Here is a 56,688-nt window from a genome sequence, read left to right on the forward strand (position 1 = left end):
ATGTCGCTCATCTGTATCCCCTTGAAGTCTTCGTCGTCGCCGTTGAGAAGAACAGTAGGGGCACCGAGATCACGACGAATCCCGGAAACGTGCCAGTGGTTTCATGGAGCCGTGGTCACACGGTTCGTCAATGGCGGGCTGGTCTTCGACGTCGATGATCTCGGCGACCCCGGCGCGCCGGGCGTCGTGCTGCTGCACGGGTTTCCGCAGGACCGCACCGCGTGGGCCGGTGTGGCGCCGGTGCTCGTCGCCGAGGGCCTGCGGGTGCTGGCGCCGGACCTGCGCGGCTACTCGCCCGGTGCCAGCCCGCGGGACCGCCGGCAGTACACCCTGGATCTCCTCGCCACCGACGTGCTGGCGCTGGCCGACCAGGCCGGGCTGGCTCGGTTCGACCTCGTCGGGCACGACTGGGGCGCGGCGCTCGCGTTCCACGTCGCCGGCAGCTTCCCCGACCGGGTGCGCACGCTGACCGCGCTGTCGGTGCCGCACCGCGGGGCCTGGGCCCAGGCGGCGCTGCGCAGCACGCAGCTGTGGCACTCGGCGTACATCGGCTTCTACCAGCTCCCCCGGCTGCCCGAGCGCGGGCTGGCCCGGGGCATCGCGGGCCGGCTGCGGCGCAGCGGGCTCGACGAGGAGCACGCCCGCCGCTACGCCGAACGCGGGGCGCGCGGCGGGCTGGACGCGGCGCTCAACTGGTACCGCGCGATGACCCTGCCGGGCGGCAAGCGGTTCCCCAGAGTCACGGTGCCGACCCTGTACGCCTGGGGCGACCGGGACGGGTTCGTGACCGAGCGGCTGGCTCGCCTCTGCGGCGGGTGGGTCGACGGGGAGTACACCTTCGAGATCCTGCGCGGCGTGAACCACTGGATCCCGGAGCTGCACCCCCGCCGGGTCGCCGAGCTGGTGCTCAGCCGGCGCCGCTGATCGCGCGCACGTCCCAGACCCAGACGCCGTCGACGGCCCGGCCGGGGGCCACCTCGGGGGCGACGAGCTTGTCGATCGTCTCGCGGATGACGTTCTCGTTACGGTAGCCGACGACCATCACGATGTTGGTCGCCTTCCAGAACTTCAGGTCGGCGCGCATGTCGGCGCGCGCCTCTGCGGTGACGTTGGGCGAGGTCAGGTCGCCTCTGATCCGGTTGAGGTACGCCACGGTCTCGCGCACGCCCGGCCCGAAGTGCGCGGACTTGTCCTCCGGAACGGTGTCGTTCGGCCCGAGGAAGTAGCCGGCGGTGAGCTTCACCTCGAAGTTGGTCTCGATCGACCAGCGCATCATCAGGATGTTGTCGTTCCAGCCGCCCGGCAGCGGCGCGACCACCGGGTTGGGGGGCAGCTTCGTGCGCCAGTTGCCATCGGTGAACAGCGCCGGCAGCGCGGGGCGGTCGGAGACGTGATGCGGCTTTGGGAAGAGCGGCAGGATGGCGGCGAGGATCGCGAGGCCCCACACCGCGGCGGCCAACGGGCGCTGCCGCATCGGGGCTGGGGCGGGTGCCGCCAGGCGCCGGGGCGTGGCGACGGACGCTTCGACCACCAGCAGCCTGCCGTCGCCCAACGGGCGGTCGCTTGACGGGCCATCGCTCGACGGACCCGAGCCGACGAGCGCGAGGACCGGGTCCGGTTCGGGCTCGGGGGCCTTGATGGAATTACCGGAATTACCGGGATTGACGGGCTCAGTCGGCGCCGCGCCAGGCCGCATGCGGTCCACGACGAGCCGGTCGATCATGTGTGCCAGGCCGATGCCGACGACCACGGTGACGATGAGCCCAAGCCGGGCCGGCACGATCGAGTCGAACAGCGGCAGCTTGCTGATCCAGTACCACGGACCGTGGTAGCCGGTGCGGTCGACGGCGTCGAAGCGCAGGACGCTGCCGAGCGAGCCGACGACGAAGACGAAGCCGGTGATGGCCAGCGCGCGGATGAGCCGGTTGCGCCGCAGGGCGATCGCGCCGGCGACCAGCAGCAGGACGAGCGGCCAGCCGAAGAAGCTGTTCTCCTCGGACGCGTTGTCGCGGTTGAGCCGGGCGGCCTCGGCGACGTCGCCGACGATCGAGTTGCGGCTGAACGTGACGAAGGAGAGTACGTCGAGGTTGATGCTGCGCACGCCCTGGTCGAGGCCGTGGTACGACTGGGGCCCGGTGAACTGGAAGTACAGCGGATAGGCCAGGACCGCACCGGCCACGAGCAGGGTCACCCCGCACTTGGGCAGCATGACCCTCGCGTGACCGGGCAGTTCGCGCCAGGGCACGTAGGCGAGGATGAACACGGCCAGCGTCAGCGCGGTGAAGAACAGTAGTTCCTCGTTGATGCCCGCCTGGGCGACGACGAGGGCGGCGAGGACCAGGCCGTGGCGCCAGACCTTGCCGGGCTGCCGCATCCGCAGTACCGCGGCCACGATGAAGGGAACCAGGTACTGCCCGGCGATGTTCGGGTGGCCGATCGTCTGCGACATCATGCCCGGAGCGAAGCCAAGGAAGGCACTGGCGACGCCCGCGGCGAGGCGCGAGCGGCCGAAGTCGCGGGTGAGCACCCAGTACCAGGCGGCGGCGGTGCCGGCCAGCGCCAGCGTCGTGATGATCGCGAACGTGACGCCCGTGCCGAGCCAGAGCGTGATCGGGGTCAGCGGGAGCGCCAGCGTCAGGATCGACGTGTTGGCCATCAGGTTCACGCCGAGCGGCGAGTTGACGTCGTCGGAGAAAAACGGCGACTCACCCTGGGTGAACACGTGAGTGGCGTGGGTGAGGAACCACTCGAACACGAAGTTGTCCTGGAAGTTGAACGTCAGGTAGCGCCCGTTGGGATCAGCCCAGAGTCGATGCAGCGCATACACAGCGCCGAGAAGATAGCCCAGCGTTACCAGCGCGTCGACTGCCCTGCTGGAAAGTCGCCCCCGAACCGTCACCCGAGGGAGTGTAGGTGAACTGGGCTATCACCCAGGACATGCTGCGGCGAGCGTGCTGACAGGTCGCATGTGGACAGGCGTCGCCCCTGGCGGCAAACCCGGAAGACCGCAAAAGTGCACGTTCGGTATCGTCCAACGTGACGGAAACGGCCTTGAGAAGGTGGACACAGATGGTCCTGAAGATGTCCTCGCTGTTCCTTCGGACGCTGCGCGAGGATCCCGCCGACGCCGAGGTGACCAGCCATCGGCTGCTGGTCCGCGCGGGTTACGTGCGCCGCGTCGCGCCGGGCATCTTCACCATGCTGCCGATGGGTCTGCGCGTGCTGCGCAACATCGAGCAGGTGATTCGCGAGGAGATGGACGGGATCGGCGGCCAGGAGCTGGAGTTCCCCGCGCTGCTGCCGCGCGAGCCCTACGAGGCGACCGGGCGCTGGACGGAGTACGGCGCCAACCTCTTCCGCCTCAAGGACCGCCGGCAGGCCGACTACCTGCTCGGGCCGACCCACGAGGAGATGTTCACGCTCGCCGTGAAGGACATGTACTCCTCGTACAAGGACCTGCCGCTCACGCTGTACCAGATCCAGACGAAGTACCGCGACGAGGCGCGCCCCCGGGCCGGCGTGCTGCGGGGCCGCGAGTTCGTCATGAAGGACTCCTACTCCTTCGACGTCGACGACGACGGCCTGCGCGCCGCCTACGCCCGCCACCGCGAGGCCTACATCAAGGTCTTCGACCGGTTCGGCCTGGACTACGTCATCTGCTCCGCGATGAGCGGCGCGATGGGTGGCAGCGCGTCGGAGGAGTTCCTGGCCATCTGCGACATCGGCGAGGACACGTTCGTGCGCTGCGCCAACGGCGACTACGCGGCCAACGTCGAGGCGGTCGTGACCCCGCCGCCCGCGGCCCTGCCCATCGAAGGCCAGCCGGCGGCGCAGGTCGTCGACACGCCCGGCACGCCGACGATCGAGACGCTGGTCGACCTCTTCAACGCCCGCGAGGACCTGCGCCGCGCCGACCGCGACTGGGCCGCCGGCGACACGCTCAAGAACGTCATGCTCATGCTGACGCTGCCCGACGGCAAGCGCGAGCCCCTCGCCGTCGGCGTGCCCGGCGACCGCGAGGTTGACCTGCGCCGGCTCGAGGCCCAGGTGGCGCCGGCCGAGGTGACGCCGATGTCGGAGGCCGAGTTCGCCCAGCACCCCGCGCTGGTCAAGGGCTACATCGGCCCCGGCGTGCTGGGGGAGAAGAACTCCTCCGGGATCCGGTATCTCGTGGACCCCCGAGTGGTCGACGGCACGAGCTGGATCACGGGCGCCGACGAGCCGGGCAAGCACGTCGTGCACCTCGTCGCCGGCCGGGACTTCACCCCCGACGGCACCGTCGAGGCGGTCCGCGTCCAGGACGGCGACATCTGCCCGGTCGACGGCGGCGTGCTCGAGCAGGCCCGCGGCATCGAGATCGGCCACATCTTCCAGCTCGGCCGCAAATACGCGCAGGCCCTCGGCCTGTCGGTGCTCGACCAGAATGGCAAGGCACGGATCGTCACGATGGGCTCCTACGGCATCGGCGTGACCCGCGCGCTCGCCGTGATCGCCGAGCAGACCGCCGATGAGCGCGGCCTGTGCTGGCCCCGCGAGCTGTCCCCGGCCGACGTGCACGTGGTCGCGGCGGGCAAGACCGAGGAGATCCGCGAGGGCGCCGAGCGGCTGGCCACCCAGCTTGAGGCGGCGGGGCTGAGCGTGCTGCTGGACGACCGCAAGGACGGCTCGCCGGGCGTGAAGTTCAACGACTCCGAGTTGCTGGGCGTGCCGACCATCGTGGTGGTGGGCAAGAGACTGGCCGACGGCATGGTCGAGATCCGCGACCGCAAGTCGGGGTCCAAGGAGGAGGTCGCGGTCGACGAGGCCGTCGCGGCCGTACGGGCCGCGGTCACCGCTTCACGGTGAGTTCTCAGGGGATCGGCCGAACGGCTCCCTGTCGGGTCGGTCGTTCGGCCGGAAATTTGCGAGCAAATTGGGATATGCGCCCCAGTTCGGTTTGACTGGCGTCCGGGAGGGGCGGATACGTTCAGTAACGGCCTTGCTGTCGACGAAGGGTGCAGACGTTGTCCGGCCGGCATTCCGTCGTGCGTCGCCGTCACCTCGTCCCATTGATCGCAGGCATCGGTGCCGTGGTCGTGCTCGCGGGCGGGGCGGTGGCGACCGTCAATCTCAGCTCGAACGACAAGCCGAGTTCGACCATCGATGCCGCGCGCAGCCCGCAGGAGCGCGCCGACCGCGGCCAGCGTCCCTCCCCGTCGGCCGAGCCGAGCCTTGTCCCGTCGGTCGAGCCGAGCCTCGCCCCGTCCGATGGAGCGACAACCGAGCAGCTCACGGCCGCTTCGCCGGCCGCGAGCAAGAGCCCGTCGAAGACCAAGTCTCCGACGCCGACGAAGGCCGCGACCACCACCGCGCCGGCCGGGGTCGCCGGCAGCGGCACCTGCGAGGTGTCGTTCTACGCCGACGGCCAGGCGACCGCCAGCGGCGAGCGTTTCGACCCCGACGGGCTGACCGCGGCGCACAAGACACTGAAGTTCGGCACGGTCGTCCGGGTCACGAACCTGGCCAACGGCAAGTCCGTCGACGTGCGCATCAACGATCGAGGACCCTTCGTGGCGGGCCGTTGCCTGGATCTGGCGCGCGGCGCCTTCGTGAAGATCGCGTCGGTGAACGCCGGTGTCATCAACGCGAAGTATGAGGTACTCAAGTAAGGCAGACCCGGCCGTTTGATGGAGCGGTCCGAGGGTCGGTTGGTGGCATGCTGTTGCCCGGACCTATGAAACGTCAGCTGCTTCCCGAGGCCCGCGCCGGAGTCGGCGCGGCCTTCGTGCTGCTCGCGCTCGTGTTCGCCGCCGAGGTGGCCGACGGGATCCGGGCCGACTACGTGGGCCTGCTGGCCGCGGCACCCTTCCTGGCGGCGGCCTTCGCGTCCTGGCCCGAGGTGCTGGCCGTCGGCAGCGCCTCGACGCTGCTCGCGTTCCTGTTCACCTCGGTCGAGCTGATGCACAGCCGCGATCGCGGGCTGGTGTTGATGATCAACCTGGGCGGCGTGATCGTGGCGAGCGGGATCGCCTGCGCCGTGGGGGCGATCCGGCAGCGGCGGATCGCGCGATACGCCGAACTGTCCCGCCTCGCCTCCGTGGCCCAGGGCGCGGTCCTGCGCCCGCTCGGCCCGCAGGTGGGCCCGCTGAGCGTCGCCGCGCGGTACATCTCCGCCAGCGCCGCGGCCGACATCGGCGGCGACCTCTACGAGGCGCTCGACACGCCCTACGGCGTTCGCATGATCATCGGCGATGTGCGCGGCAAGGGCCTCGACGCGGTCCGCCTGGCGAGCATCGTCCTGGGCTCCTATCGTCATGTGGCCTTCGAGCGCGCCGACCTGCGCGCGATCGTCGCCGACCTGGACCGGGCGGTGGCCCGCTCGCTCGGCGACGAGGACTTCGTGACCGCGGCGCTGATCGAGGAGCGCGGCGGCACGCTGACGATCGTCAACTGCGGCCACCCGGCGCCGCTGCTGCTGCGCCGCGGCCGGGTGGTGCCGCTCGACCCGCCGGCGAACGCGCCGCCACTGGGCTTCATGCCGGTCGTCAAGCCGCGGGTGGAACGGCTGGAGCCGGGCGACCGGCTGCTGTTCTTCACCGACGGCCTGGCCGAGGCGCGCCGCGACGGCGAGTTCTTCCCGACGGCGGAGCGGGCCCAGCGCCTGCTGGGGCACGGCACGGTGGGCGACGGGCTGAAGTCGCTCGAGAGCGCCCTGCTGGAGTGGGTGCGCGGGCGGCTGGACGACGACATCGCGCTGGTGCTGGTCGAGTATCAGGGCGTCAAGCCGCCGACGCCGGTCCCGAGCTGGGAGATCGGTGGCGCGGGAGTGGCTTCCTCCTAGCGCCTCCGCGTTACCGCCTTAATTTCCGGCAGTTCCCGACTCCTGGCGGAGTCAGAAAATGCCGGAAATTTCGATTATGCCTCGATCGGGCGCTGGCGGAGGGCCAGGCGGCGCATCGGGGCGCGGTGTCGGCCGGTGTAAAAGCGCGGGTACTTGGGGGCGAAGAGCGAGCCCATGAGACGGACGATCATCGCGCGGCCCTCCTCTTGACTGCGAGTAACCGGTCAACGACCACGCCGCCGAGCGGTGACGGCCGTGGCCTGACTCGCTCATCGCCGCGGGTTGTCCGTCATTACCAGCCAGTAATAAGATGTCTGTTACCGCCTGGTAACCTCGGTTGGACATGCTTGACATGGCGCGATCGAACAGCTGCGACCCAGAGACGGGGGCCACTCCGCGATGACCCACTACAAGAGCAACCTGCGAGACCTCGAGTTCAACCTCTTCGAGGTCTACGGTGTCGACAAGGTCCTGGGTCAGGGCCCCTATGGCGACATCGACGTGGACACCGCCCGGAGCATCCTCGGCGAGGTCGACCGCATGGCGCGCGAGGATCTCGCGGCCAGCTACGCCGACAGTGATCGCAACCCGCCCGTCTTCGACCCGGCCACGCACTCGGTGCGGATGCCCGAGTCGTTCCGCAAGTCCTACCGGGCGTTCATGGACGCCGAGTTCTGGCGGCTGGACCTGCCGGCCGAGCTCGACGGGACCGCGGCGCCGCGCGCGCTGTGGTGGTCCATCGCCGAGCTGGTGCTCGGGTCCAACGCGCCCATCTGGATGTATGCCTCCGGCCCCTCCTTCGCCAACACGCTGCGGATCGAGGGCACCGAGGAGCAGAAGAAGTGGGCCAAGCTCTTCGTCGACAAGCGGTGGGGCTCCACGATGGTGCTGACCGAGCCGGACGCGGGCTCGGACGTCGGCGCGGGCCGCACCAAGGCGATCCCGCAGCCCGACGGCTCCTGGCACATCGAGGGCGTCAAGCGCTTCATCACCAGTGGCGAGCACGACCTGACCGAGAACATCGTCCACTATGTGCTGGCGCGGCCGGTCGACACACCCGGCGCCGGCGGCCCGGGCACCAAGGGCCTCTCGCTCTTCGTGGTGCCGAAGTTCCACTTCGACGCCGACACCGGCGAGCTCAAGGACCGCAACGGCGCGTTCGTGACCAACGTCGAGCACAAGATGGGCCTCAAGGTCTCCACCACGTGCGAGGTCACCTTCGGCGGGCACGGCGTGCCGGCCAAGGGCTGGCTGCTCGGCGACGTGCACGAGGGCATCCGGCAGATGTTCCTCATCATCGAGTACGCCCGGATGATGGTCGGCACCAAGGCCATCGCGACATTGTCGACCGGCTACCTCAACGCGCTCGACTACGCCAAGAGCCGCGTCCAGGGCGCCGACCTGACCAGCAACGACAAGGCCGCCCCCCGGGTCGCGATCATCAACCACCCGGACGTGCGCCGGTCGCTGCTGATCCAGAAGTCGTATGCCGAGGGCCTGCGCGCTCTCGTCTGCTACACGGCGACCTGGCAGGACAAGGTGGCGCTGGCCGAGGCGGCGGGCGACGAGAGGGCGGCGAAGATCGCCAAGCGGGTCAACGACCTGCTGCTCCCGCTGGTCAAGGGCGTCGGCTCGGAGCGGGCGTATGAGCTGCTCGGCCACGAGTCGCTGCAGACCTTCGGCGGCTCGGGCTTCCTGCAGGACTACCCGATCGAGCAGTATGTGCGCGACTCGAAGATCGACACGCTGTACGAGGGCACGACCGCGATCCAGAGCCTCGACCTCGTCTTCCGCAAGATCGTGAAGGACCAGGGCAAGGCGCTGCTCACCATCGCCGGCGAGATCCAGCAGTTCCTGGAGGCCGAGGGCGGCAACGGGCAGCTGAAGGTCGAGCGGGTCGCGCTGGGCAAGGCCCTCGCGGAGGTGCAGCAGATCCTGGGCATCTTCACCGGCTGGCTGGGCGAGGCGCAGTCCGGCGACCCGCAGGCGCTGTACAAGGTCGGCCTCAACTCGCGGCGGTTCCTGCTCGGCCTCGGCGACGTCGTGGTCGGCTGGCTGCTGCAGCGGCAGGCGGAGGTGGCGCTCAAGGCCCTCACCGGCGACGTGTCGCCCGCGGACAAGGCCTTCTACGAGGGCAAGGTCGCGGCGGCGACGTTCTTCGCGCACGAGGTGCTGCCGCGCATCGGCGCCGACCGCCGCGTGATCGAGTCCACCACGCTCGACGCGATGCAGCTGGACGAGGCGGCCTTCTAAGCAGGGTCGCGAGGTAAGGGGGGAGGGGCAGTGGCGCCCTCCCCCTTTTTTCGCGCTTCGATCCGTGCGAGGGGTGTGCGGGTCGGTCAGTCGCGGGCCGTGTGCTGGTCGGTGAGCCCGGCGGACTCCAGGTCGCGCCATGAGCCCTTGAAGCGGTGCACCGCGATGCCCGAGGTGGCCAGCCAGCCGTCGGTGAGCGCGCGCGGCGCCAGCGTGTCGGATAAATCGGAAATAGTGGGATTGTGGCCGACGAGCAGCAGGGTCGCGACCGTCGCGTCCACGTGCCGGATCAGGTCGAGCGTGTCGTCGGACGGGCCCACGTAGACGCGGTGCTCGTACGTCACCGGGACCTCGGCAAGGCGCAGCTCCTCGAGGGTCTGACGGGTGCGTACCGCGGTCGAGCACAGCACGGCGCCGGGCGCCAGGCCGGACTTGTGCAGCCATTGCCCGGCGGCGGCGGCATCGCGGTGCCCGCGCGCGGTGAGGGGGCGCTCGATGTCGGTGGCGTAGTCGTCCGGGTTCGCCGCCTTGGCGTGCCGGAGCAGGATGAGCGTGCGCACGGTCATGGGAACAAGCGTGCCCGATTGAAGAATGACGCGCGTGGGTACCCGGGGACAGACAACAACCCACAGACAGCATCGGGAGGCCTTCGATGGGTATCGGCGGAAGCATTCTTCTGATCGTCGTCGGTGCGGTCCTGGCCTTCGGGCTGAAGGACACGGATGTCGGGCCGTTCAACCTCGACACGATCGGCTGGATTCTCCAGATTGCCGGGCTTGTCGGCCTGCTCCTGACCCTGTACTTCTGGAACTCGCGCCGGCGCACGGTCGTGACCGCCGCGCCGCCCCCGCCGCCGGTGGACAGCACCGCGATCCCGCCGTCCGCGGACGAGATCGTCGAGCGCCGTACGCGCCGGTACTGAATCGGCCGGCAGACCGGCGCCGCGTGCGTTACCGGGCGTACAGGGCGAAGTAGATCGCGATGTGGTGGCAGATCGCGGCGACCAGCGTGCACGCGTGGAAGAACTCGTGATGGCCGAAGACCGTCGGCCACGGGTTGGGGCGGCGCAGCGCGTAGAAGACCGCACCCACCGTGTAGAACGCGCCGCCCGCCACGGTCAGCACCAGCGCCGTCACGCCGCCCGTGTGCAGGATGTCCGGCAGCACCGCCACCGCGACCCAGCCCAGGGCGAGATACAGCGGCGCGGAGAGCCACCGGCGCTTGCTCATCGCCGCCGCGAGCTTCATGGCCACGCCCAGCAGCGCGCCGCCCCAGACCGTGGCCAGGATCGCCACGCGGGTGTTGCCCGAGAGCAGCAGGACGCTGAACGGGGTGTAGGTGCCGGCGATGAAAATGAAGATCATCGAGTGGTCGAGGCGGCGCATGATCTTGTAGCCGCGCTCCGACCACACGCGGCGGTGATACAGGGCGCTGGTGCCGAACAGGGCGACGACGGTGACGCTGTAGACGGCGCAGCTGACCAGCGGAGCCCAGCCCGGTCGGGCGGCCGCGAGCGAGCACAGCACGATCCCGCACACGACGGCGACGCCGGCCGCGTATGCGTGCAGCCAGCCGCGCATCCGCGGTTTGCCGATGTCGACCGGGCGCAGGCGGGTTTCGGTCTTCACGGTCACGCCCTCCAGGTTACGGTACCGTAGGTTACTCGCAAGTATCATCGGGACGTCTATCGTGACGGAGTGCAGGTTCGTCCCGTCGGCACCGACGCGCTCCTCATCGAGGTCGACACCCCGCTGGACTGGTTCGCCGCGCTGGACGCGGAGCGGGCCGCCGGCCACTTGCCGGTCGTGGACATCGTGCCCGGCGCCCGCACGGTCCTGCTCGACGGGGTGGCCGACCCCGCCGGGCTGGCGAGCCGGCTGCGCGACTGGACGATCGATCCGGACTTGGCACCGCACGAGCCCCCCGTCGTCATCGACGTCCGCTTCGAGGGCGTCGACCTGCCGTTCGTCGCCGAGCACGCCGGGACCACGGTCGAGGCCGTGATCGAGGAGCTGACCAGCACCGACCTGACCGTCGCGTTCTGCGGCTTCGCGCCCGGCTTCGCCTACCTCAGCGGGCTGCCGTGGAACGTGCCGCGCCTGGACACCCCGCGCACCCACGTGCCCGCAGGGTCGGTCGCCCTAGCCGCCGGGTTCGCGGGCATCTACCCGACCCCCTCGCCGGGCGGCTGGCGCATCGTCGGGCACTGCGACGCCGAGTTGTTCGACGTGGACCGGCGGCCGCCCGCGCTGCTGACACCCGGCCGCACCGTCCGGTTCCGGGCCGCGTGAGCGCCGAGCCTTACCTGCTGGTCGAGGTCGCCGGGCCGCTGACCACCGTGCAGGACCTCGGGCGGCCCGGATACGCGCACCTCGGCGTACCGCGCTCGGGCGCCCTCGACCGGCCCGCGCTGCTGCTCGCCAACCGCCTGGTCGGCAACCCGCCGGACGCGGCCGGGCTGGAGATCACGCTCGGGCCGTTCGCGGCGGTCGCGTGCCGGGCCGGCACCGTCGCGCTCACCGGGGCGGCCGCGCCGCTGCGCGTGGGCGGGCGGCCGGCGCCGCTGAGCGCGCCGGTGCCGGTGCGGGCCGGGGACCGGATCGAGGTCGGGCGGGCGGTGCTGGGACTGCGGGCCTACCTCGCCGCGGACGGCGGGCTCGCCCCGGCGCCGGTGCTGTCCAGCCGCTCCACCGACACACTGTCGCTGCTCGGCCCGCCCGTGGTCCGCCCGGGCGACCGGCTGCCACTCGGCCCCACCACCGGCGAACCGGCCGCCGTGGACGTGGCCCCCCGGGCCGCGCTCGGCGGGCCGATCGTCCTGGGGATCACGTGGGGGCCCCGAGCCGACCGGTTCACCGACGCGCGGGTGCTGGGCACTGCGGAGTACCGCATCCGGAGCGAGAGCAACCGGGTCGGGACCCGGCTGTCCGGTCCGGCGCTGACCCGCGCGGACGCCGGGGAACTGCCGAGCGAGGGCATCGTGCTCGGCGCGGTGCAGGTCCCGGCGGACGGCCAGCCGCTGGTCTTCCTCGCCGACCATCCGACCACCGGCGGATACCCGGTGGTCGCGGTCGTCGATGCCGCCGATCTGCCGCTGCTGGCACAGGCGCGCCCGGGAGATACCGTTCGATTTCGTGGTAGACCTCAACAGTGACCTTGGCGAGGGCCTGGGCGTGTGGCGCCTCGGCGACGACGAGGCCCTCCTGACGATCGTGACCAGCGCGAACGTGGCCTGCGGCTTCCACGCCGGCGACCCGTCCACGATGCGGCGGGTCAGCGCGGCCGCGGCCGGGCGGGGCGTGCGGGTGGGCGCGCAGGTGAGCTATCGCGACCTCGTCGGCTTCGGCCGGCGGCGCATCGAGGTGCCGCCGGATGAACTCGCGGATGAGCTGCTGTACCAGATCGGCGCGCTGTCGGCGTTCGGGCCGGTCGGCTACGTCAAGCCGCACGGCGCGCTCTACAACACCGCCGCGGTCGACTCGGGCCACGCCTCCGCGATCGTCGCGGCCGCCGTGCGGGCCGGCGGCCTGCCCGTGCTGTGCCAGCCCGGCTCGGTCCTGGCGCAACTCGCCGCGGAGCGCGGGCTGCGGGTCGTGGCCGAGGGGTTCGCCGACCGCGCGTACCAGCCCGACGGCCGGCTCGTCCCGCGCACGTCGCCGGGCGCGCTCGTGACCGACGTCGCCGCCGTGAGCGCCCGGGCGGTGCGCATGGTCGTCGACGGCGTGGTCGAGGCGGCCGACGGGTCGGTCATCCCGATGCACATCGAGTCGCTGTGCGTGCACGGCGACACCCCGGGCGCCGTCGAGATGGCCCGCGCGGTGCGCGCCGCGCTGGCCGAGGCCGGTGTTGCACTCGCCCCGTTCGTGTAGACGCCCGTTCAGGCGTCCATGCCGCGCAGGATCAGGGGCAGCCGGCTCGCGCCGTCGCCGGCGACGCGGATCGGCACGCCCCAGTCCTGGCGGGTCAGATGGCAGGCCGGGAACTCCGCGTCGATGTCGCAGGTCGCGGCTTGGGCGACCACCTGGAGTACACCCTCGGCCACATCCGGCGCGAGCACCAGGCGTCGGCGCAGGTCCGTGCTCACCCCCGCGCCCTCCAGGAGCAGCTCCGGCGGCGAGGCCGACACCTCCAGGCGGGTCGACGGGCCGAACGACTCGTCGAGCTTCTGGCCCGGCGCGGGCTCGAAGATCAGGTCCAGCTCGACCACGCCCGGGGCGAGCGTCGTCGCCGGGCGCTCGGTGCGGTGCCGCACGCCGGTGACGTCGATCCCAGCCGCCTGCAGGGTGCCGGCGCCCAGCCGCACCAGGCGGTGCGCGCCCGACTCGACCACGACGACGTCGCCCTGCGCGGTCAGCACCAGGTCGCTCGGCTCCCGCAGGCCGTCGACGACGGTCGAGACCTGGTCGCCGGCGATGCGACGCACCGCGCCGTTGTACGTGTCGGCGACGAGCACGCTGCCGTCGGCCAGCGCCAGCACGCCCAGCGGGTGCTGCAGCAGCGCCTGATCGGCGGGACCGTCGACATGCCCGAAGTCGAACAGGCCCTGGCCCGTGGCGGTGTGCATCTGGCCGTCCTCGATCCAGCGCACCGCCGAGGACTCGCTGTCGGCGATCCACAGCCGCCGGCCGTCGGGCGAGGCGGACAGGCCGGACGGCTGGGCCATCCAGACCTCGTGCAGCGGGCCGTCCTTGAGCGCCTCGACGGTCGTGCCCGCGTACATGCCGGCCGTGCGCTTCACCGGGTCGAACCACCACAACTGGTGGATGCCGGCCATGGCGACGACGACGCGGTCGTCGTACCAGGCCACGTCCCACGGCGAGGAGAGGTCCACGGCCAGCGAGTCGTGCGCGCCGAAGTCGACGGTGCCGCGCCACTGCCGGCCGCTGCCGGCGACGGTGGTGACCTCGCCACTGGCGAGCCTCAGGCCGCGCAGCAGATGGTTGACCGTGTCGGCGACCACGACGTCGTACCCCGCGACCTCCGCGACGTGCGGCGGCAGCAGGCACAGTCCGCCGGGCTCGGAGAACTCGGGCTCGGTGCCGTCCTTGCGGCCACGCCGGCCGGTGCCGATGCGGCGCATGAGCGTCTCGTTGTCGGCGTCGAGCTCGACCAGCGACTGGTGCGTGGAGTCAGCGACCAGGAAATGCCCGTCGGGCAGCGCGAGGGCCTTGCCGGGAAACCTCAGGAGCGTGAGATCCGGATTCTGTACCGCATGAGGCGAATCGCCGCGCCGAAGCGTGCCGCGGGCCTCGTGGACCCGGATCAGCTCCTCGACGAGCCGGCCGAGCCCCTCGGCGTGGCCCTCGCCGGCCATGTTCGCCACGACGTACCCCTCGGGGTCGATGACCGTGAGCGTGGGCCAGGCCTTCGCGGCGTACTGCTGCCACATGCCGAGCTCCGGGTCGTCCAGCACCGGGTGGTCGACCCCGTACCGCTCGACCGCGGCCGCGAGCGCGTCGGCGTCCTTCTCGTGCTCGAACTTGGGGCTGTGCACGCCGATCGTGACCAGCACGTCGGCGTAGCGCTGCTCCAGCGGCCGCAGCTCGTCCAGCACGTGGAGGCAGTTGATACAGCAGAAAGTCCAGAAGTCCAACACGACGATCTTGCCGCGCAGGTCGGACAGACGGAGATCTTCCCCGTTTGTGTTGAGCCAGCCGCGCCCGCGCAGTTCGGGGGCGCGGACGCGCGCCTTGAGCAGTGGTGAGTCGACGGTCACTTCTGGCTCGCCGGCCGGAGGCAGAGAACCTGCTCCTTCTGCCCCTTTTCCTGCACCACGATGTACGGCTGGCTCGCGTCCGAGCAGCTCTCCGGCTTGTCGACCTTGGAGACGATCCGGAACGCGTCCTTGTCGGAGCAGTCGGCGCCCTTGGCCGACCCGCCGTCCTCCTTGACGCACGAGTTGACCGCGAGGCTGGTGCCGGCGGCGTTGCTGAGCTTGACGACGAGGGTCGTCCCCCCGACGGCGAACAGGAACACCGCGGCCGCGACGGCGAGCCCGATGAACAGCTTGCGCGGGCTCTTGGCGGGCGGCTCGGGCGCCGGCACCTCCCCGGGCGCGGCGTCCGGCTGGTGCTCACCCGGCATCGGGACCGGATCGCCGTAGTTCGGCGCCGACGCCTGGTAAACCCCGGGCGGTGGTGCCGAGGTCTGGTAAGGCGCTGCGGTCGACGGCGGTGCCGAAGTCTGGTAGATCCCGGTCGCCGACGGCGAGCCCGGATACCCGCCGGCCTCCGGCGGCGCCGAGCCTGGATACCCGCCGGCTCCTGGCGGCGCGGACGCCTGGTAGATCCCGGTGCCGGCCCCGCTGACGGGCAACGATCCGGCGGTCGGCGCACCGAACGGTGGCGCGCTCGACGGGGGCGCGGCCGACGAGTAGACCCCTGCGGAGCCGGATGCGGGCGGCGCGGACGACGGGTACGCGCCGGCGGGCGGGGCGGACGATGGGTACACACCGGCGGGCGGGGCCGAGGTGGGGGAGCCGTGCGCGGGCGGGACTGAGACCTGGGCCCGGGCCTGGTACGTGCGGGGCGGCAGGCCGGACTCCGGCGGGACGGGCCCGCCGGGAGCGGCCGGGTCGGGCACATGCGCGGAGCCCGTCGGAACCGAGGCGCTGCCGGACGGCGGGAACTGGGTGCCGCCGCTGGGGAACTGCGTGCCCGGGACCTGGGCGCTGCCGCCGGGGTAGTAGCCGCTGCCGCTCGGGGCCTGCGCGCTGCTCGTGGGGATGTGGGCGCCGCCGGTGGGGGTGTAGCCCGCCGGGGTCTGGGGGGCGTGAGCGGAGCCGGAGGGGATCGAGGCGTTGTCGGAAGGTGGCGGGACCTGAGCGCTGCCGGTCGGCACTCGGGCGCTGCCAAAGGAGACGCGCGCGGTGCCCGAGACCGGTCCGCCGGGTGCGCCGGCGCCGGAGGACGGTGCGGACTGGGGCGGTGTGGCCTGGGTCGGGGCGAACGGTGCGGGCGTCGGGGCCCAGGGGCTCGACTGCTCCGAGGCCGGCGGCGGTGGGGTGGCGGGCGTCGCCGGGGTGAAGCCGGGGAAGCTGCCGACCGGGCCCGGGGGCGGTGCTTGGCCGAACTGGCCGAACTGGTCGGGCACGGAGGCCTTGCCCGACGGGCCCGGGCCGGCGGTGGGTGCGCCCGGCGGCATCTGCGGCACGCGGGGCGGCAGCGGGCCGGCCGGTGGGAACGGGCCGGGGCGGGTGGACGGGTCGTCGGCGTCGGACTCCGGCGTCGTGGGCTGGGGGTAGGCCGGGGCAGGTGAGGACGGGACGGGGACCGACGCCTTCGCGCGGACGGCCGGTGCCCTGCCGACCGGCGGCGTGCTCGCCGCACTCTCGTCCGGCTGCTCGGACGGGTGCTGCTGGTCGGACGTCATGCGTGCCTCCTGTTGTCAGACCCTTGCGACCGTAGTCGACCGGGGACGGCCATGGCAGATCCGGTAGCGAGGTTCGTCGGTTGGAGCAAGCAAACCAGGGCCGGACGAAGCATGGAAAACCGCCCCGGTCCGGGGAGGGAGCGGACCGGGGCGGTTCGGAAGAGGTCTTTCGGGTGGCACCCCGCGACTAGTCACGATTGATCATGGCGTGGAGTTCGTCGCGGAGGGCGCTGGACGGGTTCTTGGCGATGGCGCGCTCGATGGCGTCCAGGCGGCGGGCGGCGTTGCGGCGGGCCCTGTAGCGCTCGAGGAAGGTGCTCATGGTCGGCTCCTCTGGGGTTCGGTGTAAGGAGGTCTTGATTCCGCATCCATTACACGTCCCCGAGAAGATCCAGTGCCAGCGAATATGAAGTGATACGGCACACCAGCCGAAGATTCGTAGGCTGATCGGCTGCGTAAACCCCCTGTTCGTCGGCGATACGACAGTGGCCCCGTGCCGGAGCACGGGGCCACTGAGGGCGGATTGGCCGCTTAGTCCCAGGCCAGCAGGGCGCCCTCCGGGTCCTGCAGGAACACCCCGATGTCACGCAGGAACTTGGAGCCCAGTTCGCCGTCGATCACGCGGTGGTCGAAGGACAGGCCCAGCGTCGTCACCTGGCGAATCTTGATCTTGCCCTTGTGGACCCAGGGCTGTTCGCGCACGGCGCCGAAGGCCAGGATCGCCGACTCGCCGGGGGGCAGGATCGGGGTCCCGGAGTCCACGCCGAAGACGCCGACGCTGGTGATCGTGAACGTGCCGCCGGTCATGTCCGCGGGAGGGGTCTTGCCCTCCCGCGCCGTGCCGACGAGCGCCGTCATGGCGTCGGCCAGCTCCCGGGTGGTCAGCTCCTGGGCGTCCTTGATGTTCGGGACGATCAGGCCGCGCTGGGTGGCGGCGGCGATGCCGAGGTTGACGTAGCGCTTGACGACGATCTCGTCGCCCGCCCACGTCGAGTTGACCATCGGGTGCCGGCGCAGCGCCAGCAACACGGCCTTGGCCGCCATGAGCAGCGGCGAGACGCGCACGTCCGTCCAGCCGGGCATGCCCTTGAGCCGCTCCAGCGCCTTCATCGACCGCGTGACGTCGACCGTGAGGAACTCGGTGACGTGCGGCGCGGTGAACGCGCTGGCCACCATGTTCTCGGCGGTCAGCTTGCGCACGCCCTTGACCGGGATGCGCTCCTCGCGCTCGCCGGGAACGCGCGCCGCGGCGGCGGGCGGGGCCGACTTCGCGCCCAGCACGTCGTCGCGGGTGATCGAGCCGCTGGGGCCGGTGCCCTCGATGTCGGCCAGGTCGACGCCGAGGTCCCGGGCCAGCTTGCGCACCGGCGGCTTGGCCAGGACGGCCCCGTTGCGCGGGACCGCCGCCGGGGCCGGTGCCGTGGGCGGCTCCGGGGCGGGCGCGGGCGGCGTTGCCGGCTCATGCGGTACGACCGGGGGCCGTTGAACCGGCGCGGACGCCGACTCGGCCCGCGGGCGGCGCTTGGCCACGGTCGTCTTGGGGCCGTAACCCACCAGGACGGCGGTGCGGCCGCCCGGGGCGGGACCACCGATCAGGCCGGGCTCGACCGGCGCGTCGCCGGCCACCTCGACGGCGGCGAGCGACGCGGCGGACGGGGCGGGCAGGTCGCCCGCGCCCGGGTCGGTGTCGATCGCGATGATCGGCTGGCCGACCTCGACCATGGTGCCCTCGGGATGGAAGATCTTGGTGACCTTGCCGGCCCACTTCGCCGGGATCTCGACCGCGGCCTTCGCGGTCTCGACCTCGACGATCGGCTGGTTGAGCGTGATCGTGTCGCCCTCGCCGACCAGCCACTTGAGGATCTCGCCCTCGGTGAGGCCCTCGCCGAGGTCGGGCAGGTTGAACTCCTTGACCCTGGTCATCCGTGTGTCCCCCTAGAACCCGAACGAGCGGTCGACGGCGTCGAGCACCCGGTCGAGGTCCGGGAGATACTCCTCCTCCAGGCGTGCGGCCGGGTAGGGCGTGTCGTAGCCGGTGACGCGCAGGACCGGGGCCTCGAGCGAGTAGAAGCACTGCTCGGTGACCCGGGCCGCTACCTCGGCGCCGAGGCCCAGGTTGCCGGGGGCCTCATGGACGACGACCGCGCGGCCGGTGCGGCGCACCGAGTCGTACACCGGGCGCATGTCCAGCGGCGACAGCGTGCGCAGGTCGATGACCTCCAGCGAGCGGCCGTCCTCCTCCGCGGCGGTGGCGGCGTCGAGCGCGGTGCGCACCATCGGGCCGTAGGCGAGCACGGTGACGTCGGTGCCGGGCCGGGCGACGCGGGAGGCGTGCAGCGGCAGGCTCGCGCTGTCGACGTTGACCGGGCCCTTCTCCCAGTAGCGGCGCTTGGGCTCCAGGAAGATGATCGGATCGTCGGACTCGATCGACTGCTGCATCATCCAGTACGCGTCGTCGGGGTTGGCGCACGAGACGACCTTGAGGCCGGCCGTGTGCGCGAAGTAGGCCTCCGGCGACTCCGAGTGGTGCTCGACCGCGCCGATGCCGCCGCCGAACGGGATCCGGATGACGATCGGCAGGCTGACCTTGCCCTGCGAGCGATAGTGCAGCTTCGCCACCTGCGAGACGATCTGGTCGTACGCGGGGTAGACGAAGCCGTCGAACTGGATCTCGCAGACCGGCCGGTATCCGCGGATGGCGAGGCCGACCGCGGTGCCGATGATGCCGGACTCGGCCAGCGGGGTGTCGATGACCCGGTCGTCGCCGAAGTCCTTCTGCAGCCCGTCGGTGATGCGGAAGACGCCGCCGAGCTTGCCGACGTCCTCGCCCATGATGAGCACCTTCGGGTCGCGCTCCATCGCCCGGCGCAGGCCGGTGTTGAGCGCCTTGCCGAGGGTCAGGTTCTCCGCATCGGCCATCAGTGCCCACTCCCCTCGGAAGCCGAGAACGACGCAAGGTACTTGGCGAACTGTTCCTTCTGCTGCGCGAGCTCGGGGGAGCCGTGCGGGTACACGTGGTCGAACAGCGTCAGCGGGTCGGGGTTGGGCATGTGGAGCACCCGCTCGCGCAGGCTGACGGCGGCCACGCGGGCCTCCTCGTCGATGGCGTCGAAGTAGTCGTCCTTCGCCATGCCCTGCTTGGTCAGGAACGCGCGGAGCCGCTTGATCGGGTCCTTGGCCTGCCAGGCCTCGACCTCGCTCGCGATCCGGTAGCGGGTCGGGTCGTCGGAGGTGGTGTGCGCGCCCATGCGGTAGGTGTAGGCCTCGATGAACGACGGGCCCTGGCCGTGCCGCGCGTCGTCGAGCGCCTTGCGCGTGACCGCGTAGCAGGCGAGCACGTCGTTGCCGTCGACGCGCAGGCCGGGGAAGCCGAAGCCGCTGGCCCGGTGGTAGAGCGGCACGCGGGTCTGGCGCTCCAGCGGCTCGGAGATCGCATACTGGTTGTTCTGGCAGAAGAACACCAGCGGCGCGTTGAACACCGACGCCCAGATGAAGGCCTCGTTGACGTCGCCCTGGCTGGTGGCGCCGTCGCCGAAGTACGCGATCACGGCCTCGCCGTCGTCGGAGCCGACCTTGCCGTCCTTGACCACGCCCATCGCGTAGCCGGTCGCGTGCAGCGTCTGCGCGCCGATGACGATCGTGTACATGTTGAACTTGAACTCGTTGGGGTCCCAGGCGCCCTGGTCGACCCCGCGGAACAGGCTCAGCGGCATGATCGGGTCGATGCCGCGGCAGTAGAGGACGCCGTGTTCGCGGTATGTCGGGAAGGCCATGTCCTGCGCCCGTAGCGCCCGGCCCGAGCCCACCTGGGCCGCCTCCTGGCCGAGCAGGCTGGCCCAGATGCCCAGCTCGCCCTGGCGCTGCAGGGCGGTCGCCTCGGCGTCGAGCTTCCGGACCAGGACGAGGTCGTGGTACAGCGAGCGATACTCGTCGTCGGTGAAGTCGACCGTGTAGTCGGGGTGTTCGACACGATCGCCCTCGGGGGTGAGCAGCTGCACGAACGCGGGTTCAGGCGCGGCCCGTGTCGTGCGCGTCCGGGCCTTTACTTCGCCCTTCGCCATCCGTATCTCCCTGTCGTCTCTCGCGTCGGCAGCGGGGGTGACCCTGCCGCGCAGCGGGGGTGGCTGCCACGCGGCAACCCGGTGGGGTCGGCGCGTCGCGGTTGGGCATGACCGAGGTCATACCCGGGAGCCGGCCCCCGGGCTCTGCCTCGCAGGGTATGCGGAGGCTACGGCCCCGTTGCCGGTGTGTGTCCAGCATCGCAGAAGGCGTGTCGATCGACACCATGGAGTCCCTGGCTCACCGTCGCGCTAATCCCGAAAAATCCCCCCAAGTCGGGCAGGTCATCTTGCGGTACGTCGCGTTAGTCCGTTTGCCCTCTTCTCTTCTTCTTCGTTTCTTGTCTTGTCGGGAGCCCCGTTGTCATCGGACGTGCGCAACCATCGGCCGTTCTCGCCCAACCGGCGGCCCTTGCTGATCTCCGCGCTGCTGGTGCTGCTGACCTTGCTGCCGACGATGATCGTCGTGGCGGCTGGCAGCGCGACGCTGGACGGCGCGTCATCCACCCGTTCGCCCGTCATCGCCGATCCGCAGCCGGGGCCGGCGGTGGTTGGCTCGGGCCCGACGCCGGGGTCGGTGGTGGGCTCCGGCCCGGCATCGGGGCCGCATCCGACCGGACCCGCGGATCGGCGCTCGTTCGGCGCGGTGACCACCGCGCCCCGGCCGCCGGTCCAGCCGCGGGCGACTCCCCGGACCTCCAGTGGGACCGGTGGTGGATCCGGCGGCGGCAGCGTGAGCTCGCCGCCCGGTAGCGCACAGTCCTCGCCGCCGGCGGTCGTGGAAATGTCGCCGCCAGGAACGCCGATTCAGGAGCCGCCGGGGACGCCGATACAGGATCGGGCCTGGCCGGGCTGGGACAGCGGGCTGCGGGGCAAGGAGGAGGAGTCGTCGGCGATCGCCTGGCGACGGCCCGGCGCCTCGGGGAAACGGCATCCATCGCGGCCGGCCGATCGATCATCTCCGGTCGGCCGGTCCGGCGTTTCGGGGCTACCGTCCGGCTCGCGTGTTGGAGTTGCGTGTGACGAGCGCCCATGCGGTCGTGAACGGCTTGCACGGCCACTGCGCGCACCCGGCCGTGCAGCCCGTGACGTGCCGGCCGAGAATGGGCTGGTGCCGTTCGGCAAGGCGCCGCGCGTCCGTGATCGCGTGGTCGTAGATGACGGCCATTGATGCCCCGTCAGACGCCCTGTGCCGCGGGCGCGGTCCAGAGCAGGCGCGCATTGTAGAGCTGCTGCGCCGTGGCGAGTGCCGCCTCGGCCGATCGGAACACGGCCACCTCGGTCTTGCCGTTGCCGAGGCGCCAGGTGAGCACGGCCTGGTCAGGCAGCTCGTGGCCCCAGGCGACGACCTGAGGGTGGTCATCGTCGAGTGGATCGGCGACAATGCCGAAGAGCCGTGGTGCGCCTTCGAGCAGGAGCGTGTCGTCCTCGAACACCACTGATCTCCCTCCGGCCGGGAGGTATCTGACGCATCCAGAATGCACATGCAGGTTTCGGGCGGCAATACGTCAGGGCGAAGTTGAGTAGAGCAAGCCTTTCGCTCAGACGCTGGGGCGCTTGCGTACTAACCCGGTAACGGACACACTCGTCTTGAGTAATGGAGGTGAGCGGTGTCCAGCGCCCACAGCCCAACGTTCCCCAGATTCCAGCTGGGTAAGCAGCTGCGTGACTTGCGCGAGCGCGCGCGGCTCACCACTGAGGACGTAGGGCTGCAACTGGATTGCTCCCCCAGCACGGTCAGCAGGATGGAAGGCGGGAAGGTCGGCATCCGGCGCAGCACGCTGGAGCGCCTCCTCGAGATTTACGAGGTTCATGATCAGGAACTGATCGACACATTGGTCGTCCTGGCGAAGGAAGGAAAGACGCGCGGCTGGTTCGCCCGCTACGGGGACCTTCCGGCGAGCTACTCCCGGTACATCGGGCTGGAACACAATGCCATCGAGATGCGCGACTACGAAGCGCTCGTGGTGCCCGGCATGCTCCAGACCGAGGAGTACACGCGGGCGCTGCTCGCCGCCTCGCCAGGGGAGTCCGAGGATGCCGTGGAGGCGCATGTCAAGGCCCGCCGCGAACGGCAGAACCTGCTCACCCGCCCCAGCCAACCATTGCAGCTCATCGCGGTCCTCGACGAAAGCGTCATCCGGCGCAGCATCGGTGGACCCGACGTCATGCGGTCGCAGCTCAAGCACCTGGCCGACATGGGCCGGGCGAGGAACGTGACGGTCCAGATCCTGCCCTTCTCCGGAGGGGCATATGCCGGCATGGCTGGATCCTTCGCGATCCTCAGGTTCCAAGATGCACCAAGCGTCGTGTATGCCGAGGCCATGGCCGGCGACATCTATCCGGCCGCCGACGATGTGCAGCGGTATCACGACGTGTTCGAGAATCTGCGAGCTGCCGCGCTCAGCCCGTTTGAGTCGATCAAACTGATCGAGGATTCCGCGCACTGAGCCCGGCCCTGACCCGAAGGAGTGCGCAGATGGCTGCGCTGAACGAGCGGTGGCACAAACCCACCCGGAGCGGTAACAACGGACAGTGCGTCGAGGCACGGTTCGTCGACGGCGTCGTCGAGGTCCGCAACTCCAACGCCCCAGACGCGGGTCTGGTGCGTTTCACTCCCGCGGAATGGGAGACCTTCCTCGCCGCGGTCGACCAGGACGGCGAATTCCGCCTTCCGTAACCGGGATCTAGGCCCCGTCGGCTCGGGGCGATTCTGAACTGTGCGGCAACAGCGAAGGGACGGCCCCGACCGGCCGTCCCTTCGTCGTAGCTGCGAGCCGTTTCCCATGTTAACGCTCGGTCGGGTGTGGCCGAAACTTCATGCTCCGCAGTGCGCGATGCAGCAAAAGTCGCGAATCGGGCCCGGTAGCAATCCTGTGATGTGGGTGTCGTGGTGGGGGCCGGCGGGGTAACTATGAGTTATGACCACTCAGGCTTCGCCGGCCGAGGTGTCGGCCCTCACGATCCGGGCGTATCGCCCGACCGACCATCGGGAGTGCCGCCAGCTGTGGGCGGAGATGACCGCGGCGGACGCCGGGCTCTACGGGGTGCCGTCGGACGACGACTCGGGGGCGGCGTTCGAGGAGTACCTCACGCGGCTCGACCTGTCCGGGATGTGGGTGGCCTCGGACGCCGACCACCTCGTGGTCGGCATGGTGGGGCTGCTGCTGGACGGGCGCGGGGGGCAGGTGGAGCCGCTGGTCGTCGCGTCGGCGCGGCGCGGCCGCGGGATCGGGCGGGCCCTGCTTGCGCACGTGGCGGACCAGGCCCGGCGGCGGGGCCTGGGGCAGTTGAGCATCTCGCCGGCGGCGCGAAACCGGGACGCGATCCGGTGCCTGCATGCGGCGGGTTACGACGCGCTGGCCCGCGTGACCCTGGCGATCGATCTCAAACGGAAGGGTTCGGTCTGGCAGGACGGCATCGACCTGCAGGATCTTCGGTTCCGGTACTGACGGTCGGGCCCTAGCAGCTCGCCGCCTTTCCCGCCAGGGCTGTGGATGGATTCTTCCGCTTATCCACAGCCGAAATCCGTCGTTCACCCGCGGTCGGATCGCCGCCAGGCTGATGTGCATGGCTTCCCGAATGCGCCTGCGCGGCCCCGCCGAACTCCTCTCGGCCATGCCCTATCTCATGGGCTTCCACCCCTCCAACAGCCTCGTCGCCCTCGGCTTGCGCGGCTCGGGGCTGCACCTGCAGCTGCGCGGCGACCTGCCCGATGACGATGACGCGGGCGCGGTCCTGGCCGAGCACTACGCCCGCCTCTTCCGCCACAACGGCATCGACAGCGCCCTGCTGGTCGGATACGGCCCACCCGGTCGGGTGGAGCCGTTCCTACGGGCCGTCGGCGCCACGCTGGCCGGCTGCGGCATCGTCATCCTCGACATGCTCCGCACGCACGACGGCCGCTACTGGTCGCTGCTGTGCGACGCGCCGGGCTGCTGCCCGCCGGAGGGCCGGCCGTTCGACCCCGAGACGTCGATCGTCGCCGCCGAGGCCACGCTCGCCGGGCTAGTCGCGCTGCCCGACCGCGACGCGGTGGCGGCCCGGTTCGCGGGCCCGACCGGCCCGGCGCTCGCGGCCATGGAGGAGGCCGGCAATCGCGCCAACCTGCGCGTCCTGCGCCTGGTCACCGGTCGCGACGCCGCCGGCGTCCGCGCGGCCGTGATAGGCGCGGGCCGGGCCGCGCTCGAGGCGGCGCTCGCCCGCTACGCCGCGGGCCGCCGGCTGACCGACGACGAGGTGGCGTGGCTGCAGGTCCTGCTGCACGTGGTCGCCTTCCGCGACCGCGCCTGGGAGCGCCTCGACCGGGATGTGCGCCGCGGCGGCGCCGGCATGGAGCACCACCGCCTGCTGTGGACCGATCTGGTGCGCCGCTGCGAGCCGTCCGCGGTGGCGCCGGCGGCGACGCTGTTGTCCTACCTGAGCTGGCGCGACGGCAACGGCCTGCACGCGTCCATCGCGCTCGACCGGGCGCTGGACGCCGACCCGGACTACTCCGCCGCCGGCCTGATGGCGGAGATTCTGAGCCGCGGCCTGTCCCCGGCGCAGGTGCCGGCCATCTCGCGGGCCCGCCGCCGGCGCCGCCCGCCAGGGAGGCCGCGCCGCTCCGCGACCCGCCCGGACCGCGGCACCCTGCCGACCCGCCCCCGCCGCCCCGCTCCCGATCGCCGTGAGGCGCCGGGCCCAGATGCCGGCCCGGGATCGGGACCGGCCGGGGACTACGGGCCGGGGTAACGCCGCGGAGCGGCTCAACGGGCCGCAGCGGGGCGGGCCGTCGGGAGGAGCCGGGCGGGCGGGACAGCCGGGACACCCTGGACGCGATGCGCGCCGGAGTAGACGTTGAAGGTCGGGCCGCGCAGGAAGCCGACCAGGGTGAGGCCGGCCTCGGTCGCCAGGTCGACGGCGAGCGTGCTCGGCGCGGACACCGCGGCGAGCACCGGGATGCCGGCCATCCACGCCTTCTGGCAGAGCTCGAAGCTCGCCCGGCCGCTCACCACCAGCACGTGGCCGGCGAGGGGGAGGAGCTCCTGGCGCACCGCCCAGCCGACGACCTTGTCGACCGCGTTGTGCCGGCCCACATCCTCGCGCAGGCAGACCAGTTCGCCGTCCGGGGTGAACAGGCCCGCCGCGTGCAGCCCGCCGGTCGTCTCGAAGGCGCGCTGCCGGCGGCGCAGGGCGTCGGGCAGCGCGGCGAGCACGGTGGGCGCCACGGTGATCGGGTCGGCGCTGACGTCGAACGCCGACCGGGTGCGCACCGCCTCGATGCTCGCCTTGCCGCAGATTCCGCAGGAGGAGGTGGTGTAGAAGTTCCGGGCCGCCGGCCCGGCGTCCGGAGCCGGCACGCCGGGGTCGAGCCTGACGTCCACGACGTTGTACGAGTTGGGTTCCTCGTCACCGGAGCAGAGCTTGGCCGTGAGCACGTCCGAGGTCCGGCGGATGACGCCCTCGGTGAGCAGGAAGCCGATGGCCAGGTCGAGGTCGTCCCCGGGCGTGCGCATGGTGACCGCGAGCGGACCGCCGACGCGGATCTCGAGCGGCTCCTCCGCGGCGAGCGAGTCGGGCCCGATCCGCGTCTCCACGATCACCGCGGGCGGCCCGCCGTGTGCCGCGTGTTTCGTTCCGGCTTGAGCGGTCGGCGTCGCGGCGTGCGGTTCCGCGGGCGGCCCGCCGTGCGCCGTGTGCTTCGTTCCGGCTTGAGCGGTCGGCGGTTCGGTGTGTGTCTCGTCGTGCGCGGCGGGTTTCCTCCCGGCCTGCGCGGCTGGCGTTGCGGCGTGCGGTTCCGCGGGCGGCCCGCCGTGTGCCGCGTGTTTCGTTCCGGCTTGAGCGGCTGGCGGTTCGGTGTGTGTCTCATCGTGCGCGGCGGGCTTCGTTCCGGCCTGCGCGGTCGGCGTTGCGGCGTGCGGTTCCGTGTGCATCCCGTCGTGTGCCGCGTGTTTCGTTCCGGCTTGAGTGGTCGGCGGTTCGGCGGGCGTCCTGCCGTGCGCGGCGGGCTTTGTTCCGGCCTCCGGGGCTGGCGTTGCGGCGTGCGGTTCGGCGTGCGCTTGGCCGGGCGTTGTGTCCGTTCTGTCGGGTGTTGTGTCCGGCGGGGTGTGCGCGGCTGGCGTTGCGGCGCGCGTCCTGCCGTGCGCGGCGGGCTTCGTTCCGGCCTGCGCGGCTGGCGTTGCGGCGTGCGCTTGGTCGGGCGTTGTGGGGGGTTCGGTTTGCGGTGCCGGTGTTTCGCGGTGCGGGGCGATGGTGACGCGGACGATGGTGCGGCGTTGCGTGACGCGGCCCATGGTGCCGCCCTTCTGCCGGAGCGTGTTTCGGTTTCAGCTCGACGGTAGGTTCTCCGTATGCGCGACGGCCACCTGGACCCGGCGCCCGCGCGGCTCGCGGCGGTGATTCTCGCGGGTGGACGGGCGCGACGGCTCGGTGGCCGGGACAAGCCGATGGTGGCCGTCGGCGGGGTGCCGATGCTCCACCGCGTGCTGGCCGCGGTGACCCAGGTGGGCGCGGAGCCCAGGGTCGTTGTCGGGCCGGGGCGAGAGGGGCTGCCCGGTGCCGTGCGAGTCGTGCGGGAGGAGCCGGCCGGGGGCGGGCCCGTGGCCGCGGCCGCTGCCGGGCTCGCGGAGCTCGGCGCCCTGACACGCCCTGTGTCACCCCGGGACGATCCGGCCGCTCGGTTGGTCGCCCCGCGTGCTGTGCCGCCTGGGGGCGATCAGGCCGCTCCTGGGTTGGTGGCCCTGCTCGCGGCGGATCTGCCGCTGCTCACGGGCAAGAGCATCGAGGTGCTGGTGCGGGCCGTGGACGAGGGCGGCGTCGACGGGGCGGTGTTCCTCGACGGGGAGGGGCGGCGGCAGCTGCTGTGCGGCGTCTGGCGGACCTCCGCCCTGGCGGAGGCGATCGCCCGGCACGGCGTGGTGGAGGGGGCCTCGCTGCGCGCGCTCGTCGCGGGGCTCGATGTGCGGGAAGTGCGGTGGGACCGGCCGCGGCCGCCCTACTTCGACTGCGATACCGAGGAAGATCTGCGAAGGATGGATGCGAGTGAGTGACGACGTGTTGGAGCGGTGGCTGGTCGAGGCCGCCGGCGTGCTCGGGGTCGAGGCGCCCGACGCGGCGGCTCGAGCGGCGGTGCTCGACCTCGCCCGGGACGTGGCGCACAACGTCGCCCGGCCGGGCGCGCCGCTGACGGCTTTCCTGCTCGGGGTGGCCGTGGGACGCGGGGCGGACCTGCGGCGTTCGCGGGAGGAACTGAGCCGGTTGGCCACCCCTTCCGAGTGAGCGATCGACTCTGGATAGGGTGAGGCGGGGTATAGGGAGGCGATCATGGCTGGTGAGCGGGACGACGCCGCGTCGTTTGAAAACGCGTTGTTCGATGACGAGGACCCCGCGGGCGGCAACCTCAAGGAGAAGGTCGCCGAGGCCTGGCGGGACTTCGCGCGGCACCTCGTGGACGGGCTGCGCGACCTCTCGGCCGGCACCACGCTCGACCTGACCCTGGACCCCACCGCCTCGGGCACCGGCGATGCGGTGTACTCGATCCAGGTGACCGGCGAGGACGGCGACCAGCTCGCGGCGACCGCGGTCAGCAACGCGGACCTGCCCGCCGCGTATCGGCTCGACCGTAGCGTCATCGCCGAGATCGTGGCGCTCGGCTGGTCGCCGCCGGGGGTCACGGCCGGCTCGGGAGAGTCGTTCGGGCTACGGGTCGGCAAGGGCGACTCGGCGCAGCTGAGCCGCCTGATCACCCGCACGCTGCGGGACATCTACGGCGCGCCGCACCCGGCGTTTCTCACCTACCTGGCGCACGACAGCGAGGGACGGGTCGCTCCGGTGCCGGTCCTCGGGGTCGCGCGGTCGATCGCGTCGGTGCTCGACGCCGACGGGGACGGCGTCGTCGACGTGGTCCGGCCGGGGACGGCCGGCGCCCTCGCCGAGCTCGCGGAGCAGACCGAGGACCTCCCGCTGTACGACAAGGTCACCACCGTCGTCGCCCGGCTGATGAAGACCACGCCCGAGGAGCTGCCGATCGACCCCGACGGGGACATCGGCATCCGGTCCGGCTCGGCGATGGTGTTCGTGCGCGTGCGCGACAACCCGCCGCTGGTCGACGTCTTCTCGCCGATCCTCACCGAGGTCGAGCCGACCGAGCGGCTTTACGTGAAGCTGTCCGAGCTGACCAACCGGATGCCGATCGGCCGGCTGTACTGCACCAACGACACCGTCTGGGCCAGCGTCCCGGTGTTCGGGCGCGACTTCCAGGCCACGCACCTCATGCTCGCCGTGCAGGTGATGACCGGGCTGGCCGACGAGCTCGACGACCGGCTGCACGGCGAGTTCGGCGGCAAGCGGTTCTTCGGCGAGGGCGACAAGCCGAAGCAGGCCATCACCAGCGACAGCGAGCGCACCGGGATGTATCTCTAAGCCAACGTGATCCATGCCTGCTCGGCGAGCGTCGCCAGGTCGTTGGCCTGCAGGCCCTGGTCGGACAGGGTCCACAGGGTGCCACCGATGACGAGCGAGCGCTGGATCGCGGACTGCCGAATCGGATGGGTGACGGCGCCCGCCTGCGTGAGCGACCGGTCGGCCACGGTCAGGACCAGGACCTTCGGTTGCCCGCCGGCATATGTCGGTACGACGAGCCGCCCCGACGCCGGCCAGTAAAGAAACGCGTGCGGGTCGAACTCGGCGGGTGACGACGCGCCCGGGATGTGGAACTGCGCCAGGCGGGCGGGGGCGGCCATGTCGCGCACGTCGAAGAGCGACACCTGCAGGCCCTGCACGCGGCCCTTGTCGTTGGCCTCCTGCCCGACGCCGATGAGCCGGCCGTCGCCCGCCGGATGCAGATACGCCGAGTAGCCGGTGATCTTCAGCTCGCCGACGGCGCGGGGCCGGGCCGGGTCGGAGAGGTCGAGCGTGTAGAGCGGATCGGTCTGGCGGAACGTGACCACATAGCCGACGGTGCCGGTGAAGCGCACGGAGTAGATGCGCTCGCCCTTGCCCAGCCCGCCGATCCGGCCCGCCTCGCCGAGCGCGCCGCCGCGCTGCTCCAGCACGTAGACGGCCGAGGCGTCGTTGCCGGTCGTCGCCACGCGCAGGCGGCCGTCCCACTCCGACAGCGAGTACTGGTTGAGCAGCCAGCCGGGCACCTCGCCGGCGGCGACGTATTGTGGCCGCGCCGTGCCCGCGATCGCGAACTTGAACAGCTGGGTGCGCTGCGGCACCGCGGCGCCACCGGCCCGCCCGGCGATCGGCGAGACCGTGCGCCAGCGCTGGTCATTGGCGATGTACAGGCTCGGGCCGTTGGCGTAGACGAAGCCGCCGTCGGCCGCGACCGAGATCGGGTCGCCGGTGCCGAGGGCGGCCGCGGCCAGGTCGAAGGTGGCGATCGTGAGCATGGACGTGCCCGAGTACGTGTCCGGCAGGCTCACCGCGCCGCAGTCGACCCGGCCCTCGGTGCGCTTGCCGGAGGCGTCCACCGAGTCCCACCGGGGCAGCCAGGCGGAGATCGGCGCGGAGGCAACGACGGAGCGGTTGGTGACCAGCCGGGCGTCGTCGCCGGCGTAGGCCGCGTAGTCGGGGAAGTCGAACTGCGGGCCGGAGCGGATCACGACCCGGGCGACGCTGCCGACCTGCCGGGCGTCGACGAGCGCGCCGTCGATGCGGTAGCTGCCCACGACCTTCGGCGCGCCGGCCAGGTCGACCAGGGTCAGCAGCGCCCCGGCGAGCCGAAGGTCGGAGTAGTCGTAGCCGAGCACGAGCGCGCGGTCGCCGGACAGCAGCAGCTCGCTCGCCGCCATCGCCCTGTGCCGGTCCTTGGCGCCGGACAGCGTCAGTGTGCCGGCGATCTTGCGCGAGGCGGCGTCGACGACGGTGAGCGTGCCGCCGTGGGTGATGGTGACGATCCGCTTGCCGTCGGTCTTGACCAGGTCCGGCTCGTCGACGCCGGCCTCGTGGGTGTTGGTGCCGGAGTACGCCTGGTCGGCGCCCGCCCCGCGCTCGGCGGCACCGGCGGTGTCGGCCTGCACCGCGGCGGCCTCCGGCATGCCTCCCTTCGCGAGGGGATCGCCGTTGAACATGCGCATCGAGCCGGTCAGCCCCCACGGCGTGACCGCCTCTTGGGTCGCCGTCCGCAGGCCGCGGAGCAGCTCGTCGCAGGAGTCGTACGCGGCGAGGCGGAGAGCGGGCGCGGGCCCGGCCGGTTGGGTGGCGGGGCCCGGCCTGTCGGCGGTCGCGGCACCCGACGTGCAGCCGGCTGTCGTTGAAGCCAGGACCAGGCAGGCGGCGCTCAGCGTGACGGCGGCGCGGTTCATGGCTTTAGGACGGCGGCGGGGCCCCCGCGGTTCCCGGGTCCGTCACCATTCGCGGTGCGAGGGTCTCCACCAGCCGGGACAGTACGATCATGCTGCGCGTGGAGGTTACAAACGGCTCTGCGCGCAGCTTCTCCAGGGCCTCCTCCAGCCCGGCCATGTCCATCGCCCGCAGGTGGACGAGCGCGTCGGCCTCGCCGGAGACCGTGTAGGCCCCCACGACCGCCGCATGGCGCTTGGCCGCCGCGCGGATCTGCTGCGGCGAGGTGCGGCCGGTGCAGAACAGCTCGACGAATGCCTCGGTGGTCCATCCGACCGCGCCGGGGTCGATGAGGGCCGTATAGCCGCGGATCACTCCGCTGGATCGCAGCCGGTCGACGCGTCGCTTCACCGCCGGGGCGGACAGCGCGACCTTCTCGCCGATCTCCGCATACGATGAACGGGCGTCCTCCTGCAGTAGCGCAATGATTCGCTGGTCGATCGCGTCGAGGCGCAACGAATCCCTCCTTGAAAGCAAGCCTTCTTGCTGTTTTGCGTACCCCAGGGTATCTACCGTTTGATGTCGTGAGGCGGTCGTACCTGATGTCGCCACCCGAGCACTTCGTGGTGGAGTACGCGATCAATCCCTGGATGGACACCAACACCGCGGTGGACACCGAGCTGGCCGTGAAGCAGTGGGAGGGCCTGCGCGAGACGCTGGTCCGCCTCGGCCACGAGGTCCACGTGCTGACGCCGGAGATCGGCCTGCCGGACATGGTCTACGCGGCCAACGGCGCGTTCTCGGTCGACGGCGTCGTGTACGGCGCGCGGTTCAAGTACCCGCAGCGCATGGCCGAGGCCGCCGCGCATCGCCGCTTCTACGACACACTCGGCTGGCGGTTCGTCACGCCGTCCGAGACCAACGAGGGCGAGGGCGACTTCACCTACCTGCCCGCGGCGCTCGGCGGGCTGGTGCTGGCCGGCCACGGCTTCCGCACCGAGGTCGCCGCGCATGCCGAGGCCCAGGAGGCGCTGGGCCGGCCGGTGGTCTCGCTGCGCCTGATCGACCCGCGCTTCTACCACCTCGACGTGGCGCTCGCACCGCTGGACGACGAGAACGTCGCGTACTACCCGGGCGCGTTCTCCGAGTCGTCGCGCCGCGTGCTGCGGCAGCTGTTCCCGTCGGCGATCATCGCCACCGAGGACGACACGCTCGCGTTCGGCCTCAACCTCGTCTCCGACGGCCACAACGTGGTGCTGAGCAGCGAGGCGACGGCGCTCGCGGTGCGGCTGCGGGAGGCGGGCTACACGCCGGTACCGGTGGAGCTCACGGAGCTGAAGAAGGGCGGCGGCAGCGTGAAGTGCTGCGTCGCCGAGTTGCGCGGCTAGATCCGAAAGGTCCGGCGACCGCGGTCGCCGGACCTTTCGTTGGTCACGACGATTGGACCAGGATCCACTTCGCGGTGAACGCGGCGGCGGCCGGGGACCCACCGGGCTGCCCGCCGCTCACCGGCGCGGTGCCGGCCACCGACACCTGGGCGCCCGTCTTCAGGGCGCTCGGCTCCAGCGTGTGCCGCTTGTCGTACACCCTGACGCTGTTGTTCAGGGTCCACGCCCGCGTGAAGCCGTCCGACGAATGGACCGTCACCGACGTGGGCGTCACGTTTGTCGCCGCGCCCCGCTGCATAGCCACCCGGACCGGCCCGTTGGTGGTCTGCACGATCCCCTCGCCGTGCAGCACGCCCTTGAGCATGTCGTGGTGGGATGGCGCGGACGATGTGGTTTCGGGGGTTGGGGTGGGTTGTGCCACCGCCGCCGCTGGCGGTAACGCGCCGACGAACGTCAGTGCCACCGCGCCGCAGAGTAAGCCTATCCGCGAGCGTCTCATCGGATACCTCCTCGGAATCGGGCCAATCGGCCCAATTACCTCGGCTCCCGTGCGGCAAACCTGACATAAGACCCCTGGCGCATCAGCACGTGCGGGGCCTGGTCTATGCCAGGCGGAGCTCGGGGCGGGCCGCCACCGCGGCGTGCGGGACGGTCTGGCGGGCCGGCTCGATCACGCCCCACGGCGTGCGGAACGCCTGCCGGAGGGCCTCGTCGAGGCGCCACATCTCAGCGGTACTGCCCAGGCGCACCCAGAAGTTCTCGCGCACCCCGTCGATCGCGGTGAGGCCGAGCTGGATGCCGGTGCGGTCGGGCTCGGGGGTCCAGGTGACGTCGGCGAGCTGGTGCAGGTCGGCGTTGAGGTGGAGGCTCACGCGGCGCAGTACCGCGGACTCGCTCGTGACGACCAGCCGGCCGCGGGTCAGCATCAGCACGTTGCGGCGCCGCCCTCGCGTGGTGCATCGGGCTACGACGGCGACCGCGTCGCGGTTCCCGGCGCAGCGCCGCAGTATCTGGACGTGCCGCGCGACCGTGCCGCCCGACAGCTTCGCCAGCGCTGTGGCCGGCAGGAACGTCCGCGAGAAGGTGTCCAGCGCTTCCATACCGTGCGCAACGACCCGCCACGCGGGCCGACACGCGTTTCCGGCGCCGATCTCGCGACCGCGGCGTCCCGACACTCCCACGATGTCCGGATGTTGCCTGGTTGCGGCCGCGGGATCGGCGCACAGAGGGTGCGACGCCGGCGCACCCGGGAATCATGCCTGCTCGCGGTGGGCGACCCGCTGGGAAGCCGGATCGTCGGGTGCGTGGGCCCACCCGGGCGGTCGCCGGGCGCAGTGACCCGACGGAGTGGTCCGTCGGATCCGGCGACCGACCGGGCGGGCGGTCTGGACGAGCGCCGGCGGGGGAGGGTCGAAGCGGAGCTGGGTCAGGAGGCCGACGGGCGTGGGCTCGGCTTCAGCGGTGCGCAGACCTCCACCGCCGCGGCGACCTTCGCGTCCGCGGTGTCAAGCTGGTCCGTCGGGCCGGTCACGGTGACGCCGTGCTCGTTGAGGCAGTTGCGGTACGCCGCGTCGCGGCCACCCCCACCGCGGTTGCCGTTGCCACCGCCCGGGAACGCCGTCGGGCGCAGCGACTCGCACGCCTTCTGCGCCTTCTCCCAGGTCTGCTGATCGACGCCGCTCGGTGCGACCGAGCCGGAGAAGCCGCCCGGGCCGCCGCGGAAGGCGCCGCCGTCCGACGGGCGTGGCTCGCCGGACGGGCGCGCCTGGCCGGAGCGGTGGCCGGACGGGCGGGCCGTCGGGCGGTTCGACGCGTTGAACTGCGGGAGGTCGACGCCGTTGTGGCGCAGGCACGACGCGTAGTCGCTGCCTCCGGACGCGCTCGCGGCGGCCGGAGCCTTGTCGTCGGAGGAGCCGCAGGCGGCGGCGAAGAGGGCCACCGCGGCGAGCGCGAGTGCGGCGCCACCGATCCGCTTGTTCGTCACCTGTGTGATGCAACGGCGCGAACCTCGACGCGAAGTCGATCGAACCTCAAAATTGCATCACAACCGGCGGGGTGATCCGCCGGGGTATGCGGTGAATTGCCCGGTCGCCCACCCGGCCCGCGGCTCTCAGGGAACTTTGAGGCCCGGCCCAGGTAGCCGGGAGGAGGACCGGCTGAACTACTGACCCATGAAGGTCTGGTGGCTGGCCGGAGGCGCCGCCGCGCTCGCGGCCGCGGCCGTGACAGCGGTCGTGCTGACCGGCGACGACAAGCCGGCGCCGGTGAAGGTCGGCACGGTGAAGGTGACGCGCGGTCAGGTGACCACCACGGCGTCCGCCTCCGGCACGGTGCAGGCGCAGGCGAGCCGCAGCCTCGGCTTCACGTCGAACGGCACGCTCACCGACCTCAACGTCAAGCCCGGCGACGTGGTCACCGAAGGGGCGGTGCTCGCGAAGATCGACGCCTCGTCCGCGCAGGACGTGGCCGACCAGGCCACGCAGAACGTCTCCGCCGCCCAGGACGCGCTGAACCGCGCCCAGCAGGCCCACGACACCGCGCTCGCCGCACCCACCGCGACCCCGACGCCGTCGACCGCCGCCTCCCGCCCCGCCGGCGGCACCACCCAGAACACCGGCACCCAGAACACCGGCACCCAGAACACCGCGCAGAGCCGGGCCAACCAGATCCAGGCGACCAGCGACAACCTGATGAACGCCCAGCAGCGGCTCAACAACGCCCGGCTCAGCCTGACCCAGGCCAACGCCAAGCTCGCCGGCACCGTCATCAAGGCGCCCGTCGGCGGCAGGATCCTCGCGGTCAACGGCACCGTCGGCAGCCAGGCCGGCTCCAACGTCATCACGCTGGCCGGCGCCGGCGACGTGGTCGTCAAGGCGCAGTTCACCGAGGCCGAGGTGGCCCACCTGCGGGTCGGCCAGGCCTCGACGATCACGCTGCCGAACGACGTCAGCACGAAGTACGACGGAAAGGTCATGCAGATCGATCCCGCCGGCACGGCGTCCAACCGCCTCGTGCGGTACGCGGCCCTGATCTCCTTCGAGAAGGTGCCCGATACGCTCCTGTACGGCCAGAGCGCTACTGTCGCTGTAGTCACCGCGTCCGTGGACAACGTGCTGTCGGTGCCGTCAACCACCGTGCACAACGGCTATGTGACGGTGCGGGTCAACGGCAAGGACGAGGAGCGGGCCGTCGAGACCGGGCTGCGCGGCGACGTCAACACCGAGATCAAGAGCGGACTTGCCCAAGGCGACGAGATCCTGACGGCGGGTCAGTGACGATGGAGCCGATGCCTGTAACCGTGTCCCAGGCGACCGAACGCCGTCCCAAGGTCCTCGTCGTCGACGACGAGGCGAGCATTCGTGCCCTGCTGTCGGCCACGCTGCGACTGACCGGCTTCGAGGTGCGGGTCGCGACCGGCGGGCGCGAGGCGCTGGCGGCGGCCGCGGAGTACGGCCCGGACCTCGTCGTGCTCGACGTGATGATGCCCGACCTGGACGGCTTCGAGGTCGCGCAGCGGCTGCGCACCAGCGGCCGGCCGGTGCCGGTGCTGTTCCTGACCGCGCGGGACTCGGTCGAGGATCGCATCTCCGGGCTCACGGTCGGCGCCGACGACTACGTCGCCAAGCCGTTCAGCCTCGAGGAGGTCGTGCTGCGGATCCGCGCGATCCTGCGCCGCAGCCTGGGCGAGCAGCAGCAGCTCGTCGACGGCGGGGTGCTGCGCTACGCCGACCTGGAGATGGACGAGGACGCCCACGAGGTGCGCCGCGGCGGCCGCCGGGTGGACTTGTCGCCGACCGAGTTCAACCTGTTGCGGTATTTGCTGACCAACGCCGGCCGCGTGGTCAGCAAGGCGCAGATCCTCGACCGCGTCTGGAACTACGACTTCGGCGGCGACGGCCGGATCGTCGAGTCCTACGTGTACTACCTGCGTCGCAAGATCGACAAGTGGGACCCGCCGCTGATCCACACCGTGCGCGGCGTCGGCTACGCGCTGCGATTGCCGAGAACCGAGGCGTGACGCTGCGGCCCTTACCGCGGCCCTGGAGACAATGGACGGTCCGCACCAGGATCGTCGTCTCCGTCGTGTCGATCGCCGCGGTGGCCCTGATCGTCGCCAACGTCATCGGCGTGCTGCTGCTCAACTGGTACCTCATGCAGCGCGTCGACCAGCAGCTCATGGCTCCGCCACGGGTGCGGCCGACGAACGGCTACACGACGCAGAACAAGCGGTCCGAGGGCGTCTTCTCACCCGGCCCCGACTTCCAGATCTACCGCTTCAACGCCGACGGCTGGCTGGAGAACAGCGAGACGCCGCTGGTCGACCCCAAGCTGTTCGGCGACATCAAGGGGCGCGCGGCGAACCCCGAGCCGTTCACCGTCGACGGGCCGACGGCGCAGTGGCGGGTCCGGATCTTCTCGTCGTCGAACGGGACCGGCTACTTGGCGTTCGCCATCTCCCTCGCCGACGTCAAGGCGACGCAGGAGCAGATGGTCCAGTACACCTCCGGGGTCAGCGCGGCGCTGCTGATCCTCGTCGGCCTCGCCACCGCGACGCTGGTGCGCGTCGGGCTGGCGCCGCTGACCCGGATGGAGGAGGCCGCGGCCGACATCGCCGCCGGCAACCTGTCCCGGCGCGTCGACGACGCCGATTCGCACACCGAGTCGGGGCGGCTCGGGATCGCGCTCAACACGATGATGACCCGCATCGAGGGGGCGGTCGACGAGAGTGCCGCGTCGGAGCGGCGGCTCCGGCAGTTCCTCGCCGACGCCGCGCACGAGCTGCGGACGCCGCTCACCAGCGTTCAGGGGTTCGCCGAGTTGTACCGCCGGGGCGGCGCTCCGCCGGGCCCGGCCCTCGACGAGGCGATGGAGTGCATCGACGCCGAGGTCAGCCGGATGCGTCTGCTCGTCAACGATCTGCTGACCCTGGCCCGGCTCGACGAGGAGCGCCCGCTGCAGCAGCACCCCGTCGACCTGCTCGCCGTCGCCGCCGACGCGGTGCGCGACGCTCACGTGCGGGTGCCGACCCGGTTCGTGCAGCTCGCCGCGCTCGACGAGCGCTCGGTGACCTTCGAGCCGGTGACCGTGGAGGGCGACGAGGCTCGCCTGCGCCAGGTCGTGGCCAACCTGATCAGCAACGCGCTGCAGCACACGCCGGAGGACACCCGGATCGTGGTCCGGGTCGGGCGGGCCGGGCCGGCGAAGATGCTGCCGATCGCGACGGTCGGCGCCCCGCTGCCCGAGGACGTTGCGCTGGGCGCCATCGAGGTCACCGACAGCGGGCCCGGGATGCGGCCGGAGGACGCCGTGCGCGTCTTCGAGCGGCTGTACCGCGCGGAGGGCTCCCGCTCGCGGCGGACCGGCGGCGCCGGCCTCGGGCTGTCGATCGTCGCCTCGATCGTGCAGGCGCACCGCGGGCGCGTCGAGCTGTGGACCGCGCCCGGGCAGGGTGCGACGTTCCGGGTGCTGCTGCCGGCCCTCGACATGCCGGAGTTCGACGACGGCGAGGTGGACATCGACCTCGATGACGCTCCGGACGAATCCGTAGAAATGCGGGCAACCGGATTCCGAGGGAACTCCGAGGTTCGCTGAGGGTCGCTCCGAGCGAGGCCCACGACGATTCCCCTCATGCGTTTGTCGCTGCCGTCTTCGCGCCGGCCACGGCTCAACTCCGTGATCCTCGTGAACGCCGCGCTCGTGCTCGCCGTGGCCGGTGGCGTCTTCTGGGCGTACCAGATCATCAGCGGACCGGCCGCCGGCGCGGACCCGGGGACGACCAGTACGCGCACCCGCGTCGTCGCCGTCACGCAGGGCACGGTCTCGCAGACCGTCTCCGCGTCCGGCTCGGTGGCGAGCGCGTCCACGGCCAACGCCAACTTCACCACCTCCGGCACCGTGACCGAGGTCGCCGTGAAGGTCGGCGATGTCGTCACCAAGGGCCAGACGCTGGCGAAGGTCGACCCGGCCGCCGCGCAGGCCGCGCTGGACACCGCGAAGGCCAACCTCAACGCCGCGAAGGCCGCGCTGACCCGCGCCCGGAACAACAACGCCGACGACGCCACGATCGCCTCCGCGGAGGCGCAGGTCGCCACCGCGCAGGCCAACGTCGCCTCGGCGCAGGCGACGGTCAGCGGCACGGTGCTGACGGCCCCGATCGCCGGCACCGTCACCGCCGTCAACGGCGCGGTCGGCTCGTCGTCGTCCGGCTCGTCCTCGTCGGGTGGCGGGAGCGGCAACAACCCCGCGTCCGGCTCCAGTTCCAGCTCCAGCTCCGGCAGCGGCTTCATCCAGCTGGCGGACCTGTCGAAGCTGCAGATCGACGCGAGCTTCGCCGAGTCGGACGCGACCAAGCTCAAGGCCGGCCAGACCGCCGGCATCACGTGGAGCGCGCTGAGCGGCACGCGGGCGACGGGCAAGGTCAGCACCATCGCGCCCACGGCCACGACCAGCAACAATGTCAACTCCTACGCGGTGGTGATCACGCTGGACTCCCTTCCCGACGGGGTACGGCTGGGGCAGAGCACGACCGCGGTCGTGACGGTCGCCGAGGCGCAGAACGTGCTGCGCATCCCGAGCGCGGCGCTGCGCACCGCCGGCGGCCAGCGCACGGTCACGGTGCAGGTCAACGGGCAGAACGAGGAGCGTCAGGTCGAGGTCGGCATCACCGGCGGCGGCTTCGTCGAGGTCAAGTCGGGGCTGCGGGCCGACGACCAGGTCGTGGTCACCACGAGGACGACCACGTCGACCACGGGCCCCAACAACCAGCAGTTCCCAGGCGGCGGCAACTTCCCGGGCGGCGGCGGCAACTTCCCCGGTGGTGGCGGCGTGGTCCGCAGAGGAAACTGACATGAGCGGTCCGGTGCTCGACATCCACCATGTCAAGAAGATCTACGGGCAGGGCGAGACCGAGGTGCACGCCCTGCGCGGCGTGTCGCTCACCGTCGAGCGCGGCGACTACGTCGCGATCATGGGCTCGTCCGGCTCCGGCAAGTCGACGCTGATGAACATCCTGGGCTGCCTCGACATCCCGACGAGCGGGCGGTACCTCCTCGACGGCGTCGACGTCAGCCGGCTCACCGACCGCCAGCTCGCCCTGGTGCGCAACCGGCGGATCGGGTTCGTGTTCCAGGCGTTCAACCTCATCGCCCGCACCACCGCGCTGGCCAACGTCGAGCTGCCGCTCGCCTACGCCGGCGTCAAGGCGGCCGAGCGGCGCCGCCGGGCCCGGATGGCACTGGGCATGGTCGGCCTGGCCGAGCGCGAGGACCACGAGCCCAACCAGCTCTCCGGCGGCCAGCAGCAGCGCGTCGCGGTCGCCCGGGCGCTGGTCACCGCGCCGGCTCTGGTGCTCGCCGACGAGCCGACCGGCAACCTCGACACCCAGTCCACCAGCGACGTGCTGGCCGTGTTCGATCGGCTCAACCACTCGGGCCGGACCATCGTGCTGATCACCCACGAGCCGGACGTCGCCGAGCGCGCGAAGCGACTGATCAGGCTGGTCGACGGACGCATCGTCCAGGATGAGCGGCTGAAGTGAACATCTTCGAGACCGTCCGCTTCGCGCTGCGCGCGATCACCGCGAACAAGCTGCGCTCCAGCCTCACCGTGCTGGGCATCCTCATCGGCGTGGCGGCCGTCATCCTGCTCGTCGCGGTCGGCAACGGCTCCGCGCAGGCGGTGCAGAAGCAGATCGAGTCGCTGGGCACCAACACGCTGACCGTGACGGCCGGCGGCGGTACCCGCGGGGCCGCCTCGACGCAGAACACCGCGCTGAGCATGGACCTCGTGCCGGCGTTGGCGGACAAGGACGAGGCGCCGCACGTCAAGAGCGTGTCGCCGGTGGTCAACGGGTCGCAGTCGGCGACCTACGAGGGCACCGACCACACCATCACGCAGTTCGTCGGTACCTATCCCGGATATGTGGGCGCGTCCAACTTCAAGGTCGCCAAGGGCGCGCTGTTCACCGACGACGACGTCAAGGAGTCCCGCAAGGTCGTCGTGATCGGCTCGACCGTCGTCGAGGAGCTCTTCGGCAACGTCGACCCGCTGTCCAAGCAGATCACCGTCTCCGGCAAGCTCTTCACCGTCGTCGGGGTGCTCGCCCAGAAGGGCGGCAGCGGCTTCAACGACCCCAATGACGTCGCCGTGGCGCCGGTGAGCGCGGTGCAGGAGTCGCTGACCGGGTACGGTTCGCTCAATCAGCTCCTCGTGCAGGCCACCTCGCCGGACGCGGTCGCCGATGCGCAGGCGGAGATCACGGCGATCCTCAACGAGAAGCTCAACATCAGCGGCTCGTCGACGAGCTCGGCGTACCGAATCCTCAACCAGTCGCAGCTGCTCGAGACCCGGGCGAACACCGCGCAGACGTTCACGCTGCTGCTCGGCGCCGTCGCCGGGATCAGCCTCCTGGTCGGCGGGATCGGCATCACCAACATCATGATGGTGACGGTGACCGAGCGCACCCGCGAGATCGGCATCCGCAAGGCGCTTGGCGCCCCGAAGCGCACCATCCTCACCCAGTTCCTGGTGGAGGCCACGGTGCTCTCGGTCATCGGCGGCCTGCTCGGCGTGCTCGCCGCGGTCATCGGCAGCCGGTTCACGATCGTCAGCATCAAGCCGGTCATCGTGCCGAGCTCGGTCGCCCTCGCGCTGGGCTTCTCGGTGGCGATCGGCCTGTTCTTCGGCAGCTACCCGGCCAGCCGGGCGGCGGGGCTCCGTCCCATCGAGGCCCTCCGTTATGAGTGACGCCAGCCTCCGCGCGGGCGGGTCCTGGCTGCGGTGCCCGAATCCCCGCGGGCGCCGCAGCCCGGTCCCACCCGCGCGGCAGTCGACGAGGAGTTTTCCGTGACCCAGGCCGCTTCGCCCTTCCGCCGGCCGGAGGCGCACCCGTCCGACAACGTCTCCCCGTACGGCAGTCCGCAGCACGCGGACGCCGACGCGGACACGGAGACGCTGCCCGTGGTGGTACCGGACTCAGCGGTGTCGGCTGAGCCCGATCTGCTCGCGAGTCCGGCGCTCGACGACGACCTCAACGAGCGGCTCTCGAAGGCCGCGCCACGGCGCCTGGCCAACCGCGCCACGTACGTCCTGGCCGGCCTGGCGCTCGTGGTCGTCGGCTTCGTCGGGGGCGCCCAGGTGCAGAAGAGCTACGGCACCGCACCGGCCGCGGCCGTTCCCGGCGGGGCCAACCCGGCCGCCCTGGCGAGCGCCTTCGCCAACCGTGGCGGCGGGCAGGGCTTCCCGGGCGGCGGCGGTCAAGGCTTCCCGGGCGGCGGCAACGGCGGAACCGGCGGCACCGGGGGCGGCGGCACCCGCGGCGGCGTCACCGGCACAGTCAAGCTCGTCGACGGCACCACGGTGTACATCGAGACCCCGGACGGCAACACGGTCATCGTGAAGACCAGCGACAAGACGACGGTCTCGACGCCCGGAGCGCTGAAGGACCTGACGGCGGGCTCCACCGTCACCGTCCAGGGTCAGACCGCCGACGGCTCGGTCACCGCCACGTCCATCACGAAGGCGAAGTAGCCCCGCCCCCGCCGCGATCAGACGCCCGCGTAGGAGTGCAGGCCGCTGGCGACCAGGTTGACGCCGAACAGGTTGACCAGCATCGTCGCCCAGCCGATCACGGCGATCCAGCTCGTCAGGCGGCGGCTCACGCTCGGGGTCGAGCGGGCGTGCAGGTAGCAGGCGTACACGACCCACGCGATGAAGGACCAGACCTCCTTCGGGTCCCAGTTCCAGTAGCGGCCCCACGCGGCCTCGGCCCAGATGGCGCCGGCGATGACGCCGAAGGTCCAGATCGGGAAACTGAAGGCGTGGATGCGGAACGTCACGCGCTCCAGTGCGTCGGCCTGCGGCAGGCGCTCGCCCAGGGAGTACGGGAAGCGGGTCTTGCCGGCCTCGTGGCCCGAGCGGATCAGGTGCATCGCGGCGGTCACGAAGCCGACCAGGAAGATGCCCGACGCGATCGAGGCGGCGCCGACGTGGATGACCAGCCAGTACGAGTGCAGGGCCGGGACCAGCGGGCCCTCCGCGACGTAGAGGGTCATGCCGGCGATCGACAGCAGGACCGCCGCGGACAGCGTGACGAACACACCCAGGTGGCGCAGGCTGGTCCACTTGACGAGCACGACCAGCCATGCGGTCACGCCGACCAGGGTGGCGGTCATGACGAACTCGTACATGTTGCCCCACGGGGCGCGCTCCGCCGCGATGCCACGCGCGACCACGGCGGCGAGGTGGGCCGCGAAGCCGAGCACGGTCAGCACGACCGCGGCGACGCCGGCCCGACGTGCGCCGACCGAGCGCTCCGGCGTCTCCGCCGGGACCTCGGAGGAGGTCGCCGGGATCTCGGGGAGGTCGGCCGGGGGGAGCGAACCGCCGGCACCGACGCCGGCGCCGACCGGGACGGCCGCGCGCGTCGCGACGCGCGCGACCAGGCTGCGGCCGCCGAAGGCGTATTCGATCGCGGACGCCATCATGGCGAGCACATAGCAAAAGATCGTGACGACCAGCAGTTGGTCGGACAGCGCACCCATCACACAACCTCCTCGACGTCCTCAGTCTGCGGCACCTGCTCCGGGACGCTCGTGGCAGGGGCGGTCGCGCGCACGATCTCGTCGAACTCGTCGGCGAAGCCGGGGTAGTCGCTGCGGGGCAGGCCGCCCGCCGTGACGCCGGTGGGAGAGATGCGGAAGAAGATCCGGCGGCGCTTGCCGCCCAGCGAGCCGAGCAGGCCGACCAGCAGCGCGACCGAGCCGCCGAGGACGATCGGCTGGCCCGGGTCGTGCCGGATCGAGATGCTGATCCACTGGACCGTGCCGGCGAACTCGACCGTCGTGCCGTCCGGCAGGGTGCCGGTCTCGCCGGGCTTGAGCGCCATCGGGCTGCCGAACTTCGTGAGCCGGCCGGCCTCGATCTGGCGGGTGTCCAGCGTGTACACCGACAGCGGCGCGCCGGCGTCGAAGCCCAGCACCCCCTGGTACGTCTGCAGCATGATCCTCGGGTCGTTCTCGGCCGGGAAGGCCGAAGAGTTCACCGATGGGTCGGACGGGAGCGTGGGCACGTAGACGCCGGAGAACCCGATCTGCGACTTGTCGTCGCGGGTGCCCGTCTGCGGGTTGATGTTGACGTCCGGGAACGTCGCCACGCCCTGGCTCGTGAGCAATCCGTCGCTCGGCAGGAACGGCGTCACGTTGACCGACGACTTGCCGTACTTGTCGGTGTACTTCAGGATCGGCGCGTACCCGTGACCGAGCAGCGACACGTTCGCGCCGTCGAGCCGCAGCGGGTCGTTGACCTGCAGCACCTGGTTGCTCTCGCGGCCGTGCTGCTTCACGTTGACGTCGGCCCGGTAGCTGATCGGCTGGCCGTTGGGCAGGTAGGTCGCGGTGAACTTGTCCATGCGCAGGCAGAAGCGGGGCAGGTCGTTCTCGCCGACCTGCGCGCCCAGGGCGTGCTCGTCGTAGTTGAGCAACGTGTTGCAGAACGCGAAGTCGTCGCCCCGCACCAGCAGGCGGTTGCCGTGCCAGCCGAACCACGAGCCGTACGCGACGCCGAGGAGCAGCGACAGCAGCGCGAAGTGGAAGACCAGGTTGCCGGTCTCCTTGAGGTAGCCCTTCTCGGCCGAGATCTCGGTGACGTCGCCGTCGCGCCGCACGGTCGTGCGAAACCGCCGCTTCTTCAGGACCCGGCGGATGCGGTCGGCGGTCTCCGGCGTGGCCGGGCCGGGCAGCGTGGTGTGCGCCGGCAGCCGGTCGAGCCGCTTCGGAGCCTTCGGGGGCTGCTTCACCAGCGCCGTGATGTGCGAGCGGAACCGCGGCACCAGGCAGCCGACCAGCGAGACGAACAGCAGCAGATAGATCGCCGAGAACCACGGTGACCCGTACACGTCGAAGAAGAAGAGCCGGTCGAGCGTCGGCCCCCACTGCTGGTGCGTGTCCAGATAGGTGCGGACCTTCTCCGGTGACACGGTGCGCTGGGGCAGCACCGAGCCGGGGATCGCCGCCACGGCGAGCAGGAACAGCAGCACGAGCGCGGTGCGCATGCTGGTCAGCTGGCGCCAGGCACGGCGGCTCACGGCCACGGTGGTGTGGTAGAGCCAGCGCATCAGATCGGCACCGATCCGGGCCCGAGGTTGGACTGCAGCGCGATCATGAGGGAACTCCAGACGCCGGTCACCAGGGCGATCCCGACCAGCACGAGCAGCGCGCCGCCGACGCGGGTCACCCAGCGACTGTTGCGGCGGATGAACTTGATGACCCCGATGAGTCGCTGGAAGCCCAGCCCGACGGCGATGAACGGGATGCCGATGCCCAGCGAGTACGCGGTGGCCAGCGTGACCGCGCGGGCCTGCGAGCCGCTGGTCGAGCCGAGCGCGATCACGGCGCCGAGCGTCGGCCCCGTGCACGGGGCCCAGGACAGCGCGAACACCATGCCGAAGACCGGCGCGCCGATGAGGCCGGCCGCCGGCAGCCGCTGGATGCGCCACTGCCGCTCCAGGCCCGGCACCAGGCCCATGAAGGCCAGGCCGAGCACGATCACGGCCACGCCGGCGATCACCTCGATCAGCCGGCGGTGCATTATCAGCGACATCGCCGCCTGGGTGGCGAGCACGATCAGCCCGATGAACACCGCGGCGAAGCCGGCGATGAACAGGCCGACGCCGGCGAGCACCCGGCCGCGGCGCTGGCCCGAGTCGAGGTCGGCGCCGGCCAGGCCGGTGACGTAGGAGAGGTAGCCCGGTACCAGGGGCAGGATGCAGGGGGACAGGAAGCTGGCCAGGCCGGCCAGGACGGCGATGGCGATCGCCGCCAGCAGCGGGCCGCTCTCGGCGACTGTCCTGGCGTCGGCGAGCACGGTCGTCATGTCGGGCCGCCCGCGGTCACGACTCGGCCAGCAGGTCGCGGACGATCGGTTCGAGCAGCTTCTGGTCGACCGAGGAGCGCATGACAGTGGCGATCCGGCCGGCCTTGTCGATCACCAGCGTGGCCGGGATCGAGTTGGGCGGCACGCTGAAGTCCAGCGCGAGTGAGGCGGACGGGTCGAAGATGCTGCCGTACGTGGGCTTGACGTCGGCCAGGTAGGCGTCGGCCTGACTGCGCTGGTCGCGCACGTTGACGCCCACGAAGGTGACGCCCCGGTCCTTCGTGGCGGCGAGCACCTTCTCCAGCTCGGGCGCCTCGGTGCGGCACGGCGGGCAGTACGAGGCCCAGAAGTTCACGACCACGACCTCGCCCTTGTGCTGGGACAGGTCGAACTGGCCGCTGCCGTCCATGAACTCGCCGCGCATCGCGGGCGCGGCGACCCGGTCGGCGGCCGCGATCTTGCGGCTGCCGAGCGCATTCTTCGGCGCGCTGCCGGTGCAGGCCGCGAGGGCCAGCAGGGTCGCGGTCACCGCGACGGCGGCTAGGAGGCGTCGCATCGGTCACGCCCCCTTGGCCTGGCGCGCCGAGGCCGACAGCGCGATGAGGTGGGCGGCGGGCTCGGAATACGCGATGCCGACGATCTTGGTGTCCTCGAAGTGGAAGCTGGTCATGCTGGCCAGGGCGCACTCGCGGCGGCGCGGGTCATGCCACAGCCGCTTCTTCTCCACGTGCCGGCGCAGCGTCCAGATCGGCAACTGGTGGGATACGCACACGGCCTCATGTCCCTCCGCCGCCTCGCGGGCCGCCATCAGCGCGGCGAACATGCGCGCCGCGATCGCCGTGTAGGCCTCGCCCCAGGACGGGGTCCTCGGGTCACGCAGCACCCACCAGTTGCGCGGGTCGCGCAGCGCGCCGTCGCCCACGCTGACCCGCTTGCCCTCGAAGAAGTTGGCGCTCTCGATCAGCCGGTCGTCGATCGCGGTCGTCAGGCCGAGCTGCTCGGCGAAGGGCGCGGCGGTCTGCTGGGCGCGCTCCAGCGGGCTCGCCACCAGGTGGGTGATGTCCCGGCCGGACACCGCCTCGGCCGCGGCCTTGGCCATCTGCACGCCGAGCTCGGAGAGCCGGTAGCCGGGGAGGCGGCCATAGAGCACCTTGTCCGGGTTGTAGACCTCGCCGTGGCGCAGCATGTGGACGACGGTCTTCATGCCCGCTGGGTCCCAGCCTGCGCCGCGGCTCGCGCCGCGTGGGGCAGCGCCGCCTCGAGCACCGAGAGCCCCTCGTCGTCGATCGCCGTGGAGACGAACCAGGACTCGTACGCGCTCGGCGGGAGGTACACGCCGCGGGAGAGCATCTCGTGGAAGAAGGCCCGGAACGCGCCCACGTCCTGTGTCTGCGCGTCGGCGAACGAGTGCACCGGCCGGTCGGTGAAGAAGATCGAGAACATGCTGCCGGCGGAGGACAGCACGTGCGGTACACCCGCGGCGGAAAGCGCCTCGGAGGCGAGCTTGCCGATCGTGACCGCGGTCGCGTCCAGGCGGGCGTAGACCTCCGGGGTGGCCAGGCGCAGCGTCGCCAGGCCCGCGGCACAGGCCAGCGGGTTTCCGGAGAGGGTCCCGGCCTGGTACACCGGGCCGGCCGGGGCCAGTCGCCCCATGATCTCGGCGCGCCCGCCGAACGCCGCGGCCGGCATGCCGCCGCCCATGACCTTGCCGTACGTATACAGATCCGCGTCCACCGGCTCGAGCCCCGCCCAGCCGGAGCGGCTGACCCGGAAACCGGTCATGACCTCGTCGAGGATGAGCAGCGCGCCGTGGCGGTGTGCGAGCTCGGCGAGCTTCGCGTTGAACCCGTCGCGCGGGGCGACGACGCCCATGTTGCCGGCCGCCGCCTCGGTGATGACCGCGGCGATCTGGTCACCGTGGGCCTCGAAGGCCGCCTCGACCGCGGCGACGTCGTTGTACGGCAGGACCAGGGTGTCGCCGGCCGCCGCCCCCGTCACGCCGGGCGAGTCGGGCAGCGCGAGCGTGGCCACCCCGGAGCCGGCCGCGACCAGCAGCGCGTCGACGTGCCCGTGGTAGCAGCCGGAGAACTTGACCACCTTCGGCCGCCCGGTGAACCCGCGCGCCAGCCGCAGGGCGCTCATCGTCGCCTCGGTGCCGGAGTTGACCAGGCGCACCTGGTCGACGGGCGTGCGCGCGACGATCTCCTCGGCGAGCGCGACCTCGCCGGGCGTCGGCGTGCCGAAGCTGGTGCCGCGCGCGGCCGCGGCGGTGATCGCCGCGACGACCTCGGGATGAGCGTGGCCGAGGATCAGCGGTCCCCACGAGCAGACCAGGTCGAGGTAGCGCCGATTGTCGGCGTCGGTGAGCCAGCAGCCGGAGCCGCTGACCATGAAGCGCGGAGTGCCTCCGACTGCCCGGAATGCCCGGACAGGTGAATTCACCCCACCCGGCACGATGGCCTGGGCACGGTCGAACAGGGCCTGCGATGCCGGCGCGTCACCCGCGTGCGGGCCGAGACCGGCGGCGTCAAAATCGGTCACAGCCTGCCCATTCTGACAGCCGCGCCGGACCGGCTCCGCGCGGCCCTCGGGCCCGTGTGCCCGAGACCACTGCGGGGGCGGGTCAGATATAGGCTGTGGCGGTGGATCGCCCCGATCTCTCCGTTTCCGTACACCGCGCCCCGACCGAGACCGTGGTGGCGCTGACGGGTGAGATCGACATGTCGACGGTGCCGCGGCTGGCCGCGGCCGTGAACGATGTGCTGAACGAGCCCCCGGCGCGGGTCGTGCTGGACATGGCCGGTGTGACATTCTGCGATTCGCAGGGGCTCGGGACGCTGGTGGTGCTCAGCCGGAAGGCGACGCTGGCGCAGAGCTATCTGGTGCTGGTCAACGTGGGCGCGTTCCTGATCCGCGTCCTGGACATCACCGGCCTGCGCAACGCGCTGATGATCCAAGAGTCATAACGCCGCGCGCCCGGCGGGCGATCAGAGGTTGGCTCGGGCCTTCGCCAGGGCGGCCATCGCCTTCTCGACCTGCTCGCGGCCCAGCTCGCCGTCCGCGGCCAGGGCGCCCTTCAGCAGCGCCGTCGCCTCATCGAGGGCCACGCCCGCGTGGCGCAGCTCGGCCTCGCGCGCGCGGACCAGCTCCGACTGCGCCGCCAGCTGCTGCGTCATCGTCCAGAGCTCGACGAAGACGGAGACCTTCGCGCGCAGTACCCACGGGTCGAACGGCTTGGTCAGGTAGTCCACGGCGCCGGCGGCGTAGCCGCGCAGCGCGAGATGCGAGTCCCGGTCCGCGGCGGTGAGGAAGATGATCGGCACGTGGCGCGTGCGCTCGCGGCGCTTGATGTGCCGGGCCGTCTCGAAGCCGTCCATCGTGGGCATCTGAGCGTCGAGGAGGATCAGTGCGAAATCGTCGACGAGCAGGCACTTGAGCGCCTCCTCGCCGCTGTCGGCGCCGACGGTCTGCACCGGCAGGCCCTGCAGGATCGCCTCCAGGGCCAGCAGGTTGTCCCGCCGGTCGTCGACGAGCAGCACCTTCGCCGGCCGATCCGGTCCAGTCAAGGATGCCGCTCCCTTCGCGAAGTTTCCCGGTGTCGTCTGAGGCAACTTACACCGCGCGGCCATCCCCATTCACCCAAGCGGCCATCACGTCAAGCAGCTCGTCGAGGTCGACCGGCTTGGTGATGTAGTCGCTCGCGCCCGCGGCGAGCGAGGACTCCCGGTCGCCGGGCATCGCCTTCGCGGTCAGGAACACCACCGGGAGGTCGGCGAAGCGGCGGTTGCGGCGGATCGCGCGGGTCGTCTCGTTGCCGTCCTGGTCGGGCATCATCGCGTCCATCAGCACGATGTTCACGCCGGGGTGCTCGGAGAGGATCCGGACGCCGTCGGTGCCGTTGTCGGCGTACAGCACCGTCATCCCGTGCAGCTCGAGCGCGCTGGTCAGGGCGAACACGTTGCGCACGTCGTCGTCGACGATGAGCACCGTGGCGCCGTCGAGCTGGTGGGCCGCGGCCGTGGGGCGGCGCTCCGACGCCGGCAGCGAGCGCAGCATCGGTGCGGCGGACAGCTGACGTCCGGGCGGCGACTGGGGTTGTGGCTGGGACTGCGGCTGGGCCGGGACCGGGTGGATGGCCGGCATCACCTCGGTCGCGATGACGTCCGGCAGGTACAGCGTGAAGATGGCCCCGCTCCCGACCTCGGACGTCACGCCGATCGCGCCGCCGAGCAGGCGGGCCAGCTCGCGGCTGATCGACAGGCCGAGCCCCGTGCCGCCGTACTTGCGGCTCGTCGTGCCGTCGGCCTGCTGGAACGCCTCGAAGATCAGCGCCACCTTGTCGTCGGAGATGCCGATGCCGGTGTCGGAGACCGCGAACTGGATCACGCGGCGAGCGCCGGCCAGCGTCGGCGCGGAGAAGGCGAGCCCGGCCGGCGCGACCCCGATGGCCAGCGTCACCGAGCCGTGGTCGGTGAACTTCACCGCGTTGGAGACCAGGTTGCGCAGGATCTGCTGCAGCCGCTGCGGGTCGGTGACGATCGCCGGCGGCAGCGCGGGATCGGCCACCACGGTGAAGTCGAGGCCCTTGTCCTCGGCCTGCGGGGCGAAGGCCTGCTCGACATACGCCCGGATGTCCTCGAACGAAACCTCGCCCGGCTCGACGTCCATCCGGCCGGCCTCGATCTTCGACAGGTCCAGGATGTCGTCGATCAGCGCCAGCAGGTCGGAGCCGGCGTTGTGGATGGTCGCGGCGAACTCGATCTGCCGGGCGGTCAGGTTGTCGTCCGGGTTGTCGGCGAGCAGGCGGGACAGCAGCAGCATCGAGTTGAGCGGGGTCCGCAGCTCGTGGCTCATGTTGGCCAGGAACTCCGACTTGTACTGCGAGGCCTGCGCGAGCTGCTGCGCCTTCTCCTCCAGGCCGAGGCGCGCCATCTCGATCTCGCGGTTCTGCTTCTCGATGTTGCCCTTCTGCTCCGACAGCAGCGTCGCCTTCTCCTCGAGCTCGGCGTTGGTGCGCTGCAGCTCCGCCGACTGGTCCTGCAGCTCGAGGGCCAGCCGCTGGGACTGCGACAGCAGTTCCTCGGTGCGCCGGTTGGCGAGGATGGTCCTGAGTGCCACGCCGATCGTGACCACGAGCCGGTCGAGGAACGCCAGGTGCAGGTCGCTGAACGGCGACACGCTGCCGAACTCGATCACGCCGAGCGGCTCACCCTCGAACAGCACGGGCAGCACGACCAGGTCGGCCGGCGGGGTCTCGGCAAGGCCGGAGCGCACCTGCAGCCGGCTGTTCGGCGCGGCCTTCACGCGGATCGCCCGGCGCGACAGCGACGCCTGGCCGATCAGGCCCTCGCCGGGGGCGAAGCTGATGTCGGCGCCGGGAGCCACGAACCCGTACGACGCCTCGAGGCGCAGCCGCAGCCCGCTCGCGGCGTCGGCGCCGGACAGGAAGAACGCGCCGATCTGGGCGTCGACCAGGGGCGTCACCTCGGCCATGATCATGCGGCAGACCTCGCCGAGGTCGCGCTGGCCCTGCAGCAGGCCGCCGACGCGGGCCAGGTTGGAGTCGAGCCAGCCCTGCTCGGCGTTCTTCTTGGTGGTCTCGCGCAGGGTCACGATCATCTGGTTGATGTTGTCCTTGAGCTCGGCCACCTCGCCGAGCGCCTCGACCGCGATCCGCTGGGTGAGGTCGCCGCGGGTCACCGCCGTGGACACCTGCGAGATGGCGCGCAGCTGGGTGGTCAGCGTCGAGGCGAGCTGGTTGACGTTTTCGGTGAGGTCGCGCCAGGTGCCGGAGACGCCGCGTACCTGGGCCTGTCCGCCGAGCTTGCCCTCCGAGCCGACCTCGCGGGCCACGCGGGTGACCTCGTCGGCGAAGGAGGAGAGCTGGTCGACCATGGTGTTGACGGTGTTCTTGAGCTCGAGGATCTCGCCGTGCGCGTCGACGGTGATCTTCTGGGACAGGTCGCCGCGGGCCACCGCCGTGGTCACCTGCGCGATGTTGCGGACCTGGCTGGTGAGGTTGGACGCCATCGAGTTGACGTTGCCGGTCAGGTCCCGCCAGGTGCCGGACACGCCCTTCACCTGCGCCTGTCCGCCGAGCTTGCCTTCGGTGCCGACCTCGCGGGCGACGCGGGTGACCTCGTCGGCGAAGGAGGAGAGCTGGTCGACCATGGTGTTCACCGTCGACTTCAGGGCCAGGATCTCGCCCTGCGCGTCGACGGTGATCTTCTGCGACAGGTCGCCGCGGGCCACCGCCGTCGCCACCTGGGAGATGTTGCGGACCTGGGCGGTCAGGTTGGAGGCCATGAAGTTCACGTTGTCGGTCAGGTCGCGCCATGTCCCGGCGACGCCCCGCACCTGCGCCTGGCCGCCGAGCTTGCCTTCGGTGCCGACCTCGCGGGCGACGCGGGTGACCTCGTCGGCGAAGGAGGAGAGCTGGTCGACCATGGTGTTGACGGTGGACTTGAGCTCCAGGATCTCGCCGCGGGCGTCGACGGTGATCTTCTGGGACAGGTCGCCGCGGGCCACGGCGGTGGCGACCTGGGCGATGTTGCGGACCTGGCTGGTCAGGTTGGACGCCATGAAGTTGACGTTGTCGGTGAGGTCGCGCCATGTGCCCGCGACGCCGGTGACCTGGGCCTGGCCGCCGAGCTTGCCTTCGGTGCCGACCTCGCGGGCGACGCGGGTGACCTCGTCGGCGAAGGAGGAGAGCTGGTCGACCATGGTGTTGACGGTGGACTTGAGCTCCAGGATCTCGCCGCGGGCGTCGACGGTGATCTTCTGGGACAGGTCGCCGCGCGCCACCGCCGTCGAGACCTGGGCGATGTTGCGGACCTGGCTGGTCAGGTTGGACGCCATGAAGTTGACGTTGTCGGTGAGGTCGCGCCATGTGCCCGCGACGCCGGTGACCTGGGCCTGGCCGCCGAGCTTGCCTTCGGTGCCGACCTCGCGGGCCACGCGGGTCACCTCGTCGGCGAACGAGGAGAGCTGGTCGACCATCGTGTTGACGGTGTCCTTGAGCTCCAGGATCTCGCCCTGCGCCGCGACGGTGATCTTCTGGGACAGGTCGCCGCGGGCCACGGCGGTGGCGACCTGGGCGATGTTGCGGACCTGGCTGGTCAGGTTGGACGCCATCGAGTTGACGTTGTCGGTGAGGTCCTTCCAGGTGCCGGCGACGCCCGGCACGTCGGCCTGGCCGCCGAGCTTGCCCTCGGTGCCGACCTCGCGGGCCACCCGGGTCACCTGCTCGGCGAAGATCCGCAGCGTGTCGACCAGCGAGTTGATCGTCTCCGCCAGCTCGGCGACCTCGCCCTTCGCGCTCACCGTGATCTTCTGCGACAGGTCGCCGCGCGCCACGGCCGTCGCCGCCATCGAGATCGACCGGACCTGGCCGGTCAGGTTGGCCGCCATCGAGTTCACCGAGTCGGTGAGGTCGCGCCAGGTGCCGGCGACGCCGGTGACCTGGGCCTGTCCGCCGAGCTTGCCCTCGGTGCCGACCTCGCGGGCCACCCGGGTCACCTCGTCGGCGAACGACGAGAGCTGGTCGACCATCGTGTTGACCGTGCGGCCGATCGTCATGAACTCGCCGCGCAGCGGCCGCCCGTCGATCTCCAGCGCCAACTGCTGGGTGAGGTCGCCCTCGGCCACCGCCACGATCACGCGGGCGATCTCCGTGGTCGGGCGCCCCAGGTCGTCGATGAGCGAGTTGACCGCGTGGATGCGGTCCAGCCAGGCGCCCTCGAAGCCCTCCTCGTCGAGCCGCTCGGTCATGCGACCCTCGCGCCCGACGACCCGGCTGATGCGCAGCACGTCTCGCGTGTGCCGGAGCTTCATCTCCGCCAGCCGGTTGAAGCGCTCGACCACCTCGCCGGGCAGCCCGTCGCGCCGGCTCAGCCGGATCTTGAAATCGCCGGCCGTCAGCCGGTCCAGCGCCGTGGACAGCTCCTCCAGCAGCAGTGTTTCCGGACTCTTCTGGGTGACTTCTTCGACTGTGGTCATAGCGTCTCCACCGGTCTCGGGGGCAGGCGGTGTCCACCCATCGTCGTCCTTCAGGTTGGATTGTTACCACCGTTCAGTGGAGACTGCGATACGTGACATCCCAGACCGTCCGGAGAATCAGGCTCCCGGCCGACCATAGCTCTCCCGGTCTGGCCCGCGAGGCAATCCGGACGATCATGCACGAACGGGACCTCGGCGCGATCCAGGACGAGGCGCTGCTGCTCATCACCGAGCTCACTACGAACAGCGTTGTACACGCCGGCACCGACGTCGACGTGGAGATCACGGCAAGTAACGATTCGCTCACAGTATCTGTGCTGGACTTCCGGCCCGGCACGGTCACGCCCAGCTTTCCCGACGCCTCCTCCGGCGAGGTGCCGGAGCGCGGCCGCGGTCTGCTGCTCGTCGAGCAGCTGGCCACCGCCTGGGGAACGCTGCACTTCGCCGGCGGCAAGGGCGTGTGGTTTCGGCTCGACCGGCCGTCGCCGGGCACGCCGGGCGAGCCGGCCGTCGCCCCCGCGATCGACCTGCCATCGGCGGTCGACGCGCTGACCTGGTCGGGCCGGGGGACCTCGCTCGAGGAGATCGCCGAGGAGCTGCTGCAGCGGCTGTGCCGGGCGATCGGCGCGCAGGGCGCGGCCCTCACCGTCGACGAGGGCGAGGGGCCGCGCATCGCCGCGGCGTACGGGCGCGTCGGCACCTCGACCGACAGCGGCCGCCGCGTGCCACTGCGCGTCGCCCGGCCCTGGCGCGCCGAGCTGCTCGTGGTCGGCGGCACCGCAGGCCCGGGCAGCCCGTACGCGCGCCCGCTCACCGCCCTCGCCGCCGACCGCCTGACGCTGCTGGTCGAGAACCACCGGCTGCGCCGCGCCGACGCCGAGCGGCGCGCCTGGCTCATGTTCCTCGCCGAGGCCGGCGAACTGCTCGCCCAGTCCCTCGACGTCGAGCTCACACTGGCCCTGATCCCCCGGCTGGTGGTGCCGCGGCTCGGCCAGTGGTGCGCGATCCACGCCGCCGACGCCGGGGGCGATCTGCGCCTGGCCGCCGCCGCCCACGCCGACGAGTCGCTGATCGGCGGCCTGCGCGACGCGCTCGCCCAGGCCACCCCGGAGCTGAAGGAGGCGATGGGTACCGATGCCGTCGTACCGCTGGCGCCGCCCCTGGAGGGCTACGTCGTCGCCCTCATCGCCCGCGGCCAGCACCTCGGCACGCTGACGGTCGGCGGCAACCGCGACACCTGGCAGCGCGCCGAGGAGGTGGCGGTCGTCGAGGACGTGGCCCGCCGGGCCGCTCTGGCCATCGACAACGCGAACATCCACGCGGAGCGGCGCAGCGTGGCCCAGGCCCTGCAGCGCTCCCTCCTGCCGCCCCAGCTGCCGAAGTCCGAGGGGGTCGAGTTCGGCGCCGAGTACGTGCCGACCGGCGGGGGCGTCGACGTCGGCGGCGACTTCTACGACGTGGTCCCGCTCTCCAGCCGTCGCTGGCTCGTCGTGGTCGGCGACGTCTCCGGCAAGGGCGTGCAGGCCGCCACCGTGACCGGCCTGGTTCGCGACGTGACCCGGGTGCTGGTCCGCGACGGCCGGCCGCTGCCGGAGGTGCTGCTGCGCCTCAACGAGACCCTGCTGGAGCGCGGCGGCGGGCGCTTCTGCACGCTCTGCCTGGCCCAGGTCCTGCGCCGCCAGGACGGGCGGCTCGACGTCACGCTGCACCTGGCCGGCCACGACCAGCCGGTCCTGCTGCGCGCGGACGGGCGCACCGAGCTCGTCGGCGCGTGCGGTACGGCGCTGGGCCTGCTCGACACCATCAGCACCCCGCGCGCGCAGGTCTCGCTGGACCCCGGCGACACGCTCATCTTCTTCACCGACGGCGTCACCGAGCGGCGCCGCGGCATCGACCTCTTCGGCGTCGACCGGCTCCGCGACGAGGCCGCCAACCTGGCCGGCTTCCCGGCCGACGTGGTGGCGGCCCGGCTGCGGGCGCGCACGCTGGGCTTCTCGCCCGAGTCGCCGCGCGACGACATCGCCATCTTCGCCGTACGCAACGACGCCTGACGCGCGCCCGGTTACGCCACCCAGCCGGAGTGCAGGAAGTGGGCGGCCAGCACGCCCTGGGTGGCCAGGAACGCGGCGAGCAGCGTCCGGTCCAGCCATCGGTTGCGGCCCATCCGGCCGAGCATCATGAACGCCGGGAAGACCTCGAGACCGATCCGCGAGGCGGAGTACAGCGGGTACGGGATGTCGGCGGTATACCGGCTCGGAAAGCTGATCATGAAGATCAGCAGGGCGGCGCCGAGCAGCGGGAACAGCAGTTGATCGCGGCGCAGGCGCCAGGGGCCGGCGAGGGCGAGCACCAGCAGTACGCCCAGCAGCGCCACCGTGGCGAGTTCCAGGAGGTTGTGGGTCCAGATCTCGGTGAACGGCGGCCCGGGGGCGCGGGCGGCGTCGATCGGGGCGCGCCACGGCCACGCCAGGTGCCGGCCCCAGTGCGCGGCCTGGGTGTGCGAGAAGGCGAGCGCATCGCCGTACGCGATTCGATCGGCGATCATCACGGCACCCAGGCCGAGCGGGATGAGCAGCATGGCCGGCGCGCTCGCCGCGATCCGGCCGTGGTGGCCCGGCGCGCGATCCCCGCGTGGGATGTCGCGACCGCCTGGCGCAGGCCGATCATCGCGCCGTTCGGCGCCGCCCGGCTTCTGTCGCCGGCGCAGCCCCGGCCGGGCTCGGTGCGCACCTTCGCCGTGCGTCGCGACGTAAGCGCCGGCTCCGCGTGTCGCGGCAGGAGCGCCGCCCTCGGGTGGTGCGTCGTGTGCCTCGAGCTGCGCGCCGGTCCTGTGCGCCGCAGTGTCGGCGTTGGCTCCGTGCGCTGCGGCATGGGTGCTGGCTTCGTGCGATCCGCCACGGGTGCTGGCTTCGTGCGACCCGGCGTCGGCGCCGGGCCCGTGTGGTGCGGCATGGGTGCTGGAGCCGTCTGCCCCGGCGTGGGCGCGAACCTCCTGCGTCGCATCGCGGGCGCTGATTACGACCAATGATGATTTGTCGGATAAATTCGGTCGCGGTGTTTCCGGATTTCTCCGGATTTTCCGGTTCAGCACGAGGGCACGAGCGCGGACATAGACGCGCGTGCGGAAGTAGCTCTGCGAGCGGAAATAGGTCCGCGGGCGGAGATAGCCGTGCGTGCGGGCGTACTCGAAGGCGAAGGCGAACAGCAGGAGGATCCCGGCCGAGCGCGTCGCCGCCGCCAGCGCGCCCAGGGCGCCGGCGCGCCACCAGTGCTCGCGGCGCAGGCAGTACACCGTCGCGGTCAGCAGGGCGATGAACAGGCCCTCGTTGTAGGCGGCGCTCAGGAAGAAGGCGGTCGGGAAGGCCACCAGGTAGAAGATCGTGCGGCCGGCGGCGGCGCGGCCGAGCTCGTGCTCCGTGAGCCGGAACAGCACGATCAGCGCCGCGAGCAGGGCGGCGTTGGCGACCAGGAGGGCCGCGACCCACGAACGGCCCAGGCACAGCGGCGTGAAGAGCCGGATCAGCAGAGGGTACAGCGGGAAGAACGCCGCCGGAGAGGCGTCCCCGGTGCGCTGATAGCCGTGCTCGGCGATCGCGATGAACCAGGGCGAGTCGTACTGCGTGGCCCACAGCCGGGCGACCTGCGCGGCAGAGCGGTGGCG

52 protein-coding genes (1 of these 52 only partly in view) are annotated in these 56,688 nt (G+C 71.5%); 26 read left to right on the top strand and 26 right to left on the bottom strand.

Annotated features, from left to right (window positions below; translation table 11 throughout):
* Positions 1–111: 111 nt before the first annotated feature.
* Positions 112–924: an alpha/beta fold hydrolase gene (locus ABT297_RS26500; RefSeq protein ID WP_350554350.1), complete on the top strand. Its 813-nt coding sequence runs from the start codon at positions 112–114 to the stop codon at positions 922–924.
* On the opposite strand, the gene ABT297_RS26505 is transcribed toward ABT297_RS26500, so the two are convergent.
* Entirely contained in the window at positions 908–2,899 is a 1,992-nt protein-coding gene (locus tag ABT297_RS26505) for a DUF6541 family protein (protein WP_350554352.1), read from the bottom strand. The genes ABT297_RS26500 and ABT297_RS26505 overlap by 17 nt on opposite strands.
* 170 nt (positions 2,900–3,069) lie before the next feature.
* On the opposite strand from ABT297_RS26505, the gene ABT297_RS26510 reads away from it, so the two are divergent.
* The 4 genes from ABT297_RS26510 (at position 3,070) to ABT297_RS26525 (ending at position 9,073) form a co-directional block, all read left to right on the top strand.
* The gene (locus tag ABT297_RS26510; protein WP_350554354.1) at positions 3,070–4,845 is read left to right on the top strand and encodes a proline--tRNA ligase; all 1,776 of its coding nucleotides are present in this window, start codon (positions 3,070–3,072) and stop codon (positions 4,843–4,845) included.
* A 203-nt stretch (positions 4,846–5,048) separates the two neighbouring features.
* Positions 5,049–5,648, top strand: a complete 600-nt coding sequence (locus ABT297_RS26515; RefSeq protein ID WP_350554356.1) for a septal ring lytic transglycosylase RlpA family protein — start codon at positions 5,049–5,051, stop codon at positions 5,646–5,648.
* A gap of 65 nt (positions 5,649–5,713) precedes the next feature.
* Positions 5,714–6,820: a PP2C family protein-serine/threonine phosphatase gene (locus ABT297_RS26520; protein ID WP_350554358.1), complete on the top strand. Its 1,107-nt coding sequence runs from the start codon at positions 5,714–5,716 to the stop codon at positions 6,818–6,820.
* Between the two features lie 399 nt (positions 6,821–7,219).
* Positions 7,220–9,073 (top strand): acyl-CoA dehydrogenase, encoded by a 1,854-nt coding sequence (locus ABT297_RS26525; protein WP_350554360.1) that lies wholly within the window; start codon positions 7,220–7,222, stop codon positions 9,071–9,073.
* 86 nt (positions 9,074–9,159) lie between these two features.
* Here the strand turns inward: ABT297_RS26525 and ABT297_RS26530 are convergent, their stop codons facing one another.
* Positions 9,160–9,639, bottom strand: a complete 480-nt coding sequence (locus ABT297_RS26530) for a SixA phosphatase family protein (RefSeq protein WP_350554362.1) — start codon at positions 9,637–9,639, stop codon at positions 9,160–9,162.
* 86 nt (positions 9,640–9,725) lie between these two features.
* Between ABT297_RS26530 and ABT297_RS26535 the strand changes: the two genes are divergently transcribed.
* The gene (locus ABT297_RS26535) at positions 9,726–9,995 is read left to right on the top strand and encodes a DUF6458 family protein (protein WP_350554364.1); all 270 of its coding nucleotides are present in this window, start codon (positions 9,726–9,728) and stop codon (positions 9,993–9,995) included.
* Between the two features lie 28 nt (positions 9,996–10,023).
* On the opposite strand, the gene trhA is transcribed toward ABT297_RS26535, so the two are convergent.
* Positions 10,024–10,653: a PAQR family membrane homeostasis protein TrhA gene (trhA, locus tag ABT297_RS26540; protein ID WP_350554457.1), complete on the bottom strand. Its 630-nt coding sequence runs from the start codon at positions 10,651–10,653 to the stop codon at positions 10,024–10,026.
* Between the two features lie 117 nt (positions 10,654–10,770).
* Between trhA and ABT297_RS26545 the strand changes: the two genes are divergently transcribed.
* Genes ABT297_RS26545 through ABT297_RS26555 form a run of 3 tightly spaced genes read left to right on the top strand, consistent with a single transcriptional unit; the run spans position 10,771 to position 12,942 of the window.
* Positions 10,771–11,364, top strand: coding sequence for a 5-oxoprolinase subunit B family protein (locus ABT297_RS26545; protein WP_350554365.1), 594 nt, complete (start codon positions 10,771–10,773; stop codon positions 11,362–11,364).
* On the top strand, positions 11,361–12,227 hold the full coding sequence (locus ABT297_RS26550; RefSeq protein ID WP_350554367.1) for a 5-oxoprolinase subunit C family protein: 867 nt from the start codon (positions 11,361–11,363) through the stop codon (positions 12,225–12,227). The genes ABT297_RS26545 and ABT297_RS26550 overlap by 4 nt, the downstream gene beginning before the upstream one ends.
* A complete protein-coding gene (locus tag ABT297_RS26555; protein ID WP_350554369.1) occupies positions 12,208–12,942 on the top strand; it encodes a LamB/YcsF family protein in 735 nt (244 codons plus the stop codon). Before ABT297_RS26550 ends, ABT297_RS26555 begins: the two co-directional genes overlap by 20 nt.
* 8 nt (positions 12,943–12,950) lie before the next feature.
* On the opposite strand, the gene ABT297_RS26560 is transcribed toward ABT297_RS26555, so the two are convergent.
* From ABT297_RS26560 to ABT297_RS26595, 8 genes are all read right to left on the bottom strand, one after another.
* Positions 12,951–14,789, bottom strand: coding sequence for an NHL domain-containing thioredoxin family protein (locus tag ABT297_RS26560; protein WP_350554371.1), 1,839 nt, complete (start codon positions 14,787–14,789; stop codon positions 12,951–12,953).
* Positions 14,786–16,444, bottom strand: coding sequence for an LppU/SCO3897 family protein (locus tag ABT297_RS26565; RefSeq protein ID WP_350554373.1), 1,659 nt, complete (start codon positions 16,442–16,444; stop codon positions 14,786–14,788). Before ABT297_RS26565 ends, ABT297_RS26560 begins: the two co-directional genes overlap by 4 nt.
* Positions 16,445–16,631: 187 nt before the next feature.
* Positions 16,632–16,766, bottom strand: a complete 135-nt coding sequence (locus tag ABT297_RS26570; protein ID WP_350554375.1) for a hypothetical protein — start codon at positions 16,764–16,766, stop codon at positions 16,632–16,634.
* A 209-nt stretch (positions 16,767–16,975) separates the two neighbouring features.
* A complete protein-coding gene (locus tag ABT297_RS26575; RefSeq protein WP_350554377.1) occupies positions 16,976–18,367 on the bottom strand; it encodes a dihydrolipoamide acetyltransferase family protein in 1,392 nt (463 codons plus the stop codon).
* 12 nt (positions 18,368–18,379) lie between these two features.
* Positions 18,380–19,363, bottom strand: coding sequence for an alpha-ketoacid dehydrogenase subunit beta (locus tag ABT297_RS26580; protein WP_350554379.1), 984 nt, complete (start codon positions 19,361–19,363; stop codon positions 18,380–18,382).
* Complete coding sequence (gene pdhA / locus ABT297_RS26585) at positions 19,363–20,505, bottom strand: pyruvate dehydrogenase (acetyl-transferring) E1 component subunit alpha (protein ID WP_350554381.1); 1,143 nt, start codon at positions 20,503–20,505, stop codon at positions 19,363–19,365. Before pdhA ends, ABT297_RS26580 begins: the two co-directional genes overlap by 1 nt.
* Before the next feature lie 282 nt (positions 20,506–20,787).
* On the bottom strand, positions 20,788–21,024 hold the full coding sequence (locus ABT297_RS26590; RefSeq protein ID WP_350554383.1) for a hypothetical protein: 237 nt from the start codon (positions 21,022–21,024) through the stop codon (positions 20,788–20,790).
* A 656-nt stretch (positions 21,025–21,680) separates the two neighbouring features.
* On the bottom strand, positions 21,681–21,938 hold the full coding sequence (locus tag ABT297_RS26595; protein WP_350554385.1) for a hypothetical protein: 258 nt from the start codon (positions 21,936–21,938) through the stop codon (positions 21,681–21,683).
* Positions 21,939–22,112: 174 nt separating this feature from the next.
* Here ABT297_RS26595 and ABT297_RS26600 point away from each other — a divergent pair, with 174 nt between their 5' ends.
* The 4 genes from ABT297_RS26600 to ABT297_RS26615 all read left to right on the top strand — a co-directional run bounded on the left by ABT297_RS26600 (position 22,113) and on the right by ABT297_RS26615 (position 25,236).
* Positions 22,113–22,952, top strand: coding sequence for a helix-turn-helix domain-containing protein (locus ABT297_RS26600; protein ID WP_350554387.1), 840 nt, complete (start codon positions 22,113–22,115; stop codon positions 22,950–22,952).
* Between the two features lie 29 nt (positions 22,953–22,981).
* A complete protein-coding gene (locus ABT297_RS26605; protein ID WP_350554389.1) occupies positions 22,982–23,182 on the top strand; it encodes a DUF397 domain-containing protein in 201 nt (66 codons plus the stop codon).
* Positions 23,183–23,423: 241 nt separating this feature from the next.
* Positions 23,424–23,954, top strand: coding sequence for a GNAT family N-acetyltransferase (locus ABT297_RS26610; RefSeq protein ID WP_350554391.1), 531 nt, complete (start codon positions 23,424–23,426; stop codon positions 23,952–23,954).
* Between the two features lie 118 nt (positions 23,955–24,072).
* Complete coding sequence (locus tag ABT297_RS26615; protein ID WP_350554393.1) at positions 24,073–25,236, top strand: DUF4192 domain-containing protein; 1,164 nt, start codon at positions 24,073–24,075, stop codon at positions 25,234–25,236.
* Between the two features lie 14 nt (positions 25,237–25,250).
* Here ABT297_RS26615 and fdhD read toward each other — a convergent pair whose 3' ends face one another.
* Positions 25,251–26,081, bottom strand: coding sequence for a formate dehydrogenase accessory sulfurtransferase FdhD (gene fdhD / locus ABT297_RS26620; protein ID WP_350554395.1), 831 nt, complete (start codon positions 26,079–26,081; stop codon positions 25,251–25,253).
* A gap of 798 nt (positions 26,082–26,879) precedes the next feature.
* Between fdhD and mobA the strand changes: the two genes are divergently transcribed.
* From mobA to ABT297_RS26635, 3 genes are read left to right on the top strand one after another with little or no spacing between them, the layout of a single operon-like run.
* A complete protein-coding gene (gene mobA, locus ABT297_RS26625) occupies positions 26,880–27,533 on the top strand; it encodes a molybdenum cofactor guanylyltransferase (protein WP_350554459.1) in 654 nt (217 codons plus the stop codon).
* On the top strand, positions 27,526–27,762 hold the full coding sequence (locus ABT297_RS26630; RefSeq protein ID WP_350554397.1) for a DUF6457 domain-containing protein: 237 nt from the start codon (positions 27,526–27,528) through the stop codon (positions 27,760–27,762). Before mobA ends, ABT297_RS26630 begins: the two co-directional genes overlap by 8 nt.
* Before the next feature lie 45 nt (positions 27,763–27,807).
* The gene (locus tag ABT297_RS26635; RefSeq protein WP_350554399.1) at positions 27,808–28,905 is read left to right on the top strand and encodes a T3SS (YopN, CesT) and YbjN peptide-binding chaperone 1; all 1,098 of its coding nucleotides are present in this window, start codon (positions 27,808–27,810) and stop codon (positions 28,903–28,905) included.
* On the opposite strand, the gene ABT297_RS26640 is transcribed toward ABT297_RS26635, so the two are convergent.
* Both ABT297_RS26640 and ABT297_RS26645 read right to left on the bottom strand, forming a co-directional pair.
* The gene (locus ABT297_RS26640) at positions 28,902–30,794 is read right to left on the bottom strand and encodes a beta-propeller domain-containing protein (RefSeq protein ID WP_350554401.1); all 1,893 of its coding nucleotides are present in this window, start codon (positions 30,792–30,794) and stop codon (positions 28,902–28,904) included. The two genes, ABT297_RS26635 and ABT297_RS26640, sit on opposite strands and share 4 nt — an antisense overlap.
* Positions 30,795–30,798: 4 nt before the next feature.
* Positions 30,799–31,287: an Lrp/AsnC family transcriptional regulator gene (locus ABT297_RS26645; RefSeq protein ID WP_350554403.1), complete on the bottom strand. Its 489-nt coding sequence runs from the start codon at positions 31,285–31,287 to the stop codon at positions 30,799–30,801.
* A gap of 68 nt (positions 31,288–31,355) precedes the next feature.
* On the opposite strand from ABT297_RS26645, the gene ddaH reads away from it, so the two are divergent.
* Positions 31,356–32,159 (top strand): dimethylargininase, encoded by an 804-nt coding sequence (gene ddaH, locus ABT297_RS26650; RefSeq protein WP_350554405.1) that lies wholly within the window; start codon positions 31,356–31,358, stop codon positions 32,157–32,159.
* A gap of 43 nt (positions 32,160–32,202) precedes the next feature.
* On the opposite strand, the gene ABT297_RS26655 is transcribed toward ddaH, so the two are convergent.
* From ABT297_RS26655 to ABT297_RS26665, 3 genes are all read right to left on the bottom strand, one after another.
* Entirely contained in the window at positions 32,203–32,622 is a 420-nt protein-coding gene (locus ABT297_RS26655) for a hypothetical protein (RefSeq protein WP_350554407.1), read from the bottom strand.
* A gap of 139 nt (positions 32,623–32,761) precedes the next feature.
* Positions 32,762–33,259 (bottom strand): hypothetical protein, encoded by a 498-nt coding sequence (locus ABT297_RS26660; protein WP_350554409.1) that lies wholly within the window; start codon positions 33,257–33,259, stop codon positions 32,762–32,764.
* A gap of 326 nt (positions 33,260–33,585) precedes the next feature.
* Positions 33,586–34,143, bottom strand: a complete 558-nt coding sequence (locus tag ABT297_RS26665) for a hypothetical protein (protein WP_350554410.1) — start codon at positions 34,141–34,143, stop codon at positions 33,586–33,588.
* A 187-nt stretch (positions 34,144–34,330) separates the two neighbouring features.
* On the opposite strand from ABT297_RS26665, the gene ABT297_RS26670 reads away from it, so the two are divergent.
* From ABT297_RS26670 to ABT297_RS26700, 7 genes are all read left to right on the top strand, one after another.
* The gene (locus ABT297_RS26670) at positions 34,331–35,434 is read left to right on the top strand and encodes an efflux RND transporter periplasmic adaptor subunit (RefSeq protein ID WP_350554412.1); all 1,104 of its coding nucleotides are present in this window, start codon (positions 34,331–34,333) and stop codon (positions 35,432–35,434) included.
* An 11-nt stretch (positions 35,435–35,445) separates the two neighbouring features.
* A complete protein-coding gene (locus ABT297_RS26675) occupies positions 35,446–36,177 on the top strand; it encodes a response regulator transcription factor (protein ID WP_350554414.1) in 732 nt (243 codons plus the stop codon).
* Positions 36,174–37,751 carry a sensor histidine kinase gene (locus tag ABT297_RS26680; RefSeq protein ID WP_350554416.1) on the top strand — a complete coding sequence of 526 codons (1,578 nt, stop codon included), beginning with the start codon at positions 36,174–36,176 and terminating at the stop codon, positions 37,749–37,751. Before ABT297_RS26675 ends, ABT297_RS26680 begins: the two co-directional genes overlap by 4 nt.
* A gap of 36 nt (positions 37,752–37,787) precedes the next feature.
* A complete protein-coding gene (locus ABT297_RS26685; RefSeq protein WP_350554418.1) occupies positions 37,788–39,005 on the top strand; it encodes an efflux RND transporter periplasmic adaptor subunit in 1,218 nt (405 codons plus the stop codon).
* Position 39,006: 1 nt separating this feature from the next.
* Entirely contained in the window at positions 39,007–39,696 is a 690-nt protein-coding gene (locus ABT297_RS26690; RefSeq protein ID WP_350554420.1) for an ABC transporter ATP-binding protein, read from the top strand.
* A complete protein-coding gene (locus ABT297_RS26695) occupies positions 39,693–40,904 on the top strand; it encodes an ABC transporter permease (RefSeq protein WP_350554422.1) in 1,212 nt (403 codons plus the stop codon). Before ABT297_RS26690 ends, ABT297_RS26695 begins: the two co-directional genes overlap by 4 nt.
* Positions 40,905–41,003: 99 nt before the next feature.
* On the top strand, positions 41,004–41,687 hold the full coding sequence (locus tag ABT297_RS26700; protein ID WP_350554424.1) for a hypothetical protein: 684 nt from the start codon (positions 41,004–41,006) through the stop codon (positions 41,685–41,687).
* Between the two features lie 17 nt (positions 41,688–41,704).
* Here the strand turns inward: ABT297_RS26700 and ccsB are convergent, their stop codons facing one another.
* Genes ccsB through hemL form a run of 6 tightly spaced genes read right to left on the bottom strand, consistent with a single transcriptional unit; the run spans position 41,705 to position 47,570 of the window.
* The gene (gene ccsB, locus ABT297_RS26705) at positions 41,705–42,700 is read right to left on the bottom strand and encodes a c-type cytochrome biogenesis protein CcsB (RefSeq protein WP_350554461.1); all 996 of its coding nucleotides are present in this window, start codon (positions 42,698–42,700) and stop codon (positions 41,705–41,707) included.
* The gene (gene resB / locus ABT297_RS26710) at positions 42,700–44,271 is read right to left on the bottom strand and encodes a cytochrome c biogenesis protein ResB (protein WP_350554426.1); all 1,572 of its coding nucleotides are present in this window, start codon (positions 44,269–44,271) and stop codon (positions 42,700–42,702) included. The genes ccsB and resB overlap by 1 nt, the downstream gene beginning before the upstream one ends.
* Complete coding sequence (locus ABT297_RS26715; RefSeq protein ID WP_350554428.1) at positions 44,271–45,029, bottom strand: cytochrome c biogenesis CcdA family protein; 759 nt, start codon at positions 45,027–45,029, stop codon at positions 44,271–44,273. The genes resB and ABT297_RS26715 overlap by 1 nt, the downstream gene beginning before the upstream one ends.
* A gap of 16 nt (positions 45,030–45,045) precedes the next feature.
* Entirely contained in the window at positions 45,046–45,585 is a 540-nt protein-coding gene (locus tag ABT297_RS26720) for a TlpA family protein disulfide reductase (RefSeq protein WP_350554430.1), read from the bottom strand.
* Between the two features lie 3 nt (positions 45,586–45,588).
* Entirely contained in the window at positions 45,589–46,233 is a 645-nt protein-coding gene (locus ABT297_RS26725; RefSeq protein WP_350554432.1) for a histidine phosphatase family protein, read from the bottom strand.
* Positions 46,230–47,570, bottom strand: a complete 1,341-nt coding sequence (gene hemL / locus ABT297_RS26730) for a glutamate-1-semialdehyde 2,1-aminomutase (protein ID WP_350554434.1) — start codon at positions 47,568–47,570, stop codon at positions 46,230–46,232. The genes ABT297_RS26725 and hemL overlap by 4 nt, the downstream gene beginning before the upstream one ends.
* 101 nt (positions 47,571–47,671) lie before the next feature.
* On the opposite strand from hemL, the gene ABT297_RS26735 reads away from it, so the two are divergent.
* Complete coding sequence (locus ABT297_RS26735; RefSeq protein WP_350554463.1) at positions 47,672–47,995, top strand: STAS domain-containing protein; 324 nt, start codon at positions 47,672–47,674, stop codon at positions 47,993–47,995.
* Positions 47,996–48,016: 21 nt separating this feature from the next.
* On the opposite strand, the gene ABT297_RS26740 is transcribed toward ABT297_RS26735, so the two are convergent.
* Complete coding sequence (locus ABT297_RS26740; protein ID WP_350554436.1) at positions 48,017–48,595, bottom strand: response regulator; 579 nt, start codon at positions 48,593–48,595, stop codon at positions 48,017–48,019.
* Between the two features lie 46 nt (positions 48,596–48,641).
* Positions 48,642–53,027: a HAMP domain-containing protein gene (locus ABT297_RS26745; RefSeq protein WP_350554438.1), complete on the bottom strand. Its 4,386-nt coding sequence runs from the start codon at positions 53,025–53,027 to the stop codon at positions 48,642–48,644.
* Between the two features lie 176 nt (positions 53,028–53,203).
* Between ABT297_RS26745 and ABT297_RS26750 the strand changes: the two genes are divergently transcribed.
* Positions 53,204–55,078 carry a SpoIIE family protein phosphatase gene (locus ABT297_RS26750; RefSeq protein WP_350554440.1) on the top strand — a complete coding sequence of 625 codons (1,875 nt, stop codon included), beginning with the start codon at positions 53,204–53,206 and terminating at the stop codon, positions 55,076–55,078.
* Positions 55,079–55,089: 11 nt separating this feature from the next.
* Here ABT297_RS26750 and ABT297_RS26755 read toward each other — a convergent pair whose 3' ends face one another.
* Positions 55,090–56,688, bottom strand: partial view of a mannosyltransferase family protein gene (locus ABT297_RS26755; protein WP_350554442.1) — the 3' portion only. 117 nt of this gene lie beyond the right edge of the window; 1,599 of the gene's 1,716 nt are visible here — the last part of the coding sequence; its start codon lies off the right edge, out of view; the stop codon is at positions 55,090–55,092.

Source organism: Dactylosporangium sp. NPDC000555, from assembly GCF_040300025.1.
Lineage (GTDB): Bacteria > Actinomycetota > Actinomycetes > Mycobacteriales > Micromonosporaceae > Dactylosporangium.

What these genes read in the sequence shown, in the direction of transcription:
- ABT297_RS26610 (WP_350554391.1), top strand. Translation starts at nt 23,424, where the DNA reads ATGACCACTCAGGCTTCGCCGGCCGAGGTGTCGGCCCTCACGATCCGG.
- ccsB (WP_350554461.1), bottom strand. Translation starts at nt 42,700, where the DNA reads ATGGGTGCGCTGTCCGACCAACTGCTGGTCGTCACGATCTTTTGCTAT.
- ABT297_RS26660 (WP_350554409.1), bottom strand. Translation starts at nt 33,259, where the DNA reads ATGGAAGCGCTGGACACCTTCTCGCGGACGTTCCTGCCGGCCACAGCG.
- resB (WP_350554426.1), bottom strand. Translation starts at nt 44,271, where the DNA reads ATGCGCTGGCTCTACCACACCACCGTGGCCGTGAGCCGCCGTGCCTGG.
- trhA (WP_350554457.1), bottom strand. Translation starts at nt 10,653, where the DNA reads ATGCGCGGCTGGCTGCACGCATACGCGGCCGGCGTCGCCGTCGTGTGC.
- ABT297_RS26570 (WP_350554375.1), bottom strand. Translation starts at nt 16,766, where the DNA reads ATGAGCACCTTCCTCGAGCGCTACAGGGCCCGCCGCAACGCCGCCCGC.
- ABT297_RS26615 (WP_350554393.1), top strand. Translation starts at nt 24,073, where the DNA reads ATGGCTTCCCGAATGCGCCTGCGCGGCCCCGCCGAACTCCTCTCGGCC.
- ABT297_RS26670 (WP_350554412.1), top strand. Translation starts at nt 34,331, where the DNA reads ATGAAGGTCTGGTGGCTGGCCGGAGGCGCCGCCGCGCTCGCGGCCGCG.
- ABT297_RS26635 (WP_350554399.1), top strand. Translation starts at nt 27,808, where the DNA reads ATGGCTGGTGAGCGGGACGACGCCGCGTCGTTTGAAAACGCGTTGTTC.
- ABT297_RS26640 (WP_350554401.1), bottom strand. Translation starts at nt 30,794, where the DNA reads ATGAACCGCGCCGCCGTCACGCTGAGCGCCGCCTGCCTGGTCCTGGCT.
- ABT297_RS26565 (WP_350554373.1), bottom strand. Translation starts at nt 16,444, where the DNA reads ATGACGTCCGACCAGCAGCACCCGTCCGAGCAGCCGGACGAGAGTGCG.
- ABT297_RS26745 (WP_350554438.1), bottom strand. Translation starts at nt 53,027, where the DNA reads ATGACCACAGTCGAAGAAGTCACCCAGAAGAGTCCGGAAACACTGCTG.
- ABT297_RS26590 (WP_350554383.1), bottom strand. Translation starts at nt 21,024, where the DNA reads ATGACGGGCGAACGGGTGGATGACGCGCCGTCCAGCGTCGCGCTGCCA.
- ABT297_RS26520 (WP_350554358.1), top strand. Translation starts at nt 5,714, where the DNA reads ATGAAACGTCAGCTGCTTCCCGAGGCCCGCGCCGGAGTCGGCGCGGCC.
- ABT297_RS26675 (WP_350554414.1), top strand. Translation starts at nt 35,446, where the DNA reads ATGCCTGTAACCGTGTCCCAGGCGACCGAACGCCGTCCCAAGGTCCTC.
- ABT297_RS26575 (WP_350554377.1), bottom strand. Translation starts at nt 18,367, where the DNA reads ATGACCAGGGTCAAGGAGTTCAACCTGCCCGACCTCGGCGAGGGCCTC.
- pdhA (WP_350554381.1), bottom strand. Translation starts at nt 20,505, where the DNA reads ATGGCGAAGGGCGAAGTAAAGGCCCGGACGCGCACGACACGGGCCGCG.
- ABT297_RS26685 (WP_350554418.1), top strand. Translation starts at nt 37,788, where the DNA reads ATGCGTTTGTCGCTGCCGTCTTCGCGCCGGCCACGGCTCAACTCCGTG.
- ABT297_RS26690 (WP_350554420.1), top strand. Translation starts at nt 39,007, where the DNA reads ATGAGCGGTCCGGTGCTCGACATCCACCATGTCAAGAAGATCTACGGG.
- ABT297_RS26605 (WP_350554389.1), top strand. Translation starts at nt 22,982, where the DNA reads ATGGCTGCGCTGAACGAGCGGTGGCACAAACCCACCCGGAGCGGTAAC.
- ABT297_RS26510 (WP_350554354.1), top strand. Translation starts at nt 3,070, where the DNA reads ATGGTCCTGAAGATGTCCTCGCTGTTCCTTCGGACGCTGCGCGAGGAT.
- ABT297_RS26530 (WP_350554362.1), bottom strand. Translation starts at nt 9,639, where the DNA reads ATGACCGTGCGCACGCTCATCCTGCTCCGGCACGCCAAGGCGGCGAAC.
- ABT297_RS26525 (WP_350554360.1), top strand. Translation starts at nt 7,220, where the DNA reads ATGACCCACTACAAGAGCAACCTGCGAGACCTCGAGTTCAACCTCTTC.
- ABT297_RS26715 (WP_350554428.1), bottom strand. Translation starts at nt 45,029, where the DNA reads ATGACGACCGTGCTCGCCGACGCCAGGACAGTCGCCGAGAGCGGCCCG.
- ABT297_RS26535 (WP_350554364.1), top strand. Translation starts at nt 9,726, where the DNA reads ATGGGTATCGGCGGAAGCATTCTTCTGATCGTCGTCGGTGCGGTCCTG.
- ABT297_RS26580 (WP_350554379.1), bottom strand. Translation starts at nt 19,363, where the DNA reads ATGGCCGATGCGGAGAACCTGACCCTCGGCAAGGCGCTCAACACCGGC.
- ABT297_RS26750 (WP_350554440.1), top strand. Translation starts at nt 53,204, where the DNA reads ATGCACGAACGGGACCTCGGCGCGATCCAGGACGAGGCGCTGCTGCTC.
- ABT297_RS26725 (WP_350554432.1), bottom strand. Translation starts at nt 46,233, where the DNA reads ATGAAGACCGTCGTCCACATGCTGCGCCACGGCGAGGTCTACAACCCG.
- ABT297_RS26720 (WP_350554430.1), bottom strand. Translation starts at nt 45,585, where the DNA reads ATGCGACGCCTCCTAGCCGCCGTCGCGGTGACCGCGACCCTGCTGGCC.